The organism is Prosthecobacter sp., from assembly GCF_046154365.1.
Lineage (GTDB): Bacteria > Verrucomicrobiota > Verrucomicrobiia > Verrucomicrobiales > Verrucomicrobiaceae > Prosthecobacter.
Window position 1 is genome coordinate 1 of sequence record NZ_JBJXFV010000156.1, and the last position, 56,384, is coordinate 56,384.

Annotated in this window: 51 protein-coding genes, 1 tRNA gene and 1 riboswitch (1 of these 53 running past the window's edge); of the genes, 32 read left to right on the top strand and 20 right to left on the bottom strand. The window is 60.2% G+C overall.

The genetic code is table 11. The annotated features are described in order from the left end of the window. Positions 1-95 precede the first annotated feature (95 nt). Positions 96-482: a c-type cytochrome domain-containing protein gene (locus ACKVY0_RS19430; protein WP_409216499.1), complete on the bottom strand. Its 387-nt coding sequence runs from the start codon at positions 480-482 to the stop codon at positions 96-98. A 97-nt stretch (positions 483-579) separates the two neighbouring features. On the opposite strand from ACKVY0_RS19430, the gene ACKVY0_RS19435 reads away from it, so the two are divergent. The 3 genes from ACKVY0_RS19435 to ACKVY0_RS19445 all read left to right on the top strand — a co-directional run bounded on the left by ACKVY0_RS19435 (position 580) and on the right by ACKVY0_RS19445 (position 3,485). After that, on the top strand, positions 580-1,527 hold the full coding sequence (locus ACKVY0_RS19435) for a class I SAM-dependent methyltransferase (RefSeq protein ID WP_409216500.1): 948 nt from the start codon (positions 580-582) through the stop codon (positions 1,525-1,527). Positions 1,528-1,620: 93 nt separating this feature from the next. After that, positions 1,621-2,997 (top strand): alkaline phosphatase family protein, encoded by a 1,377-nt coding sequence (locus ACKVY0_RS19440; RefSeq protein ID WP_409216501.1) that lies wholly within the window; start codon positions 1,621-1,623, stop codon positions 2,995-2,997. 308 nt (positions 2,998-3,305) lie between these two features. Further along, positions 3,306-3,485 carry a hypothetical protein gene (locus ACKVY0_RS19445; RefSeq protein WP_409216502.1) on the top strand — a complete coding sequence of 60 codons (180 nt, stop codon included), beginning with the start codon at positions 3,306-3,308 and terminating at the stop codon, positions 3,483-3,485. Between the two features lie 30 nt (positions 3,486-3,515). On the opposite strand, the gene ACKVY0_RS19450 is transcribed toward ACKVY0_RS19445, so the two are convergent. After that, positions 3,516-3,695 carry a hypothetical protein gene (locus tag ACKVY0_RS19450; protein WP_409216503.1) on the bottom strand — a complete coding sequence of 60 codons (180 nt, stop codon included), beginning with the start codon at positions 3,693-3,695 and terminating at the stop codon, positions 3,516-3,518. Between the two features lie 29 nt (positions 3,696-3,724). Further along, the gene (locus tag ACKVY0_RS19455; RefSeq protein WP_409216504.1) at positions 3,725-4,348 is read right to left on the bottom strand and encodes a BsuBI/PstI family type II restriction endonuclease; all 624 of its coding nucleotides are present in this window, start codon (positions 4,346-4,348) and stop codon (positions 3,725-3,727) included. 36 nt (positions 4,349-4,384) lie between these two features. Between ACKVY0_RS19455 and ACKVY0_RS19460 the strand changes: the two genes are divergently transcribed. Beyond that, positions 4,385-4,678 carry a helix-turn-helix domain-containing protein gene (locus tag ACKVY0_RS19460; RefSeq protein ID WP_409216505.1) on the top strand — a complete coding sequence of 98 codons (294 nt, stop codon included), beginning with the start codon at positions 4,385-4,387 and terminating at the stop codon, positions 4,676-4,678. 43 nt (positions 4,679-4,721) lie between these two features. Then, entirely contained in the window at positions 4,722-5,186 is a 465-nt protein-coding gene (locus ACKVY0_RS19465; protein ID WP_409216506.1) for a hypothetical protein, read from the top strand. 17 nt (positions 5,187-5,203) lie between these two features. Here ACKVY0_RS19465 and ACKVY0_RS19470 read toward each other — a convergent pair whose 3' ends face one another. Next, positions 5,204-6,373 (bottom strand): Eco57I restriction-modification methylase domain-containing protein, encoded by a 1,170-nt coding sequence (locus ACKVY0_RS19470; RefSeq protein ID WP_409216507.1) that lies wholly within the window; start codon positions 6,371-6,373, stop codon positions 5,204-5,206. Between the two features lie 221 nt (positions 6,374-6,594). Here ACKVY0_RS19470 and ACKVY0_RS19475 point away from each other — a divergent pair, with 221 nt between their 5' ends. Both ACKVY0_RS19475 and ACKVY0_RS19480 read left to right on the top strand, forming a co-directional pair. Then, on the top strand, positions 6,595-7,074 hold the full coding sequence (locus ACKVY0_RS19475; RefSeq protein WP_409216508.1) for a hypothetical protein: 480 nt from the start codon (positions 6,595-6,597) through the stop codon (positions 7,072-7,074). A 596-nt stretch (positions 7,075-7,670) separates the two neighbouring features. Further along, the gene (locus tag ACKVY0_RS19480; RefSeq protein ID WP_409216509.1) at positions 7,671-8,627 is read left to right on the top strand and encodes a hypothetical protein; all 957 of its coding nucleotides are present in this window, start codon (positions 7,671-7,673) and stop codon (positions 8,625-8,627) included. 121 nt (positions 8,628-8,748) lie between these two features. Here ACKVY0_RS19480 and ACKVY0_RS19485 read toward each other — a convergent pair whose 3' ends face one another. Further along, positions 8,749-9,459: a GNAT family N-acetyltransferase gene (locus tag ACKVY0_RS19485; RefSeq protein ID WP_409216510.1), complete on the bottom strand. Its 711-nt coding sequence runs from the start codon at positions 9,457-9,459 to the stop codon at positions 8,749-8,751. A 74-nt stretch (positions 9,460-9,533) separates the two neighbouring features. Between ACKVY0_RS19485 and ACKVY0_RS19490 the strand changes: the two genes are divergently transcribed. Together ACKVY0_RS19490 and ACKVY0_RS19495 are read left to right on the top strand one after the other, a co-directional pair. After that, positions 9,534-11,249, top strand: coding sequence for a DUF4407 domain-containing protein (locus ACKVY0_RS19490; protein WP_409216511.1), 1,716 nt, complete (start codon positions 9,534-9,536; stop codon positions 11,247-11,249). Between the two features lie 68 nt (positions 11,250-11,317). Beyond that, positions 11,318-12,694 carry a DUF1501 domain-containing protein gene (locus tag ACKVY0_RS19495; protein WP_409216592.1) on the top strand — a complete coding sequence of 459 codons (1,377 nt, stop codon included), beginning with the start codon at positions 11,318-11,320 and terminating at the stop codon, positions 12,692-12,694. A gap of 106 nt (positions 12,695-12,800) precedes the next feature. Here ACKVY0_RS19495 and ACKVY0_RS19500 read toward each other — a convergent pair whose 3' ends face one another. After that, entirely contained in the window at positions 12,801-13,763 is a 963-nt protein-coding gene (locus tag ACKVY0_RS19500) for a S1/P1 nuclease (protein WP_409216512.1), read from the bottom strand. A 224-nt stretch (positions 13,764-13,987) separates the two neighbouring features. Continuing rightward, complete coding sequence (locus tag ACKVY0_RS19505) at positions 13,988-16,270, bottom strand: DUF1549 domain-containing protein (RefSeq protein WP_409216513.1); 2,283 nt, start codon at positions 16,268-16,270, stop codon at positions 13,988-13,990. A 156-nt stretch (positions 16,271-16,426) separates the two neighbouring features. Here ACKVY0_RS19505 and ACKVY0_RS19510 point away from each other — a divergent pair, with 156 nt between their 5' ends. The 4 genes from ACKVY0_RS19510 to ACKVY0_RS19525 all read left to right on the top strand — a co-directional run bounded on the left by ACKVY0_RS19510 (position 16,427) and on the right by ACKVY0_RS19525 (position 19,570). Then, positions 16,427-17,074, top strand: coding sequence for a hypothetical protein (locus ACKVY0_RS19510; protein ID WP_409216514.1), 648 nt, complete (start codon positions 16,427-16,429; stop codon positions 17,072-17,074). A 52-nt stretch (positions 17,075-17,126) separates the two neighbouring features. Then, positions 17,127-17,834 carry an HAD-IA family hydrolase gene (locus ACKVY0_RS19515; RefSeq protein ID WP_409216515.1) on the top strand — a complete coding sequence of 236 codons (708 nt, stop codon included), beginning with the start codon at positions 17,127-17,129 and terminating at the stop codon, positions 17,832-17,834. 26 nt (positions 17,835-17,860) lie between these two features. Continuing rightward, positions 17,861-17,935, top strand: a tRNA-Lys gene (locus ACKVY0_RS19520). A 78-nt stretch (positions 17,936-18,013) separates the two neighbouring features. After that, positions 18,014-19,570, top strand: coding sequence for a PQQ-binding-like beta-propeller repeat protein (locus ACKVY0_RS19525; protein ID WP_409216516.1), 1,557 nt, complete (start codon positions 18,014-18,016; stop codon positions 19,568-19,570). Positions 19,571-19,670: 100 nt separating this feature from the next. On the opposite strand, the gene ACKVY0_RS19530 is transcribed toward ACKVY0_RS19525, so the two are convergent. Then, positions 19,671-20,507: a YgfZ/GcvT domain-containing protein gene (locus tag ACKVY0_RS19530; RefSeq protein WP_409216517.1), complete on the bottom strand. Its 837-nt coding sequence runs from the start codon at positions 20,505-20,507 to the stop codon at positions 19,671-19,673. A gap of 93 nt (positions 20,508-20,600) precedes the next feature. Here ACKVY0_RS19530 and ACKVY0_RS19535 point away from each other — a divergent pair, with 93 nt between their 5' ends. Beyond that, positions 20,601-21,698, top strand: coding sequence for a transporter substrate-binding domain-containing protein (locus tag ACKVY0_RS19535; RefSeq protein ID WP_409216518.1), 1,098 nt, complete (start codon positions 20,601-20,603; stop codon positions 21,696-21,698). A gap of 106 nt (positions 21,699-21,804) precedes the next feature. Then, positions 21,805-22,509 (top strand): hypothetical protein, encoded by a 705-nt coding sequence (locus ACKVY0_RS19540; RefSeq protein WP_409216519.1) that lies wholly within the window; start codon positions 21,805-21,807, stop codon positions 22,507-22,509. 411 nt (positions 22,510-22,920) lie between these two features. Here ACKVY0_RS19540 and cobA read toward each other — a convergent pair whose 3' ends face one another. Continuing rightward, the gene (cobA, locus tag ACKVY0_RS19545; protein WP_409216520.1) at positions 22,921-24,444 is read right to left on the bottom strand and encodes a uroporphyrinogen-III C-methyltransferase; all 1,524 of its coding nucleotides are present in this window, start codon (positions 24,442-24,444) and stop codon (positions 22,921-22,923) included. A 255-nt stretch (positions 24,445-24,699) separates the two neighbouring features. On the opposite strand from cobA, the gene tilS reads away from it, so the two are divergent. Then, entirely contained in the window at positions 24,700-25,671 is a 972-nt protein-coding gene (gene tilS, locus ACKVY0_RS19550) for a tRNA lysidine(34) synthetase TilS (protein WP_409216521.1), read from the top strand. 114 nt (positions 25,672-25,785) lie between these two features. Here the strand turns inward: tilS and ACKVY0_RS19555 are convergent, their stop codons facing one another. From ACKVY0_RS19555 to ACKVY0_RS19565, 3 genes are all read right to left on the bottom strand, one after another. After that, complete coding sequence (locus ACKVY0_RS19555; protein ID WP_409216522.1) at positions 25,786-27,021, bottom strand: DUF1015 domain-containing protein; 1,236 nt, start codon at positions 27,019-27,021, stop codon at positions 25,786-25,788. 30 nt (positions 27,022-27,051) lie between these two features. Beyond that, a complete protein-coding gene (locus ACKVY0_RS19560) occupies positions 27,052-28,527 on the bottom strand; it encodes a CbiX/SirB N-terminal domain-containing protein (protein WP_409216523.1) in 1,476 nt (491 codons plus the stop codon). Between the two features lie 115 nt (positions 28,528-28,642). Continuing rightward, positions 28,643-29,020 carry a DUF721 domain-containing protein gene (locus tag ACKVY0_RS19565; RefSeq protein WP_409216524.1) on the bottom strand — a complete coding sequence of 126 codons (378 nt, stop codon included), beginning with the start codon at positions 29,018-29,020 and terminating at the stop codon, positions 28,643-28,645. 102 nt (positions 29,021-29,122) lie between these two features. On the opposite strand from ACKVY0_RS19565, the gene ACKVY0_RS19570 reads away from it, so the two are divergent. Beyond that, positions 29,123-30,250 carry an Lrp/AsnC family transcriptional regulator gene (locus ACKVY0_RS19570; RefSeq protein ID WP_409216525.1) on the top strand — a complete coding sequence of 376 codons (1,128 nt, stop codon included), beginning with the start codon at positions 29,123-29,125 and terminating at the stop codon, positions 30,248-30,250. Positions 30,251-30,301: 51 nt separating this feature from the next. Here ACKVY0_RS19570 and ACKVY0_RS19575 read toward each other — a convergent pair whose 3' ends face one another. Genes ACKVY0_RS19575 through ACKVY0_RS19590 form a run of 4 tightly spaced genes read right to left on the bottom strand, consistent with a single transcriptional unit; the run spans position 30,302 to position 33,033 of the window. Next, positions 30,302-31,084 (bottom strand): hypothetical protein, encoded by a 783-nt coding sequence (locus tag ACKVY0_RS19575; protein ID WP_409216526.1) that lies wholly within the window; start codon positions 31,082-31,084, stop codon positions 30,302-30,304. A 47-nt stretch (positions 31,085-31,131) separates the two neighbouring features. After that, positions 31,132-32,028 carry a 4-hydroxy-3-methylbut-2-enyl diphosphate reductase gene (ispH, locus tag ACKVY0_RS19580; protein ID WP_409216527.1) on the bottom strand — a complete coding sequence of 299 codons (897 nt, stop codon included), beginning with the start codon at positions 32,026-32,028 and terminating at the stop codon, positions 31,132-31,134. A 49-nt stretch (positions 32,029-32,077) separates the two neighbouring features. Beyond that, positions 32,078-32,380 (bottom strand): transcriptional regulator, encoded by a 303-nt coding sequence (locus ACKVY0_RS19585; RefSeq protein WP_409216528.1) that lies wholly within the window; start codon positions 32,378-32,380, stop codon positions 32,078-32,080. Further along, a complete protein-coding gene (locus ACKVY0_RS19590) occupies positions 32,377-33,033 on the bottom strand; it encodes a hypothetical protein (RefSeq protein ID WP_409216529.1) in 657 nt (218 codons plus the stop codon). Before ACKVY0_RS19590 ends, ACKVY0_RS19585 begins: the two co-directional genes overlap by 4 nt. A gap of 157 nt (positions 33,034-33,190) precedes the next feature. Here ACKVY0_RS19590 and ACKVY0_RS19595 point away from each other — a divergent pair, with 157 nt between their 5' ends. From ACKVY0_RS19595 to ACKVY0_RS19650, 12 genes are all read left to right on the top strand, one after another. Next, positions 33,191-34,321: a CAP domain-containing protein gene (locus ACKVY0_RS19595; protein WP_409216530.1), complete on the top strand. Its 1,131-nt coding sequence runs from the start codon at positions 33,191-33,193 to the stop codon at positions 34,319-34,321. Positions 34,322-34,327: 6 nt separating this feature from the next. Continuing rightward, entirely contained in the window at positions 34,328-35,380 is a 1,053-nt protein-coding gene (locus tag ACKVY0_RS19600) for a peroxiredoxin family protein (RefSeq protein ID WP_409216531.1), read from the top strand. A 140-nt stretch (positions 35,381-35,520) separates the two neighbouring features. Continuing rightward, positions 35,521-37,293 carry a GspE/PulE family protein gene (locus ACKVY0_RS19605; RefSeq protein ID WP_409216532.1) on the top strand — a complete coding sequence of 591 codons (1,773 nt, stop codon included), beginning with the start codon at positions 35,521-35,523 and terminating at the stop codon, positions 37,291-37,293. A gap of 104 nt (positions 37,294-37,397) precedes the next feature. After that, entirely contained in the window at positions 37,398-38,636 is a 1,239-nt protein-coding gene (locus ACKVY0_RS19610; RefSeq protein ID WP_409216533.1) for a type II secretion system F family protein, read from the top strand. 9 nt (positions 38,637-38,645) lie between these two features. Then, on the top strand, positions 38,646-39,083 hold the full coding sequence (gene gspG / locus ACKVY0_RS19615) for a type II secretion system major pseudopilin GspG (RefSeq protein ID WP_409216534.1): 438 nt from the start codon (positions 38,646-38,648) through the stop codon (positions 39,081-39,083). A gap of 75 nt (positions 39,084-39,158) precedes the next feature. Further along, the gene (locus tag ACKVY0_RS19620; protein WP_409216535.1) at positions 39,159-39,641 is read left to right on the top strand and encodes a Tfp pilus assembly protein FimT/FimU; all 483 of its coding nucleotides are present in this window, start codon (positions 39,159-39,161) and stop codon (positions 39,639-39,641) included. 23 nt (positions 39,642-39,664) lie between these two features. After that, positions 39,665-40,171 (top strand): type II secretion system protein J, encoded by a 507-nt coding sequence (locus tag ACKVY0_RS19625; RefSeq protein WP_409216536.1) that lies wholly within the window; start codon positions 39,665-39,667, stop codon positions 40,169-40,171. Next, positions 40,143-40,820: a type II secretion system protein gene (locus ACKVY0_RS19630; RefSeq protein WP_409216537.1), complete on the top strand. Its 678-nt coding sequence runs from the start codon at positions 40,143-40,145 to the stop codon at positions 40,818-40,820. Before ACKVY0_RS19625 ends, ACKVY0_RS19630 begins: the two co-directional genes overlap by 29 nt. Before the next feature lie 12 nt (positions 40,821-40,832). Continuing rightward, complete coding sequence (locus ACKVY0_RS19635; protein WP_409216538.1) at positions 40,833-41,771, top strand: general secretion pathway protein GspK; 939 nt, start codon at positions 40,833-40,835, stop codon at positions 41,769-41,771. Continuing rightward, positions 41,755-42,972, top strand: coding sequence for a hypothetical protein (locus ACKVY0_RS19640; protein WP_409216539.1), 1,218 nt, complete (start codon positions 41,755-41,757; stop codon positions 42,970-42,972). Before ACKVY0_RS19635 ends, ACKVY0_RS19640 begins: the two co-directional genes overlap by 17 nt. Next, positions 42,969-43,550 carry a hypothetical protein gene (locus tag ACKVY0_RS19645; protein ID WP_409216540.1) on the top strand — a complete coding sequence of 194 codons (582 nt, stop codon included), beginning with the start codon at positions 42,969-42,971 and terminating at the stop codon, positions 43,548-43,550. Before ACKVY0_RS19640 ends, ACKVY0_RS19645 begins: the two co-directional genes overlap by 4 nt. A 2-nt stretch (positions 43,551-43,552) precedes the next feature. Next, positions 43,553-44,197, top strand: coding sequence for a hypothetical protein (locus tag ACKVY0_RS19650; RefSeq protein WP_409216541.1), 645 nt, complete (start codon positions 43,553-43,555; stop codon positions 44,195-44,197). A 73-nt stretch (positions 44,198-44,270) separates the two neighbouring features. Here ACKVY0_RS19650 and ACKVY0_RS19655 read toward each other — a convergent pair whose 3' ends face one another. Beyond that, a complete protein-coding gene (locus tag ACKVY0_RS19655) occupies positions 44,271-45,635 on the bottom strand; it encodes a vanadium-dependent haloperoxidase (protein WP_409216542.1) in 1,365 nt (454 codons plus the stop codon). Between the two features lie 143 nt (positions 45,636-45,778). Next, a riboswitch (TPP riboswitch) is annotated at positions 45,779-45,887 on the top strand. Positions 45,888-45,960: 73 nt separating this feature from the next. Here ACKVY0_RS19655 and thiC point away from each other — a divergent pair. The 3 genes from thiC to ACKVY0_RS19670 are packed head-to-tail and all read left to right on the top strand — an operon-like array spanning position 45,961 to position 51,445. After that, positions 45,961-47,928, top strand: a complete 1,968-nt coding sequence (gene thiC, locus ACKVY0_RS19660) for a phosphomethylpyrimidine synthase ThiC (RefSeq protein ID WP_409216543.1) — start codon at positions 45,961-45,963, stop codon at positions 47,926-47,928. A 42-nt stretch (positions 47,929-47,970) separates the two neighbouring features. Beyond that, complete coding sequence (locus tag ACKVY0_RS19665; protein WP_409216544.1) at positions 47,971-48,579, top strand: four helix bundle suffix domain-containing protein; 609 nt, start codon at positions 47,971-47,973, stop codon at positions 48,577-48,579. 52 nt (positions 48,580-48,631) lie between these two features. Continuing rightward, positions 48,632-51,445, top strand: coding sequence for a DEAD/DEAH box helicase (locus ACKVY0_RS19670; RefSeq protein ID WP_409216545.1), 2,814 nt, complete (start codon positions 48,632-48,634; stop codon positions 51,443-51,445). A gap of 147 nt (positions 51,446-51,592) precedes the next feature. On the opposite strand, the gene ACKVY0_RS19675 is transcribed toward ACKVY0_RS19670, so the two are convergent. The 3 genes from ACKVY0_RS19675 to ACKVY0_RS19685 form a co-directional block, all read right to left on the bottom strand. Further along, a complete protein-coding gene (locus tag ACKVY0_RS19675; RefSeq protein WP_409216546.1) occupies positions 51,593-53,038 on the bottom strand; it encodes a DUF1501 domain-containing protein in 1,446 nt (481 codons plus the stop codon). A gap of 19 nt (positions 53,039-53,057) precedes the next feature. Continuing rightward, complete coding sequence (locus ACKVY0_RS19680) at positions 53,058-56,102, bottom strand: PSD1 and planctomycete cytochrome C domain-containing protein (protein WP_409216547.1); 3,045 nt, start codon at positions 56,100-56,102, stop codon at positions 53,058-53,060. 278 nt (positions 56,103-56,380) lie between these two features. After that, on the bottom strand, positions 56,381-56,384 hold the 3' end of the coding sequence (locus ACKVY0_RS19685; RefSeq protein WP_409216548.1) for an ATP-dependent RNA helicase. Its footprint extends 2,639 nt past the window's final position; 4 of the gene's 2,643 nt are visible here — the last part of the coding sequence; its start codon lies beyond the right edge, outside the window; the stop codon is at positions 56,381-56,383.

Here is a 56,384-nt window from a genome sequence, read left to right on the forward strand (position 1 = left end):
CAGCCAACTACTGACTGGAGAGCCGGATGCGGGAGAACCGCCAGTCCGGTTCGGTGGGAGGGGCGGCGCAACTCAATGCGCCGTCCCTACCTCAATCAGTGGTCGCGGCGGTCCTCCAGTTTCGCGAGATCGACGCCATCGGGCCAAACGGCGCCTTCGTTGATCCAACGGGTGAGGGTTTCGATTTCCGCAGAGGAGAGTTTGCCTTTGGGTGGCATGTGTTCGTCCTCGTCATCGGTGGTGATGAAGTGGATCAGCGGGCTGTCCGTTGGTTTGCCTGCGACGATGTCCGGCGCGTGCTTGTCACCGCCTTTGATGGCGAGCGACTTGATGTCGAGACGCAGGCCGGATTTCTGCTTTTTCTCCCCGTGGCACTCGTAGCAGTGCTGCTCAAAGATCGGACGCACATCGCGCACGAAGTCCACCGGCGCGGCAGCAGCGCTGACAGTGATGAGGGCTGAAATCCAGGGGGGCAACGGCATGAGAGGCACAGGTAACGGCAGGGCGGCCAAATTTTTCGCTTCCCGATTGGTTAAGAAAGGCTTATTATCAGCGAGTTACGCTTTTCGCACCCTCCGCATGCCGCCCCTTGTCCTCCAGGAACGAATGTACGACCGCCGGGTCGGTGTCGCGCCGTTGACGCAGGTTGATGAGCTGCTGCGTGAATTGATCGCCAATGGCGGGCCGATGCCGAATGAGTATGCGCTCATGAATCGCACGCTGCGGCAGCTTGGGGACGCGGTGCGGGCCAAGGTGATCGCCCGGGACGATGTGCTGGCTTACGCCCATGACATCACCAGCCGTCATCTCGAAGGGACGATGCAATCCAGGGCGCTGGGCAAAAAATTTGGCTACAGCGGCGACTTCGAGATCATCGAGGCCATCTACACCATGCAAACGGCCCAGGAGCCACATCTGCGCCGCTGGGACCTGTATTTTCACTCGCAGGCGGCACCAAACGCGGTGCGCAATCGCAAAGCTTACTTCCATCAATTGCTGAACTCGCATACGGCAGGCCGCTCCAAGGCTCGGCTGAATGTGCTGAACGTCGCCAGCGGTCCGGCGCGGGATGTGCGCGAGTGGGTGCTGGACAATCCCGATCGTGAGGTGTTTTTCGACTGCGTGGACGCGGAGATTCATGCGGTCGAGCGTGCGAAAGTGCTGTGCGCGCCGTTTGCGCAGCGGGTGGAGTTTTATCACCGCAACGTGCTGCGGTTTCTACCGGCGAAGGGCTATGAGCTCGTCTGGTCGGCGGGTTTGTTCGATTACCTCACGGACCGCACCTTCGTGTATCTGCTGAAGGCGCTCATGGCCGTGACAAAGCGGGGCGGGGAAGTGGTGGTGGGGAATTTTTCCGACTTCAATCCCAGCCGCGATTACATGGAACTGCTGGGCGATTGGGTGTTGCAGCATCGCACACGCGATCATCTGCGCGAGCTGGCGCTCGAAGCGGGTGCAGCGGCGGATTCCATCGACGTGCAGTGGGAGCCTGAGGGGGTGAATCTGTTTCTGCACATTCGGCGCTAACAGCGTGCTTCACCTCTGACTTCGCCCAGCCGGAGGTGGGCATCGTTGCACAGCATCGCTTGAAAGGCGGAGCAGGCAGGCTACAGCGCAGGGATGTTCCGTGTTTCCATTCTCCCGCTCGCTCTCCTCATGCTGCTTGGTGCCCCCCGCGTGGATGCGGCAACGCCTGATCGCATCGTCTTGATGGTGAGCGTGGATGGTCTGGCGAACTTCTACCTCGACGATCCCTCGGCGGAGATCCCGACGCTGCGACGCCTGATGGCCGAGGGGGCGCGTGCGCAGGGCATGATTGCCTCGATGCCCACGGTCACCTGGCCCAACCACACCACGCTCGTCACGGGCGTGCATCCCGGAAAGCATGGGGTGCTTGGCAACAGCGTGCTGGATCGCGCGAAGAACGAGATCGTGCCGCTGGTGGTCGATCCCCTCTTCAACAAGGACGAAATCGTCAAGGTGCCGACGATCTACGACCTCGCGAAGCAGGCGGGATTGAAGACGGCCGCGCTGATCTGGCCTGCGACTCGCGGGGCGCGCACCCTGGATTGGACCATCCCGGATGTGGGCACGCTGGCGCTGGTGAAGCAATTCGCCACACCCTCGCTGCTGGAGGAGTTCACGGCGAAAGGCATCCCCTGGGGCATGCAGGAGGAGTGGTGGAATACCGAGCGCATCGCCGAGCGGGACCGCATGTTTGCGCAGATGGGGAAGCATCTGCTGGGTGTTCACCGCCCGCACCTGCTGCTCATGCATTTTGTGGAGCTCGATCACGCGCAGCACCGGTTTGGTCCCCGCTCACCGCAGGCCTATGCCGCATTGAAAAACCAGGACGCATGCGTGGGCGAGCTCTGGCAGGAACTGCAGCGCACTCATGGCGGGCGCGCGACGCTGGTGGTGGTGTCTGATCATGGCTTCATCTCCTACCGTCGGCGAATCCAGCCCAATGTGCTGCTGCGGCAGGAGGGGCTGCTCACCGCGCTCGGGACGCGCATCACGGGCGGCAGTGTCCGTGCCGTGGCGCAGGGAGGCGCCTGCTTTGTCTATGTGCTGCGGGAGGAGGGCCGTGCGGCGCAGGTCGTGAAGCTCGCGGAGCAGTTCCGAAAACTGGAAGGCGTGGGAGCCGTGATCACACCGGGCGACTTCGCCGCCCATGGGCTGCCTGATCCAGCGAAGAATCCGCAGATGGCTGACCTCGTGCTGTCCGCGGCAAGCGGTTTCAATTTCGTGGACTCGCCCGCAGGCGATGTGGTCGTGACGCCGCTGGATGAGGTGACCAAAGGCTCGCACGGATCGGACGCCGCATATCCAGACATGCACGCGGCCTTCGTCGCCTGGGGCGCGGGCATCCAGGCAGGTGCTACATGCGGCACGGTCAGCAACACCTCCGTGGCACCAACGCTTGCCGCCTTGCTCGGCTTGAAGGTGGAAAACATGGACGGGCCCGTCTTGCAGCCGCTCTTGGAGGGTAAGTAGCCTGTATTTCTCACCTTGGTCTCGCTATCCCCCGTTGGACTCCTACTCGAACCTGTCCGCTTGAAGGCAGCGCGCTTGGTGCCTATCAAGGGCCTGCCCAGCCATGGCTGGCACGAATCGACTCCCGACCCTTTCTCGCCGGGCCTGAGCCAAAGCGAATCTGGGAGAAGCGCGACGCCCTCCCGAATGACACGAAGAACTCACGCGGGATCGACATCGCGACCGACAAACGCACGAAGGGCACCGGTTGGGGCCATGTCTCCGCCGCGAGCCCGATTCTGGTCAATCGCCACCTGTTCTTCCCCATCATGAACGGCACCGTTTATGTCATCGATGCCTTTGCCGAAACGCTCGATGAAAAAGCCCTCGTCGCGATCAATGACCTCGGCCCCGCAGGTGAGACCTGGACGCTCGCATCGTTCAGTTACGCCAATGGTCGCCTCTGGATGCACACGATGAAAGAGGTCATCTGCATTGGAACCCACTGACTGCCTTCACCTCGGCCTAGCTGAGCCGCTTCACCCAAAGAAGCCAAAAACCAAAAACGCCTCGCCGCCCGCAATCCGCCCGACGTCATCGAACTCTTCAACCTCGGCACCGCCAAGGCCTGTCAGGATGGCGGCGAAGTTCGACGCCGGCACCGGGCCGCTTCGAGAGGTCCTCGCGTAAGGTAAGCCCACCAAGTGTTGGGAATCCATCGGCAGGATCAAAGGCGATACTCCCGTGCTTATTGATGTTTCGGCATCACGTCAGGATAAGGCCCGAGGAAACGCTCGCCGTTGAAGTGGATCATGTGGTCGGGGTCTTCGGCGATCCAGACTTCGGATTCCCAAGCGATGTGCGAGACGAAGGTCTGCATGGTGCGGCGGCTCTCAAAAGCGGTGACGAAGACAAGGCCCGCTTTGCAGCCTGCAAAGAGGTCTTTGAGTTCTTTGCGTCGCTTGCCATCCACAGGTCCGGCGCTGGTGACGGCTTCAATCAGCAGGAGCCAATTGCGCTTTGTATCGTGAACGATGACGTCAGGAATCTTGGCGGCGGAATCCAAGGTGACGCCGAGTGCGGTTAAGCCTGCGGTTTCCAGGTGGACGAACTTGTTTTCAGTATCGCCGATGTAGAGCACGACACCTCCGGGAGCGAACGCGGGGCAGAAGTGTTCGATGATGGCCTTGATGAGCAGGCACCAGCGGAATCTGGGCGTGTAGTGCAGTGCGCCGTCAGGTAATCGCAGGCTGTGAGCTGCTAGCAGATGTTTCGGCAGCCGCAACGTGCTCGCCAGCTTCTCCACAGAACGGGAAAGATCGTCGCGTCGTGGCGCGACTGCATGACGGTGAGTGACGATGGAATTCCCCATGTTGGGATATTCTACTTTGGGTTGCAGGATGAACAAGTGTCCAAATCCATTTTCTCATCCGAATACCGCACTTTTCGAGAGTTGCTGCGCGACCTGCGGCTTCAGAAGGGTGTTACACAGGCACAACTTTCGACTGCTCTCGGAATGGCCCAGAGCTTCGTGAGTAAGTATGAAATGGGCGAGCGGAGACTCGACTTTATCGAGGTGGACCGCATCTGTAGCGAACTCGGCATCGGGCTTGAGGAGTTCGCCAAATCGTATGCCAAAGCCTTAGCGACATCCGGCGGAGGTAAGCGCGCCAAATCAAAGGGAGGAAGCAAAGATGAGTAGAAAGCCTGATTCTGCGACACCGATCATAGTAGGGAATGATGTCGTGCTCCCGCCTACCGTAATCAATGCTGACTCCGGTAGCGCGACAGCCAAAAAAGCTGCGCAATTTCTTGCCGAAAAGAAGCTAGGCTACGTCGTTCCCACGGCGCGACAGAAACGGAATTTGGTCGTGGCTTGCGCGAAAAGAGACCTAATTGTCTATGGCAAGGCCTTCGACGTGTTGAGGCTGACAGGGGAGGTTGATTTGGACTCTCTCGAAGACGTAGAAGCCAAATTGGCCCAGATCGTGATCTGTGAAATCAAGTCCACTAAACAGAAGTTTCCGGATGATTTTCGCGGTTATTTCTTTGGCCTGACCGCCGCAGAAGTCTTGGTTGCTCAAAGCCTGAAGGATCAATTTAGATTTATCTTTGTGAACACGGTTACTGGGAGCTTTCTCGAGCTGAAGTTGAGCGAAGTTTTCGCTAAAGCTCGCGGCATCTATCCAACGTGGAGCATTTCATTTTGAGCGTGAAATGCTGACTATCAGGCGACAAGGCGGCGACGCTCCTCCTTGGAAGTGAAGCGCTTCGTCAGCAGATACATGCCCGTTGGCACCAACCACTGCCGCGTCTCAGCATTGTCCATGATGGCATTGGGTTTGCGGGCTTCGAGCTTGGGCCAATGCACGGTGCCACCGTTGAAATGACATGGATAGAGGAGTGGCACGGTGCCGGACTCGGGTTCTTTGCGCAGTGCTTCTTTGAGCCGAAAGTCCACCACACGCCCCGTGGAAACGGTCAATCCCAAAGCGGCGAGTGACGTGGTTAGTCCATCCATGGTTTCTTTCGCAGCGCCATGACTGGAGCATGACGGGATGTGAATGAATTTCTCCGAGTCGTTAGGGTGGACGATCTCGGCGAACGGAAAGACGGTTTCCAAGACCTCGCCGCCAGTCTCGCCGCTGCTGCTAGAGATGATCAGTTCGCGAGGCTGAATCCGCCCCTTCACAGCATGGAAGATGATGTTCTCCTGCAATACGCTGTCTTCGCGAAAGGCAGCTTGGCGTGAATCGAAGACGTGGAGTCGGCGCAGTTCCAATTGGCTCAAGAAGTCTTCACGGAATGGGCGGAAGTATGGCCCATTGCAAAAACTCCGGGGCGTGATGCCGACGAGTTGGCCACCAGGAACTAAGAGGCGCTGAATGAGAGCGATAAAGCCGGTGTAAAGGTTGCTGGTCTCGACTCCTATCGAGTGGAGAGCACGCCTCTCGGCTGAATCGGTGCTGATTTTTCGATACGGTGGGTTTGCGATCGCCGCATCGAATGCGGGCGGCAGCGCACCAAACAGATCACCCGCCAATTTCGCTGACATCTCCACGATGAAATCGGTGGAGTGAATGGTGAACGTGAAGGCGATTCCCGATGCTCTGCACTTGCTCTGGCATTCGCGCATCGTCGTCTGGAGTGCATCTAGGATGTTCGGATCGACCTCGAAGAGCGTGGCCTGAATCTCACGGATGCATTCGCCCTTTTCGCAAACCATCCTCACGAAGGCGGCTGTGAGTGAACCGGCACCAGCGCCCGCATCCAACAGGCGAACCACACTCGGCAACGGTCCGAACATCGAAGCCATGAAGTCCGCCATCGGCACCGCCGTGAGGAACTGTCCAAGTTCCTCCTGTCGAGATCGTCCGTTCGTTTTGATGGCTGTCATGGTTCTGAGTCTGTGCGTGCAGGTCATCGTAACGCTATCTCGTCCCCTGTCACAATTTTTACCTCGTAAGCAATCTTCCCCCGAAAAAAACCATTGCCAAAATGGGGGCACTTCCGGTAAAACCCATTTCCATGCCGCAACCGTTGACATGGTCTAACAACCTCGTGTGGAATGCACCTGGTGCCGTGTGGAATGGGTCTGTGGCTTCATCCAACCACATCATGACCAACGATAACAAAATCAGTGCGTCCATCCCGGCGCAAGACATGACCGACATCATGGCAGCCTTTGCCACCATCAAGGCCAAGCTGCCCTTTCTCATCAACCTGAGCATGGAGGAAAAACGCCGCATGCCGAACATCGGCACGGAGCGCGGCGGCATGGTGGAGACCTTCACCATCGAGATGGACCTGCACCCGGACCTGATCCCGACGTATGTCGATATGCCTGAACTCGCGCTCGACGGTGCCCTCTTCTCCCAGCTCGACATCATCAAAGCCTGCGCCAATGAGCTGTGCGAAGGCATCAATGACACGCATCAAGCCGTGGGCTCTGACATGTATCTCGCCTACCTGAGCTTCTACAACAATGTGAAGCAGGCCGCGAAGCGCGCCGTCGTCGGCTCCGACGCGATCTACCAAAACCTGCGCCGCTTCTTCCAGCGCGGCAGCACTCCACCACCCACGCCGCCGACCCCCTAAACCCTGCCCTCTGGGGTGCCGGGCCGCACAGCCCGGCTACCCGGCGGATGGGCGGCTAGTCCAGATTTCGCGGCCCTGGAGCCGGAAAACATGGATTTCACCTCAACGGGCCTATTTTACCCGCCTTTTTCACCTGGAATCCCGTGAAAGTGCGGTATTTTAGTGGAAGTCGGCTCATTTTAGGGCTTGGAATCGGCCAAGATTGCCAAAAATATGCCGATGCGGCCTTCGTGAGCGATGATCTTCACTGAAACCATGAACGCCAACATGCCAAATTTGACCAAAATTCAGTCAAATTTGACTGATTTCGGGTCAAATTTGACGGTTTTTCGGTCAACGATGAGCCCTTTTTCGTCGCCGCCGACCGGTCAGCGGTCGCCACCGACCCGCCGCCAGTCACGGCTGACCGATCCGACCCCAACGCCGACGGATTCCCGCTCAAGCCCGACTGATGAACGGACAACGTCGAGCACCCAACGGTGACCCTTTCGCGGCAGGCGCACGCCAGCCGCTACGCACTGCCTTTCTGCCAACCACCGCAAACCACCGTCAACCCCTGCGCAGCAGGCCTCAACCACCGTCAACTTTCCCACGCCATGCCATTCGACCCCAACCTACCCCAAGAAAACACGCCCGCCGATGCGGTGCAGATGCGCAGCCAGCTCAATGGACTCAAAGACCTGATCGACGCCATCCCCGTCGGGCCGCCCGGGCAGAACGGCAGCGACGGCACCAGCGTCACTGGCGCGGTCATGGATGGCGTGAACACGCTGAATCCCGGTGATGCGGCGCAAGCCAGCGTGAGCTGGGATGGGGCGAATGTGCGGTTCACCTTCGGCATTCCACGCGGGCAGGATGGCGCAAGTGCCACGCCCATCACCAGCTTCATCGTGGATGGCGTGAGCACTTTGAATCCCGGTGATCCTGCGACGGTGCAGACGAGCTTTGATGGCGCGAGTGTGCGGTTCACGTTTGGCATTCCACGCGGGAATGACGGCAGCCAAGGACAGCAGGGCAGCAACGGCAGTGATGGCGGGCAAGGGCCACAGGGGCCACCGTTCACGAACTTCATCGTCGATGGCGTGAACATGCTGAACCCGAGTGATCCCGCGTCTGTGCAGACGGTCTTCGATGGCAGCGCGGTGCGGATGATCTTCAATCTGCCGCGTGGTTTTACCGGCAACGATGGTGGCACGGGTGCGCAAGGCGGACCGGGGCCGCAGGGGCCACCCTTTGCCCAAGCCGTGGTGGACAGCGTGACCACGCTCGATCCCGGCCAGCCAGCCACGGTGCAGACGAGCTTCGACGGCAGCAACGTGCGGTTCACGTTTGGCATCCCACGCGGTCAGAACGGCAACGACGGCGGCTCCGGCCCCCAAGGTCAGCCGGGCGAGGTGACGTCCATGCAGCTCAACAGCGCGATCAATGGCACCAGCAACAATAGCAATGGCGTGAACCCCTTGGTCATGACCGTGAGCGATCCACCGACCGTGGGCGAGGTGCAAGCCATCGCCAGCAAGCTCGATGAACTGATCCTGGCGCTGCGGCGGTGACGTGTTGGGCGACGACTCGTCGCCACTCCATAAGATGGAGGGTGAATGCAACCGTTCCGCGATTTGCCTCGCAAATGAGCCACCGCAGAGTCAGGAACGCCGCAGAGAAAGGCAGTGTGAATCAAACCTCTGCGGCGTTCTGATCTCTGCGGTGTGGGGTTCCTTGCCTGATTGCCTGGGTGGCCGGAAGCCACTCGCCCGTGCTCCAATCGAGCATCTCGGTGCCGCGAAACTGCTTCTTGTAGTCGTAGGCGCTGGGCTCATGCGTGGCGTAGCCGGGGTAAAGCCAGCGCAGGCCGGAATCGCGGCAATGCTGGATCTCCAGCAGCATCGTGAAGATTCCGAGGCTGCGTTTGCGTTCATCTGGATCAAAGATGCCGTAGATGCTGGAGGCGGCCTGCTGGCCGACATCGAAGAAGCTGGCGGCGATGAGTCGATCCACATCGAAGACACGCAGCATGCGGCATTCGCAGGGACCGGTGGCGGGATCGGGGCCAAGGAAGGTCTCCAAGTCTTCGGGCACGTTGTGGGTGAAGCGCTGCTTGTGGCGCTGGAACATGGCGCGCAGGTCGTCGTCGAGGGCGGCGGGGACGATGTCGTAGCGGAGGTCGGCGTTTTTGGTCAGCACGCGGCGCTGGCTTTTTGTGGCGGTGAATTGCACAAGGTCGATGCGCAGCGGCGTTATCGTGTGCGTGCTGCCATCGTTGGCCTGCTGGCTGCTGTAACGAAAGAAATACCGGCCGAAATGCCGCCAGCCCGCCGCCCACACTTTGTCCATGATTTCCGCTGGCACGGAATCACAGATGAATGCGTCATCGAGGGCGGGCGTCATAGGCTCCCAATAATCCAGTCCCGCAGTTTGACAATCCCACCGCCGCCCACACACTCGGAAATCCCCTCACGCGCATGAACTTCCTCGACCGCATCGAACGCGTCTTCTTCTGGCTCTCCGCAGCCTCCTCCGACAACCTCGATGCCTGTCCGGCCTGGGAGCGGCGCAAATACGTGGCCTTCGGCGCGACGGTGCTGGTGCCCTCGATCTTCGCCATCATCGCCTGCTCGTATGCACTGAGCACGCTCACGGACAACTGGCTCATCATCGCGCCGGTGTCACTCGTGTGGTCCTTCATCATCCTCACCGTGGACCGCGCCTTGCTGGCGACGTATCGCGCCTATCAGGGCTTCTTCCGCAAGGCAGCACAGTTCTCACTGCGCATGGTGGTGGCGGCGCTCATGGGCATCACCATCTCGCATCCGCTGACGCTGCTGCTGTTCAAGGACACGATCAGTTCGGTCGTCGAACGGCATCGTCAGGGCGAGATCGAGGCGGCGCGTGAACTGTCCAAGCAGCAGAAAGTCGCTGTCGAGGCGCGCATCGTGCCGCTGGAGGCCGAGATCGCGAAGCAGCGTGAGAATTGGACCGCGACCTTCAGCGCCAAGTTCCTCGATGAAAATGGCAAGCCGGTCGCAAAGCCGCTCACCGACGAGGAAAAACAGCTCAAGACCTTCCGTGACGGCAAAATCGCCGATGCAGTGGCTCCCGGCAAAACGCGGCTCGAAACGCTCGACACCGAGATGGCGAAGCTGAGCGCCGATTACCAAAAAGTTGCCGAAGATCTCAATCACTGGCAGACCGAGTTTGAACGTGAGGTGAACGGGCAGCGCAGCGGCATCATTGGCCTCGGCCCGCGTGCCAAAAGCATCCAGGAAGACCAGCTCACTTGGCGTCGTGCCGAATCCGCCCGCCTCAGTGGTGTGCTCGACACGATGACGAAAAACCGCGTCGCACTCGTGGCCGAAATTAAAGCTGCCGAAGATGGCGTGAATGCCGCACTCGATGCCAAAGCCGCCGAGGAAGCCGCGCTCAACAAAGCCGAGCAGGCGCGTGTTGCCGCTTTGAAGCAAAAAGTGCAGACCGAGCAGGCGGATGCGTTTGTGGGCCAGCAGAACGCCATTCGCGAGACTTTGAAGACGCAGATCGACACGCTGCTGCTCCAAGAGAAAAACTTGCACGAGGAGATCACCGCCATCACGGCGGATGAAACCACCCGCATCGCCAAGATCCACGCCGAGCCACGGCGCGACCTCCTCACGCAGACGCTGGCGTTGCATGAGCTGTTTGAGAGCGGGGCGCAGGGCGGCATGTTCGCACTCGTCGCCTATCTCGTGCTCACGCTGCTGTTCATGCTGGTGGACACGATTCCGCTGATCGTGAAATTCTTCTCCAAGCCCGGTCCGTATGACACGATGCTGGACCGCGAGGAGATGAGCTATGAAGGAGATCGCAAAGCCTTCCTGGACGGTTTCAACCGCCAGGTGAAGGAACTCGGTGAGAGCAGGCTCTTGAACCTCACGCAAAACAAGCCGCTCGAACGAGCCTTGCGCAATGGTGTGGACCACACTCGTGCCGCGAAGGAGTTCTTGGTGTATCTGATGGAGCTGGAACGCGAGTTCGAGGAGAAACACCGTGCTGCACGCGAGCAGGCCGCCGCGAGTGGCGTGGGCCAAACGGCCGCCGCGCTCGAAGAACGGTCCCGTTATTTCTACGCCGATCTGCGCGAGCGCATGGAACGGTTCTTCAGTGATGACAGCCGCCGTACGCCGGCCACGGGCAGGGTGTGATGCCGCAAGAGCAGTTCCATCTCAGCGTATGACTGGGAGTGAAAACTCCGCCGTTCAATCGCCGTGACATGCTGCGCAATTCCTGCGCGGGCTTCGGCTATCTGGCGTTGCAGGGAGTACTGGGCCTCGAATCGGCCCAAGGGGCGGTGATTGACCCGCTGGCGGCGAAACAGCCGCATTTTCCGGCGAAGGCGAAGCGCGTGATCTTTTTGCTGATGAAGGGCGGCCCTTCGCAGGTCGATACGTTTGATCCGAAGCCGCTGCTGGACCGTGATCACGGCAAGCCGCCGCCGTTTGCGCTGCCACGGATCAAGTTCGCGCAGACGGGCAATCTGCTGAAGTCGCCGTGGAAATTTCGGCGCTACGGCCAGAGCGGCCTGCCGGTGAGTGATCTGTTCCCGCAGGTAGCGAAGCATGTGGATGACCTGTGCATCATCCGCTCGCTGCATGGCACGAATCCGGCCCATGGCGGCGCTTTGCTGAAACTGCACACGGGCAGCGACACGTTTGTGCGGCCGAGCCTCGGATCGTGGGTCAGCTACGGTCTGGGCACGGAAAACTCCGATCTGCCGGCCTTTGTCACGATCTGTCCGACGCTGGCACATGGTGGCGTGAACAACTGGGGCTCCGCTTTCCTGCCTGCGCACTGTCAGGGCACGCCGCTGGGTAATGCGAGCATTCCTGCGGACCAGGCGGTGGTGAAGCACATCCGCAGCAAAACGCTCACGTCTGACTTGCAACGTGCGCAGCTCGATCTCGTCGCGCAGATGAATCACACGCACTTGGCGACCGGTGCGAACGCCGCGCTCGAAGCGCGCATCAATTCGTTCGAGCTGGCCTATCGCATGCAATCAACGCTGCCGGAACTGCAGGACATCTCGGGCGAAACCGAGGCCACACGCAAGATGTACGGCCTCGATGACCCGGTGACGGCGAATTTTGGCCGCCAGTGCCTCATGGCGCGGCGTTTTGCCGAAAGCGGCGTGCGCTTTGTGCAGGTGACGCATAGTGATGGCTTCGTGCAGTGGGACCAGCATGGTGATCTGCTCAAAGGGCACACCAAAAATGCCGCCGAGGTGGATAAACCCATCGCGGGGCTGCTGGCGGATCTCATATCACGCGGCCTGCTGGAAGACACGCTCGTCGTGTGGGGCGGTGAGTTTGGTCGCACGCCGGTGGCGCAGGGCACGGACGGCCGCGATCACAATCCGCACGGCTTCACGATGTGGCTGGCCGGTGGCGGCAGCAAACCGGGCACAGCGTATGGCGCGACGGACGACTACGGCTACTACGCCGCCATCGACAAAGTCCACATTCACGATCTGCACGCCACGATCCTGCACTTGCTCGGTCTGGATCATTTGAAGCTCACCTACCGCTATGCCGGCCGTGATTTCCGGCTCACGGACGTGGCGGGCGAGGTGGTGAAGGGCGTGATCGCGTGAGTGTCTTTACGTTGGGAGTCCCGCCTTTAGGCGGAAAGATCATCGTCAGGTCTTTGCTTGTCGCATCTTCTATCGACCCCTTTCCGGCTGAAGCCGGGACTCCCAACTACGGCCAGATGGCATTCAGCACTGCGGCCATGCGGGCCGTCGCTTTGACCAACTGCGCACCAGCGACGGATTTTTGTTGGTCCGCATAACCGGCAGGCAGTTTGATCTCAATGCGTTCGATCTTCGGGCCTTTGCCGGTGGTGTTGAGCTTGCAGGGGCCGAACTCGATGCCGGCATACGCGGCTTTCGCGAGCGCGACGGACTCACCGGCCCACTGCTCCGCCCAGGTGTGAATAGCGCCGGGAGTGGTGGTGTTGATCTTCGGCAGGGCGTCTTTGAGAATTTTCGGCAGGCTGCCGACGACAACGAGTTTCTTCACCAGCTCAAAGTCCCACAGGGCGTGCATCTGGTCGTATTTTTCCGGGCCGAAGAACAACTGGTTGCCGCCACGGTCTTCGAGTTTGAGTTTTTTCAGCGGCAGGCACTTGTCGAGTGCGGTTTGCAGCACCGGATGCTGCGGATCGGTGACATCGAAGAAACCGCTCGCGCAATGCATGGGCTGGTGGATGTCGCCGACGAGGTGGACGAGCACGCGCAGGGCGGTGCGGGCATCGAACTTGGCGGATTTGCCTTCGAGCACGGTGATGCAGAGGTTGATCTGCTGCACCACGTCATCGCGGGTGGTGAAGCCGGTCGCTGCTTGATAGGATTTCACATCGAGCGGCATGTCCACATAGTGCCAGGTGAAGTGGAAGGGGAAGGCCTTGATGAAATCAGCGGCTTCCGCGTCGCCGACGAGCGGCCCTTCATTTTTTCCCACGTCACGCACGCGATCGAGCCAGACCGCAGTCATGTCGAGCTTGTCACCGGCCAGGGCGGCATCCACACGCTGTTTGGCTTGCGGGGTGAGCAAGGATTGCGCGACTTCCCACATGGCTGTGTGGCCCTGGTCGGCCCACGAGTAACTGTGGGAAGGAAAGGCGCAGAGCAGTGTCAGGAGCAGGTGGCGGAAGGATTTCATGCGGCATCGTGCGCCGGGACTGCGGCGAAAACAACCGGGACGTAGATGTGTTGGGCGGGGGGGCGGCGCATCTTCCACTGCGCGCTTCGCCCAACTATCCGGCTCATGGCGCGAATGGAGCCCATGGGTTCGCGGAGGCTACCCAAACCAGCCGGATAGTTCGGCGAAGTTGTCGCTTGTGTTAGCCAAGCTCCACGCGCCGAACACATCGGGCCTACGACGGGTTACTGAATGAAGAAGAACTGGCGGGTGTTCAGCACGGTCCAGAGCACGTCACCACGGTCGGTGGCGTCGGCGTTGTCGGCGATGGGCTGGAGCAGGGCTTGTTCTTCGGCGCTGGCCTTGCGGCTCATGAGGCTGAGATAGACGGCGTCGATCACGCCTGCGCTGCCGCCATCTTTGCGCGCACGGTCCAGCGTGCGGGCGATGCTGGTGTAGCGGTTCATCAGATTGCTGAACACTTTGCCGTTGAGCAGCATGAGCGCCTGGGAGACGCTGGCTTCGTCGTTGGCGTTCTCCACGAGTTCGCGGTCGCTCTGGCCGAATTCACGGAGGAAATGGCCGTTCGGCGCCGGGCTGCGCAGATCGGCGGCACGGAGCATGCTGGTGTCGCGGAAGTTTTCCCAGGCCGCGAGCGAGGCTTTTTCGTTCTTGTCATCGACTTCGAAACGTTCGGCGTCGGCTTTGAAACGAGCTTTGGCGACTTCATCCAGCTTCGCACGGCGCTGTTTGGCGAGAATGGCGAGCGCTTCATCCATGCTGAGGTCCGCGCCGTCTTTCTTGGCCTTGATGGCGGCGGTGACTTCCTTGGCAAAGGCTTCATCCTTGGTGAAGTCGTCGAGTTTGCCTTCGCGGGCGAGTTCGGCGAAGCGCTTGAAGCCTACATCATAGACGACGGCGTCCACGGCTTCATCGATGCGCTTGCGCTGGCTTTGAATGGCCTTCCGCGCCTCGCGAATGGCGTCTTCATCCTTGGCCTTCGACGCGGCCTCCATCTTTTCCTGGGCGGCGCGGACTTCGGCGGCGAGTTCCTTCTGCTTCTGCGCGACCTTGACGGTACACTGCTGCAACTGCTGTGGCGACAGGCTGTTGAGTGCGCGGTCGAGCCATTCGACGCGACGCAGGGCGATCTCGGCGTCGATCTTGGCCTGGATGCTCGGATGGTCGGCACTGGGTTTGTAGAGCGCCACCATACTGTCCCAGACCTGCTCGGCACTCATGCGGCGCAGCAGCGGGCCGGGGAAGTGATAGACCTCGCCAAGCTCGACATCCTTCGCATAGGCGGTACGCTGATAGGCCTGTGAATTGAGGATGGCACGCAGGAACGACTGCATGTCGTAGTTCGCGGCCTTCATCGTCTCTTCGAGGAAGATCATGAGCTGCGGATTGCTCGGCACGGTGCTGTCGGTGATTTCATCGACGGGTTCGATGAGGCCCTGGCCCATGAGTTTTTTCCACAGGCGGTTGGCGATGACGGTGGTGAAGCGCGGGTTCTCCTTGCTGGTCATCCAGGCGGCATAGGCGGCGATGGGCGGCTGACTTTCTTTGACGATCTTGCCGTCCTTGCTGAATGACGCGGGAATGAGCGGTTCGATGGCCTGTTTTGGCTGCGCATCCTTGTATTGATAATCCTGCGGCAGCTTGAGCACGCGCTTCTTGGTCTCATCCAGCACGGTGTTGTAGCGCAGCGGGCGGAGGATTTCCGTCATCGCACGGCCGACATCCTTGCGCTCCATGCCGTTGGGCAGGTCGAACTTTGTGACGGCACCGCCGTAACGGTTGTTTTTGTTTTTGACCGCACCGCCGCCGTAGATCGCCTGCGCGAGCAGCGGATTGGTGAGGCCGTTGCTGCTGGTCATGCCGTAGGTGTGCGCGGCCATCTGGTAGTAGTCCATCTGCGTCCACTTATCGAACGGATGGTTGTGGCACTGCGCGCAGACCATGCTGGTGCCGAGAAAGATCTGCGTGGTCACCGCCATGTTGTCGAGCGGCATGTTGTAGTCGCGGATGTAGAAGCCGATCGCGCCATTCTCGTAGCTCTTGCCGTCGGCGCTGACGACTTCGCGCACCATCTCGTCATAGGGCTTGTTGTCGCGCAGACTGGATTTGAGCCAGTTGGCGTAGCCGTAGTAGGCCGGCAGACTCTGGCCGCCGCCGACCATGTTGCTCTTCATGCGCAGGATGTCGGCCCAGTAGTTGAAGAAGTTCTGCACGTAGCCGTCGCCTGCGAGGAGTGTGTCGATCAGCTTCGCGCGTTTTTCGGTGTCGCTGCTCTTGAGGAACTCGGTGGTCTCCTGAATCGTCGGAATGCGGCCCACGACATCGAGATAGACACGGCGGACGAAGACTTCATCGCTCGCAGGGGCGTTGGGCTGAATTTTCTCCTTCGCGAGCTTCGCGTTGACGAGTTCGTCGATCTTGGCGGCGGTGGCCTTGAGATCAGGGGCGGCAGTGGCCATGGTGAGGCTGCTGGAGGAGAGAAGGAGGTAAAAAGTGATCGTTTTCATGGTGAAAGCGAGGGGGCGGGTTTGGGGGTGGCGCAAAAACGGGCGGAGCAGGGGGGTCTTTCACCTTCTTTGGCATTCTTATCACCTCGCATGGCAGATTCCCAGATTTTAGCTTTGACAACTCATCCCCCTTTCCGACAGAATGCGCCTTAACTTATGAAATTGCTCCTGTCATTCGCCCTGATCTCAACTCTCGCCTCCTGCACCAGTCTTCAGAACAACCCGCGTCCGTCGGCTGAGTTGCCCTGCCGGGTCGCGCCGTTGACCAACCAAGGCCTCGGTTATGTGAGCCAGGGAGTGGGGCAGGTGGCCACAAGCTCGTTGGATGTGACGGATGACACGGCGAATTATGGCGGCATCGTGGTTGACCGGCAGGCCCGGGACTACACCAACATCGGCATGAATGCGATCCGCCGCACGGATGACATCGTTTATCGGGAAACCACACGGTATGTGGACTATGGCATGGACACCGTGGACGACGGGGCCGCATACACCGCCAGCGCGATCACTCGCTGGCCGGCTGTTCCGACCGGCATCGTGCAGCGCGCCTTTGGTTCCACCCGAAAAATTTATCAGAGTTCCGTGGCTGCCTACGGTGAGGGCGTGAACCGCACCTACTGGTCGTTCTGGAACATTTTCACTCCGCCGGAACCCAAGCCTTACATGGTTGGCAGCCTCAATGACCTGCATCCTGGTTATGCCTTGCCGGGATCAGCTTGGCGCTGCAGACTGCCACAAATCCCAGTGGAGCCAGTGGTGGAGGAGACTGCCGCCAAGAATCCGCGGACGATGTACAAATAAAGCTTTTCACATGGGAGCGGTCGTTGAGACCGCTCCCATTTTTTTTGCCCACATGCCGCTTCAGGCGTTGTTTTTCGATGCCGCAGGGACGCTGATCCGGCCGGTGGAGCCAGTCGGGATGACGTATGCGCGGCTGGCCGCCGGGCATGGCATTCGAGCGCAACCGGACGCGTTGATGCAGGCTTTCCGTGCCGCCTGGAAGATAACTCCAGCTCCACTGCACCCACCGGGGCAACCATCAGCAGATGATGATCGCTGCTGGTGGCAAAACCTCGTGGCCGATGTGTTTGCCCGTGTGCTGGGCACACCGCTGCCAGGAGACACGCTGGACGACCTGTTCACCGAACTTTACCAGCATTACGCGCAATCGCAGGCATGGACCGTGTTTGACGACGTACTGCCAGCATTGAACGACCTCGCGCGCGATCACCGGTTGCTCGTGCTGTCGAATTTCGACCGCCGTGTGCGCCACATCCTCGCCGGACACGATTTGCTGCGTTTTTTTGAGCACATCATCATCTCCAGCGAAGTCGGCGCGGCGAAACCGCATGCGCGCATGTTCCAAGCCGCACTCGCCGCCGCCGGGTGTGCGCCGGAGCATTGCCTGCACATCGGCGACGACGAGATATGCGATGTTGAAGGAGCGCAACGCTGCGGCGTGCAGGTGTTTCACGTTGAGCGGACTGAAAATGGCCTCGACACACTGGTTCAGAAAGTCCGCTCCAGGGCATATTCCGGCTTGCGCATCCCCCGCTTGTGAATACATACCGGCCCCCTTTCCGAAATGCGCGGGTAGCTCAGCGGTAGAGCAGTTGGCTTTTAACCAATTGGTCGAGGGTTCGATCCCCTCCCCGCGTACCATTTTTGCCGCAATGATTCGAGTGGCATGGCGGATGAAACTTCACGGACAGCGGCGCCGTTAAACGTCGCTCCTTGCTCATGAAACACTCCTTGCTCGCCGCCGCCTGTCTGTTCACCTCCACGCTCGTCGCGGGCGATTGGAATCAATGGCGCGGGCCGGATCGCAATGGCGTCTCGCAGGACACCAGCCCCATCGCGAATGCGTTTCCGGCGGAAGGCTTGAAAAAAGTGTGGGAGAGCGAGTTCATCCCCAGCAACGAATACGGCGGCCACGGCAGCCCGGTGGTCAGCGGTGAGCGCGTTTTTCTCAGCGTCGTCTGGCATGAGCGCGTGCCTTCGGAAACACGCGAGATCGACACCGAGGTCATGCAGACACTCAATTATCGCGGCACCACGCCGGAACTGGCGAAGAAGCTCGAAGAAACACGCCTGAACCTGCCGAAACTGCGCGGCGAGAAGTTCGACGAATGGGTGTTGCAGTGGCGGAAGGACAACCTCACGGAAAAAGAGGAGATCAACATCGGCTCCTGGGTCGCTTCACGCTTCAAGGCCGGTAAAGCCGCCATCGGCCTCGAATGGCTCGATAAAATGTCGAACCGGCAAAACAAGCCGTTCGCGAATGCCGCAGCCTATAGCAAGTGGCTCGACGACGAAGGCTTCCCGTCGGACGTGAAGGAAAAGATGATTGCGGTGATGCCGAACACCGTGAAGACCGCGCAAGACGTGATTTTGTGCCTCGATCTGGCCACCGGGAAGCAAGTTTGGAAATACACCAAGCCCGGCAAACCGAGCGGACGCCAGTCTTCCAGCACCTGCGCCGTCGTGGATGGCAAGGTGTATGCCGCCTGCAGCACTGAATTGATCTGTGTGAACGAAACGGACGGCAAACTGGTGTGGTCCACGCCATTGTCCGCGAAAGGCCCCGCCGCATCGCCGCTGGTGATGGGCGACCGTGTCTATATGGCGGCCGGAGTGGCCTGCGCCTTTTCAAAAGCGGATGGAAAACTCGTTTGGGAGCAAAAAGAGGCCAAAGGCAACACCGCCAGCCCCACTTGGTGGGCACCGACGAGCGGCAACCCTGTGCTTGTCATCAACGGCAACAACGCGCTCTACGGCCTTGATCCCGATACCGGCAGCATGAAGTGGACGGCCGAAGGCGGCAGCCAGAGCACGCCGGTGAGCAGTGGCGACTGGCTGGTGCTCTACAGCGGCACGGAAGGCGTGGGTCTGCGCGCTTACAAGATGCAGGCCGAAGGCAAACCGAAGGCCGCGTGGTCGCACTTCTGGGTCACGCGCCGCTACACCGGCAGCCCCATCATTCATGAAGGCAGCGTCTATCACTGCTGCGGCGAGAAACACCAGTGCATCGACCTCGAAACCGGCGCGGTGAAATGGGCGGCGAACGAAATCAACAGCACCATCACCTCCCCGCTGCTCGCGGATGGCAAACTGCTCGTCTATGAAAACAACGGCACGCACGTCCGCATGGTCAAGGCCACCAACGCCGCCTACGAGCAGTTGGGACGCGCCAAAACGGACGCCATGGGCTGTTCTTCGCCTGCGATTGCCAATGGCAAGCTCATCGTGCGGCAGAAGGACAAGCTGGTGTGCTTTGATCTCAGGCCGGAACAGTGAGCTGGAGGATAGCCTTCCAGGCTGTCAACGGATCGAGGCTTCCAGCCTTTTCCCGTCAGATCAAAGGCTGGAAGCCTCGATCCATCGACAGGCCAGAGGCCTATCCTCCATGCATCAACGGTCCGTCGCTCCCGCCAACACGAAAACCCTCCTGCGTGGTGCCCTGCCGCACCATTGCCAAGCCGGTCGTCAAGCCAGTCACCGGGTGTTTGGCGATGCTGGTGATCTTCCCGACAGCTTTTTCAGTCCAAAGCTCCTCACCGACATTCACCACGACCGCCGTTTCGAAGGCGATCAGCTCCCTTGGCATCTTCCCCGTCGTCTTGATGCGTGAGAGCACCTCCTGGCCGATGTAGCAGCCTTTGGCGAAATCCATCGCGCGTGCTTCGATCCCGGTCTCCGGCGGAAACGTCTCCGCATTCAGTTCGTTCGGCCAGCGTGGCACCTTTTGCACGATGCGCCATGTTTCGAGGTCGTCATCGCTTAGAACACGACAGCCCGGCTCAAACGGCTCACCGGACGGCAGCCACACGTCCACGCCATCGACGCCAAATCGCCACGATTTCAGCCCGTTTGCTGCCGCAGGGCCAAAGACATGCCAGAGCTGCCAGTCATCGGTCACATCGGTCAGTTCCACATCATCCGCCACGATGTAGCGTTCTAGTCGCGTGCCGAGGGACTCGCGCAAACCGGCCTCGGCATCCAGCAGCAGTGCATCCTCTCGCGCGTGAATGAACACGTCGCCCGCGATGCGGCCTTTCACATCCGTCACACACGCATACAGCGTCTCGTCCGACTTGGCGCGACGCGTATCGTTCGTCACCTGACCATTCAGGTAGCGCACGCGATCGCCGCCGGTGAGGCGGAACTTGGCGTGTGACGATAGGTTCACTGCGGCTCCATGTGTGGTGATGTCTTGAAACAGTGCGGCGGTCATGCGGCATGAATGGTCAGGCGGCGCGGTGTGGCAAGCCGTCAAAGCTCACGGATTGCGTTGACTCATTACTCTGGGCGCGTATTTGCGTCACTCATGCGCACTCTTTCCCTCTGCCTCGTCGCCGCTGTCTTCACCACGTTGGCCCCGCAGGCAGGCGCCCAGGCACCCGCTGCCGCTCCGACCGCCAAAATCCGCGTCGTCACCCGTAACCTGGAGCCGTTCTCGTTTGAAAAAGATGGCCGCCGTGTCGGTTATGCGGCGGAATTGTGGGACCAGCTCGCCCGTGAGACCGGCGTGGAATACGACGTGCAAGTCGTCAAGACCGCGCAGGAAATCATCGACGCGTTGAAGGCCAAAACCGCCGATGTCGGAGTCGGTGCCATCAGCGTCACCGCCAAGCGTGAGGAAATCATCGACTTCACGCAGCCGTTCTATGAATCCGGCCTCCAGGTGCTCGTCTCCGGCTCCAGCGGCAGTTTTGCGGACAACATTTTCTCGCTCCTCGGCAATCTGTTCAATCTGGAGCTGATCGGCGCCTTCCTGCTGCTCCTGGTCACGATGTTCATCATCTCCCACCTCGTCTGGCGCTACGAACACAAGGTCAACGACGAGCAATGGCCGCCAGACTACAAGACCGGCATGTGGGAGTCGTTCTGGTGGACGATCAGCACGCTGCTTGTCGGTGGTGCGGACAACAAAGGCCCCGTCGGCATCGGCGGGCGCATCATCGCCATCGTGTGGATGCTGTTGAGCATCGTGCTCGTGTCCTTGCTCACGGCGTCGTTCACCACCACGCTGACCATCAACACCCTCCAGGGCGACATCAATGGCCCGGGCGATCTTCCTGGCCGCAAAGTCGCCACCGTCAAAGGCAGCACCACGGAAGGCACGCTCACCACCAAGGGGGCCAAGGTCGTGTCCTTCCTCACTCCGGCGGAGTGTGTCGTGGCGCTCAAGAGCGGTGATGTTCAGGCGGTTGTTTATGACGCCCCAGTGCTCCAATACGAAGCCGGCAAAATGAATGACGAAAAACTGCAAATGGTCGGCCCTGTGTTCGAGCGCCAGAACTACGCCTTCGCCCTCCAGCAGGACAGCACCCTGCGCGAGCGTCTCAACCAGGCTCTGCTGAAACTCTCGGAGCAGGGTGTCGGCAACGAGTTGCGGAAAAAGTACTTCGGCGAAGATCAGTAGGGCAAGGCGGTTGATGGTGAATAGTTGATGGTTGATCGACGGACCAGATGCGGTTGGCTCAGTGTCCGGCCCATCAACTATCAACTTATCAACCATCAACTGCGTCATGTCCGCCACCCCATCCACTCCAGGCATCCTCAGCACCATCGCAGCGGTGTTCCGGCAGAACCGCGTGCCCTGCCTGGTGCTGAATTTGTTCGCAGTCGCCCTGGTGGCCAGCTACTACCAGGTTCCGGCGCTGGCGGGCTTCTGGGAGTCGGTGGGAGACTTCAAGACGCACTGGTCGTTCGTCTTCTCCTGCGTCTCGACCATGTTTGCCGCAGCGATTATGCCCACCTTCATCCAGATGGCGATGGGCACGCTGCCGGCGGAGGGAAGATGGAAACGCCTCGCGCTGCTCATGCTGTTCTGGGGCTATCGCGGCATGGAGATTGATTTGTTTTACCGCTTTCAGAGCTGGCTCTTTGGCAATGGCCACGATGCGCGCACGCTCATCACCAAGGTCGTCGTCGATCAGTTTGTAATCAGCCCCATCTGGTTCGTTCCCACCTACGTCATCGCCCTGCGCTGGGTGGAGATGGGCGCTTCGTGGTCACGCACGCGGCCCACGCTCAACCGCGAGTTCTGGACGCGCACCTGCCCGATGGTGCTCATCACCAACTGGCTCATCTGGATTCCCGCCCTCGCCCTCGTTTACAGCCTTCCCGCCGCCTTGCAGTTCCCGCTGTTTTCCGTCGTCATGTGCTTCTTCATCCTCGTCGTGACGGTGATGACGCGGGGGAAGAATGGTGTTGATAAAGAAGGCTCGTGAATGCCTTCATTCCTGGCCCAGTAGTTTGCTGACATGACGAGTTCGTGGCTGGTTTCGATCTCGGCCCAACGGGCCGGTGGACTCAGCCCAGGGCGCCAGCCCTGGGTTGGTCGGTAAAATCATCGTTTCACCCAAGGTCGCGCTCCAACGGAGCGCGGGAGAGCCGCCGCAATCCCAAACGTATCGCTCGTCGAACTCCACTGCGTGTCTGATGAGGATTTTCCGGCACTCGTCCTGAAACCGTAAATTTTGGCGAGCGATTGAGGCATGGCGGCTGCAAGGCTGTTTTCCCGCGCTCCTTCAGAGCGCGACCGAATGAGGCCGGAGTGGGGGAATGCGCAATTCCCAGGGCTGGTGCCCTGGGCTGAGTCCTTCGGCCCGTTGGGCCGCCAGAGCTGGGTTCAGTGCCGCTTACCGCCAAAACTTCTCCACCGCCGCCACGAGGCCGGGGATGCTGTGGTCCTTGGCTTCGACATCGACGTTGAGGCCGCGCTCCTTGATGGCGGTGCTGGTGACGGGGCCGATACTGGCGATTTTGATGCCTTCAGGCAGGGCGACTTTGAGATTGAGGAAGTGCTCGACGGTGGAAGCGCTGGTGAAGGTGATCATGTCGGCTCCTTCGGCCTTCAGGCGGGCGAGGGCTTCGAGATTGTCCTCGGTTTCGGCGACGGTGCGGTAGGCAAGGCCTTCATCGACGATGGCACCCATGCCGGTGAGTTCGTTGGCGATGACTTCGCGCGTCTCCTCCGCCCGCACCCAGAGGACGTTCACGTTTTCCATGTTCTGATGGTCTTTGAAGGCTTTGACGAGGCCTTCGGCGACGAAGTTCTTCTCGGGCATCAGATCGACGGCCAGATGGCGGGCTTTGACTCGCTCCGCCGTGCTGGGGCCGACGCAGGCGATGCGCACACCGCCGATGCTGCGGGCGTCGTCGTAGAGCTTGTCGAACATGGTGAAGAAGGCATCCACACCGTTCGGGCTGGTGAAAATGATCCACTCATAGGTGTGGCAGTCCTGCACGAGTTCGCCAAAGAGCATGGGGTTCTGCGGTTCCACGATTTTGATGGTGGGCAGCTCGATGACATCGGCACCGAGCAGCGCGAGCTGCTTGCTGAGCACGCTGGCCTGCTGCCGCGTGCGGGTGACGACGATCTTCTTGCCAAACAGCGGGCGGTTTTCAAACCAGTTCAATTTCTCGCGCTCAGTGACGACATCGCCGATGACGGCGACTGCGGGTGCTTTGAAGCCGGCGGCCTTCACTTTGGCGGCGATGTCGGCCAGCGTGCCAACGAGTGTCTGCTGGTGCGTGTGAGTGGCCCAGCGCACCAGGGCGACGGGCGTTTCTGGCTTCGCGCCATGCTTCAAGAACTGCGTGGTGATCTCGTCGATGCGCTCCACGCCCATGAGGAAGACCTTGGTGCCGTCCGCCTGCGCGATCTTGGCGTAATTGAGCGCCGTGTCGGGTTTCGTCGGATCTTCGTGGCCGGTGAAGATGGTGAGCTGGGACGCATGTGACCGATGTGTGACTGGAATGCCCGCATACGCCGGTCCGGCGATGGCGGAGGTGATGCCGGGGACGATTTCAAATTTCACGCCGGCGTCATGCAATTCCGCGGCTTCTTCCGCACCACGGCCGAACAGAACCGGATCGCCGCCCTTCAAGCGTGTGACGGTTTTGCCTTCCTTGGCGAGCTGGACGATGAGCGCATTGATCTCCTCCTGCGGCAGGGTGTGATCCCCCGCTTTCTTGCCAACGTAGATGCGGTGCGTGCCGGGTTTGGCAAAGCGCAGGTGCTCGGGGTTGCAGAGGTAGTCATACACCAGCACGTCGGCGGCCTCGATGCATTCCTTGCCCTTGAGCGTGAGCAGTCCGGGATCGCCGGGACCGGCGCCGACGAGGTAACAAATGCCAGGGGAGGTTTTCTTGGAGGCCATGATGGGAAGGGGGCCGCCAAAGTGTCGAGACTGCGGAGCATGGCAAGGGCAGGCATGCAAACTCCAGAATGAAATGGAAGAACTGAAAATGAAGGAATGGCGGAACTGAAAATGCAATGCCGCAAAGCGTCATCGCAGCCAAAAGCGTTTTCATGCCCATTTGCAGTTTTCAGTTCCGCCATTCTCAGTTCTTCCATTTTTGGCTTTAGGATGAATCCCTTTTGCCGACGATTCGCCGTCGCTCCATAGTCGGCCATGCCTACTGCTGCTCCCATCACGCTCCATGTCCCATCTGCCTGCGCTCCATCTGCACCCGTGCTGCTGGCGATTTCGGGCGGACGCGACTCGGTGGCGCTGCTGCACCTGCTGCGGGAGGCGGGATTCACGAATCTGATCCTCTGCCATCTCAACCACGGCCTGCGGGGCGACGAATCCGATGGCGATGCGATGTTTGTGCAGCGCCTGGCAAAGAAATACGAGCTGAAGTGCGAGATCGAGGCAGCGCATGTCGCTGCACTGGCGAAGGAGCGGAAGATTTCGGTCGAAACAGCGGCCCGTGAGGCGCGGCATGCGTTTCTGCTGCGCATGGCGGAGAAGCATGACACTTGGATCGTCTTCCTGGCACATCACGCCGAGGATCAGGCAGAGACAATCCTCGCCAATCTCTGCCGTGGCAGCGGTCTGGCCGGTCTGGCAGGCATGCATGCCGCGCAACGTCTTGATTCCGGCCTGCATCTCGTGCGCCCGCTGCTGCACGTTCGGCGCAGCGAGATTGACGCGTATCTCAAATCGAAGCGCTGCAAGTTCCGCGAGGATTCGAGCAACACCTCGCCCAAACATCGCCGCAACCGGCTGCGACATGAGGCGCTGCCGTTATTGAACGACATCTTCGCCCGTGACGTGGTGCCGCAGGTCTTGCGGCTGGGATCGCTGGCGGAGCAGGATGACGATGGCTTGCAGCGGCAAGCTTTCGCGTTTTTAACCGCACCACAGCACGTGAATGAGGATCGTTCATTGCTGGTCACGCCGGAACTGCTCGCGTTGCACCCGGCGGTGCTGTCACGCGTGTTCGCGCTTTGGCTGCGCGAGGTCGTGGAACTGCCAGGCATCGAGCATGATGACATTGAAGCCGCGATGGCGATGCTCGCACCCAAGGGGCCTGCGAAGATCAATCTGCCGCATGATCGTCACCTGCGCCGGAAGGCAAAGCGGCTGTGGGTGGAGTGAAAGTAGTCCAGAGCTTTCATCCTTCGCAGTCCTGCTACGGAGAATGGATTAGCTCGTTCTGGGAGAGGCGTGAGCGCCTTCCAGAGCGAACTAAAGTTCTTAACTACTTTCTCCTCACCCTTCCAGGGTATGGATGAACAGGCCGCTGCGCAGCTTCGGTTCAAACCACGTACTCTTGGGCGGCATGATCTGGCCGATGTCGGAGATGGCCATGAGTTGATCGACGGTGGTCGGGAACATCGAGAAGGCGACGCTGAAGTCGCGGTTGTTCACGAGTTTTTCGAGTTCGGCCGTGCCACGGATGCCGCCGATGAAGTCGATGCGCTTGCTGGTGCGTGGATCGTCGATGCCGAGCACGGGTTTGAGCACGCGGTCTTGGAGGATGCTGACGTCGAGCTGGTCGATGGGACTGGCGTCCTTGGCGGCTTCCCAGGTCAGCTCATACCACTGGTCTTTGAGATACATGCAGCACTGACCCGGCTTCGTGGGAGATTTGAGCGTGGTGGTCTTCACCGTGAAAATCTCGCCGATCTTCTTGAGGAATTCCTCGCGGTCGTTGCAGTTGAGGTCCTTCACCGCACGGTTGTAGGGCAGGATTTTCAATTCGTTGCCGGGGAACAGCACGCTGAGGAACCAGTTGTAGTTTTCCTCGCCGGTGTGATTCGGATTGGCCTCGCGGCGCAGCTTGCTGACGCGGAAGGCGCTGGCGGCGCGGTGATGGCCGTCCGCGACGTAGGCGCAGGGCACCTGGCTCTCGAACAGGCCGGTCAACGAAACGCACAGGCCCAGATTGATCCGCCACAACTGATGCCGCACGCCATCAATGGCAGTGAAGTCGTTGATCGGTTTTTCGGCCTTCGTGAAGCTGTCAATCAAGGCACTGATGCCCGGACGCTGGCGGTAGGTGAGGAAAATCGGGCCGGTGTTCGCATTCAGGGCGTCCACGAGGTTGGTGCGGTCGTCTTCCTTGTCCTGCCGGGTCTTCTCATGCTTTTTGATGATGTCCTGCTCGTAATCCTCCGTGTGGCAGACGGTGACGAGGCCGGTCTGGCTGTGCCCGGCGATGATCTGGCGATAGAGATACATGCAGGGCTTGCTCTCGCGCACCAAGATACCCTGCGCCTGCAGCCGGTCGAAATTCTCGCGTGCTTTCGCATACACCGGCGCGGAATAGGGATCGACCTCGGTGTCGAGGTCGATCTCGGCACGGTCCACATGCAGCAGGCTGAACGGCTTGCCTTTGGCGAGAGCGGCGGCTTCCTCCCGATTGACCACGTCATATGGAACGGCGGCTACCTCGGGGGCGTTTTTCTGAGTGGGGACGAGACCTTTGAATGAGCGGATGCGCATAGGGCGGGATAGTTCGCGTGCGTGGCGTTGTCAATCCGCACTCTTTGGCTGATTCGCCTCATGGCTTTCGCGGGCGATCTTGCGGGCGGCGGAGACGATGTGGGTGCAGGCCTCGATGCAGAGCAGGGGGATGGCGTTCGGTGCGTGGTTGGGCTGTGTTTTAGACGCGGCCTCGTTCGCCATCTGCTGGGTGGCAGTGAGCGGCCAGAGGATGCGGCGCAGGCAGTTTTCGTTCGCGCAGCACTTGCCGATCAGCGCGTGTGCCTGGTCGTCGGTGATGGTGTTGGCGAAGCGATACATGCCGGTCTGGCGACCGAGAACATCACGCAGCGGCACGGCGGCGAGTTTGTTCTGTTCCAAGGCATGCGCCATGCCGAGGGCGGCGGGATAGAGGAAATCGAGGGCGAGCCGCAGATCATCGAGTGTTGCGAGATCGAGCCGCCAGCCGCGATTCAACGTGGGCGCGGAGTGCAGCGGGCGAAACACGCCGCTGGCGTCGTTGCGGGCGATAAACAGCGCATCATGGGCCTCGTGGTGGACTTGGAGATCGTCTTTGCCTCGATCGGCGATATGGCAGAGCGAAAAGGTGCCATCAGGATTCACGATGATGGCGATTTCGCCGATTTGATCACGACCGCCTTGAAGCCATGCGGCGAGCGCCTGAATGATTTCTGCTTTCTGCTTTCCTGTTTGTGCTTTTCCCCCGTGCTTGGCATCAAAATCATGCACCTGATCGAGAATCACGTCGGCCATGTGCGCTGCGGTGCCGATGGCACCGCTGTAGTAGAGCAGGCGGCCCTGGAGCTGGTGCGGGTTGTGATGGAAGACGCCGCTTTCACTCAAGGCTGCGCCGATTTCCTCGCGCATGCCGAGCAGGACGGGGATGTCCTGAAAACTGTGCAGGCCGTCGGCGATGAAGAAGGGGACGACGACAACATCTGGTGCGGTGGTCAGTTTGGCCCAGTCGGCGATGAAGGGTGCTTCCTCCATGTAGGTATCGACGACTTCGGCAAAGCCGTGGCCACCATCGCGAATGAGGGCGACCTGCGTTTCGATGACCTTGCGGGAGTTCTCGTTCAGGTTGGTGCCGTGACCGACGATGACGAGGCTGGTGCGGTCACGCGGCACGCCGGGCGCGACTTCATCGGCGCGTTGCAGCAGCAGGCGCGTCATGTTCGGGTGGATGCCGACCGGATCGCAATAGTAGATCGTTTTGCCATCGCGCTGCGTGATGGGGCCGTCGAGACGCAGTTCGCGCGGCAGCACCTGCTGGCAGAAGTAGCCTTCGCTGATGAAGTTCGGCACGATGTAGATGATATCGCTGTCCACCATCTCATAGACCTCACGCATGTTCGGCTCCTCCTTCCAGAAACAGCAGACGACTTCCCGGAAGATGCCGCGGCGGCGGATGGCGTCGGCATGGAGATGCGTGGGAGCGCTGGAGTCGGGATTCACGGTGGAACCGTGACCGACGATGATGAGGGCGGTGTGTTGGAGGGAGGACAAGGTGTGATAGGAGGGGGAAGTGCTCAGTGCTCAGTGCTTCTCCCGCTCTGACTGAGCACTGAGCACTGAGAACTGAGCACTTTTAGCCTGGGTTGTTTCATGGGAATGGCGTACGTCAGCCATGGCGGAAGCGGATGTCTTTGATCTTCGCGTCGGGCAGTTTCCCCTGGAGGCGCTTGAGGATTTTGACCTTTTCCTGCATGAGTGCGTGATGTGCGGAGGGTTGGATGAGGCGGACGGTCAGGACACCGCGTTCAAAGGCATCCGGGCGGGTCATTTTGAAGAGGAAGGTGCCGACGATCTCCTCCCACGCGGCAAGGATGTCCTCCAACTTCACGCGGTTGGCCATGCCGTACTTCGCCATGATCTGCGTGGCGAGATCGCCGACCTTGAGCGTGGGCAGGTCGATGAGCGGGCCGTTGTCCACGCCACGCCACGCGGAGAGCAGGTTATGGCGCAGGCGCATGGTGGCGGTGGGCTTGCGGTCGTTCATGGGCGCATGCTAGACGGCAATTGCCGCGTGCTAAATCGCAAATTTCAAATCTCGCAATCCCTGAGGGCACCGCTATGGATTCCGCCCGCCATTTTCCCCGCCATGTCCGACGCTACCCTTCCCATCGAGCACACCGACCCCATCAACGCCCAAATTCTCGCCGTGAGCGAGGACCGGGTGAAGGGCTTTCATCAGCAGCCATTCCAGTTCATCGCGGAGCAGAGCGGGCTGCCGTTTGACACCGTGGTGGAGCGCATCCGCGCCATGCTGAAGGCTGGGGTGATCCGCCGTGTGCGGCAGACCTTGCTGGCCAACAAACTCGCCGAAGGTGCGCTCGTGGCCTGGAAGGTGCCGCCGGAGAAGCTGGATGCCGCGTTCGACTTTCTGTTCAAACAAGACCCGTTCAGCGGCCACGTCGTCATGCGCAGCACGGACCGTGAGGTTAGTGGCAGCGACTATCGCCTGTGGACCACGTTGAAAGTGCCGCAGGATCACGCCATCAACGAGCACTGCGATGTGCTGGCGCGTCTGATCGGCGCGGAAAGCTACTACACGATGCAGGCGCACGGTATTTTCGCCCTCGGCGTCGGCCATGTGCGCCGCAAGACGATGGAGCCCGGTGAAAAGGCCGACGAACCGGCCAAGATGATGACCACGACTATCGCCGAACTTGATGCTGAGGAGTGGAATGTGCTCCTGCATCTCAAAGGCGATCTTGCCGCCGAAGAAATCGGCCCCGAGCCGTGGGCGGGCCGTGCGCAGGACGCTGGCGTCTCGCTGGAGCAATTCTGCGAGGTCGCCAAGCGCCTCGATGCCAAGGGCGTCATTGGCCGCCTCTCGACTTTTCTTGAGCACGTCAAACCGAGCGCCTCAGGCCAGCGTGTCACGCGCTTCAATGCGCTGTTCCACTGGAAGGTGCCGAAGGGCATGGAAGAACGCGCCGGTGGCGAAGTCGGACGTCATACCATCATGACACACGCCTACTGGCGTGAAGGCGGCGACCGCTTCGCCAATGTGAATATCATGGGCGTCATCCACGGCACCGACAAAGACACCGTGCTCACTCACAAGGCCGCCATCGACAAGCACCTCGCCGAGGTCGGCATCCCGCTCGAATACACCAACGTCTTCTGGGGTGGCCGCAGCGAGATCAAGCCCAGCGAGATCTCTCCCATCGTGTTTAAGGAATGGCACGCGAAGTGGAAGGATGTGCCGGGGCCAGTGGTGTGAGGTGTTTTTTGTTGGGCTGTTGTTCGTTCACAGACCATTCCATCGGACCGTTTAGCTTTTGATGCTGCCAAGCTTGGATGGCATTGATGCAAATGTCGTAGATGGAAGTTCATCTGCATTCAGCCGACGTTCGAGACGTGACTGGAAGCTCTGCCAACTGCGTGCGGCGCGTGCGCGGAAGTCGGCAGGTGTCACCTTGAGGCTGCGCAGGCAGTCGCGGTGGTCCCAGGCGACGACGGCGGCGGTGGCGCGGTGGATGGCTTGGAATTGCCAGCGCCAGAGGCGTTGCATGGCGGGGGTGAGTGTCTTCAAGCGCTCGAACAGGAAGTCGCGCTGGAAGGCGAGGTGGCCCATTTCATCCCGCAGGAGTTTTTTGGCGACGGTTTGGACGACGGGATCGCTGCAACGCAAGGCGAGGAGGCCGAAATAGACCTCGGCAATGAGTTCGGCGGTGAGGAGCACCTGGATGTTGAACTCGAGGTTCACCAGATCGCGCATCCAGCGGAAGATGGAGTTCGTCCATTGCTTCTGCAGCAAGTTGCCGCGCAGATGCGTGACGGTGCGTGCGAGCAGGGCGGCGTGGCTTTGCTCCTCGGTGACGAAGAGATCGACGGCACGCTGGTAGCCGCGAAGATTCTCCAGCGAGGCGATGCTGCGGGTGTAGCGGCGCAAACGTGTGCCACCGCCGCTTTCGCCGAGCTGAAACGTGGCGATGGAGCGGGCGAGGGCGGTGCGAACGTGTTCGGGAAGCTCGCAGGGGGCTGCGGGGAGCTTGAGATCGTGATTGAGGCGGGTGTTGGCCTCGAAGTGGTTGATCCAGTGTTGCGTGTTCATAGAGGTTCAATGTTCAGAGTTCAGTGTTCGATGTTGAATGTTCGTGATCAGGCGGCTTGGAGCATGGTGCGGAGAAATTCGTGCGCAGGCGTGCTGCGCAGCTCGGCGGCGATCTGGCGGAGGCGCTGCATGACGGCATCGACGGTTTCATCGAGCGTAGAGGTGCCGGCGGTGACGCCGACATTCCGGGCGTCGCGGAACCACGCGGGATCGAGTTCGTCGGGGCGTTCGATTTGCAGCGTGCGCAGGCCGTGCGCGGCGGCTTTTTGGGCAAGCTGGCGCGTGTTGTTGCTGTTGCGGCCGCCGATGACGACAATGTGGTCGCAATCGCGAATCAGATCATCCATCGCGGTTTGCCGCTGTTTCGTCGGATGGCAGATCGTGTCGATGAAACGCACCTCGGAGCTGCGGTGGAGGCGCTTGATGGCCTCGACGAGTCGCAGCGTGTTTTCGACGGGCTGCGTGGTCTGGGAGACGATGCCGAGCCGTGGATGCGCGGGAATTTGCGCGAGGTCGGCTTCTTCAAGCACGACGACGGCTTGCGGAAAGTCGCCGATGAGGCCGCGCACTTCGACGTGCTGGCTCTGACCGATGACGATTGGCTGGTAGCCATCGCTGACGAGTGTGGCGAGGGCGTGGTGGGCTTTTTTGACGAGCGGGCAGGTGGTGTCGATGACGCTGTGACCGGCGTTTTGCCAGGCGTGGCGGTGTTTGTCGGATGCGCCGTGGGCGGTGATGGCGACTTGCTGAGTCGTTGAACTGCTGAGGTCATCGAGATCACCGCGTTGAGCCCCGACGGCGGCGAGATGGCGATCGACAAGCGGATTGTGGACAAGCTGGCCGAGGATGGTCAGCGGGGCGCGTTGTGCAGCGGTGTGGGTGGTGCGCAGGGCGTCGCGGACGCCGAAGCACATGCCGTGATGTTGAGCGAGGATGATGTTCATGGTGTTGTTGGCTTTGTGGGACAAAGTGAATGGATAAAAAGAAGGAGAATCAGGCTTGTTGGGCGGCTTTGACGATCTCGCCGAGCACTTCGACGTAATCTTTGAAGGCTTTGCGACCGGCGGCGGTGAGTTCGTAGCTGGTGCGTGGGCGGGTGCCGGACTCGTCGCGGGTTTCCTTGATGTAACCGGCGGTGCCGAGGGTGCGGAGATGGGAGATGAGATTGCCGTCGCTCATGCCGAGTTCGGTTTTGAGATCCTGGAAGGCCCATTCGCCCCGCGTGGAGAGCAGCGTCATGATGGAGAGGCGGCCCTTTTCGTGGATGAGCTTGTCGATTTGATCGAAGTCGATCATTTCGGCTGCACCTCCGCAGGTTTCTGGGTGAGGAAGACAGCGAGGGCGTAAATGACATGCAGCAGGCCGAAAGTGAGACCCATGACGAGCGATGCGGGAGCCATGTCGCTGGAAAGAAGATCCACATCCCGGTTTGCCGCCCAGGCGAAGAACAGCAGCAGACCGGTAATGACAAAGGCCCAGCCAAGGCGGGGCAGGGAACGCGGCGAGAAGCTGGCGGTGCTGAGCAGGGCGAGGCCATAGCAAAGAATCCAGATCAGGGCGGCGAGCGTGAGATTGTGCAGGAAGACGATCAGGCCGATGCCAACGCAGCCGCCGACGAGCATCGGCGGCGCGAACGCACGCAGCGCCATGCGCATGCCTTCGGAAACGAAGGGCTGGCTGCGGCGTGCGGCCTCTTTGGCGAGCAAGACGACGTTTAATGCGGAAGCGATGCCGAGAATGATGAGCCAAGTGGCGAGGAAACACTTTTCACACATCACGGCGTCACCGTTGTTTGCCAAGGCGTGTTGTACCGGCCAGGCGGAAGCTGCGAGGGCCATCACACCACCGACCAGTGCCGCTGGCGCCGAAACGGCGCGGTAGATGTGCGCTTTTTCCATGAGGGAACGGATGATGCGGAGGTTCTCCAAGGCGGCGGCGGTCGTGCTCATGGGGACTCACTTTGCGCGCCAAAGTGAAGTGTGCAAGCGAAACTTTGTGATGCAAAGTGATCGCATCGAAGCATCCGAGCGCTGTAATCAGAGTTGGCAGGGGCTTATAATTACTATAAATTAAAGTTTGATGCCTCACGCTGCTGTTTCATCGCCTTTGCGCCGCCGGTCTCGTTTCGGGACGGGCCTGGGCAGGCATTACTTGTGGCTGCTCTTGGTTTTGGCAGGGCAGGGAACGAGTGTCGCAGCCGATCCGACGGCGGAGCAGCAGTATTGGCTGGAACTGACGAATCGCTTCCGCAGTTCTCCGCAGGCGGAGTTGCAGAAGCTGGTGAATTTTTCAGCGCCGGGCGTGTGGGGTACGCCGAAGTCGGATGATCCGAGCATCGTCAACGCGCTGAACTTTTTCGGCACCAGCGCCACCGATCTCAACTCGCAATTTGCCAGTCTCGTGGCGGCGCCGCCATTGGCGTGGAACAGCGCGCTGAATGCCTCGGCCACGACGTATTCCAATCTCATGGTCAGCAACGACCTGCAGTCACACACGCTGGATGGATTTAGCTTGAATCAACGTGTCGTGAACGGCGGCTACAGCACGAACTGGCTCGAAGTGGGCGAGAATCTGTTTGCCTCGACGCAGACGATCACGCACGGCCATGGCGGCTTTGTGATCGACTGGGGCGATGGCAATGGCGCGTCGCCCGGTTTTGGCAACGGTATTCAAAGTCCGGCCAGCCATCGTGACGTGCTGGTGGATTCGGCCTTCAAGGAAATAGGCATCGGTTTTCAAAGCGGCGCGATTCCTGGCGCCAATGTGGCGGCCATCGGCCCCTATGTCGTGACGCAGCATTTCGCCACGCAGTTCCGGTTTGATGGCGCGAGTTATTTCTCCGACGCGATCCTCACCGGCTCCGTGTATGAGGACACCATCGCTGCGGACGCCTTTTACACCCCGGGCGAAGGGATCGCTGGCGTGGCGGTCAATGTTTACAACGATACGAGCGGCATTCTGGTCGCGAGTGGATTCAGCAACAGCGCCGGCGGCTTCAATGTGTCGCTCGCTGGGCTCACGGACGGCGTTGTTTATCGAGTGGAAGCGCCTGACACCGCTTTGCCTGCGCAGACGTTCACCCTCAATGCGCACACCGAAGACTATGGCGCTCCCGTGATCTTCTATGACAATGTCTATTCGTCCTTCATGATGGTCCCAGAGCCTGGCAGCCTGTTGCTTTGCCTCGCCGCAGGCATGCTGATGCTTCGCACTCGTTCACGCCGTCCTCTTTGCTGATTCGCCATGAAATCACTCATCTTGTTGCTCCTGTCCGTTGTTTCTCTCTTTGCCCAGGTCCCGGCATCACGGCTCGCCACGGAGATTCGTGCGATCATCGACGAGTACGAAAACTCTGTGCGTGCCAACACGCAGAAGCTCATCGCCGCGGCCACGGAGGAGGAGAAAAACAAGTTTCGCGCCAGCATCCCCAGCGCCGGGCCTTACGCGACGAAGATGATGAAGCTGGTGCAGACCAACCTGGATCAGCCGGATGTCGTAAAAGGTGTGAACTGGCTGGTGACGGGCGCTGCGAGTTTTCCCGAAGGCCAGGAGGCGCTGAAGATACTCGGCACCACCTTCGCTGGCAGCAAGGGCATCGCTGAAGCGATCAAGCAGCTCGAATACCACGGTCTGCCCGCCGAGCCGGTGCTCAAGGCCGTGATCGAGAAGAACACGAATCCCGAGGAGAAAGCGGCGGCGCTCTACGCCCTCGGCGCGATACACTTCAAAAACTTCGACGCCTCCGCTGATCGCGTTTCCGCAGCCGCATCGAAGGAAAAGGCACTGGAATACTTCCAGCAGCTCAATGCCAAATACGCGGATGTCACCATCCAGGGCTTCAAGCTCTCCGATTTCGCCTTCAAGATGCTGTTTGAGATGATGAGTCTCCAGGTCGGTTGCGAAGCGCCGGAGATCGAGGGCAAGGATGCGGACGGTGTCAGCTTCAAGCTCAGCGATTACCGTGGCAAACACGTCATCGTCATCTTCTGGGGCGGCTGGTGCCATGCCTGTCACGGCATCCTGCCGCTCATGAATCAAACGGCAGCGCAGCTCAAAGACAAAAACGCCCTCGTCCTCGGCGTGAACACCGACATCGAGACCGAGGCCAAAAAAGCGCTCGCCGACTACCAGGTCAGCTTCCGCAACATCCTCGACAACACCAGCAGCGGCCCCAACACCACGCTCTACAACCTGCGCAATTTTCCAACGCTTTACCTGATCGATCCCAAGGGCGTGATCGCCATCAAGAACGGGTCGTTGGATGCGATGGTGAACCAGATCAACGCGGCCAAATAGCCTAGGGTCCATCGGGTTTGAGAAGCGGGTCGGCGGGTCTTTTCAGCTTCACGGATGGTTTAGATGTATTAAAAACTTGCCATTTCTATGAAAAACCATAATTATATGGCATTGTGAGGCTGGTTTGGGCCTCTTTTCACATGCTGCCTCTTATAGACCAAATTCTTGCAGATTCCGGCTGCGCCGATCTTCCTGCCGTGCGGCAGGCAGTGGAGGAGGCTTGCTACAATCAAACGTCGTTCGTCGATGCCGTGCTGGATTGCGAAGGCGTGCGTGAACGTGATTTTCTGACGGCACTCGCGAAGACACTCGGCCTGCCATGGTGGGAACCAAAGGATGAAGATCAGCCGACCGAGCAGGGCATGCGTCGCATGCTTCCCGCTGAGATCGCATTGCGTCATCGTTTGTTGCCGATTTTCACCGAGGAAACTCAAAGTGACGACGGCACCGAGCCTGCCCGCACGCTTCATATCGCCACCTTTGATCCGCTGAGCCTTGTCGCGCATCAACGCGTGGCCGCAAGTCTCGCGATGCCGGTCATCTGGCATGTGGGGCAGCGCACCCGCATCGTCGAGGGTCTGCAAAAGCTCTACGGCCTCGGTGCGGACACGTTCGAGAAGATTTTGCGCGGTCGCGCTGACTGGGGCGCGGAGGATTTGCGCGATGAAGTAACCGTGCTTGATGAACCCGAGGACGAGGAAGCCTCCGTCGTGCGCTTCGTGAATCAAATCATCCGCCGCGGACTCGAGCAACGCGCCACGGACATCCACGTCGAGCCGCAGCAGGATCGTTTGCGTATTCGCTACCGCATTGACGGCCGTCTCGAAGAACTCGCCGTCCCCGAAAACATCAAATCGCTCCAGGCCTCCGTGATTGCGCGCCTGAAGATCATGGCACGTCTCGACATCGCCGAAAAGCGTCTGCCACAGGATGGTCGCATCAATCTCGAACTCGACGGCCTCGCCATCGACGTGCGTGTCGCCACCATTCCCTCCGTCGAAGGCGAAAGCATCAGCCTGCGTCTCCTTGCGCAGCAGCAGGTCACCGTGAACCGCCTTGGTCTCACCGACAACATCCGCCCCGTCGTCGATGAACTGCTCAAGCTGCCCAACGGCATCATCCTCATCACCGGCCCCACCGGCAGCGGCAAATCGACGACGCTGTACGCCTTCCTCACTGATCTCAATCAAACGCATCGCCGCATTGTCACCATCGAAGATCCGGTCGAATACAAGATGCCCGGCATCGTGCAGATCGCCGTGAAACCCGAGATCGGCCTCACCTTCGGTGCTGGTCTGCGCAGCATCCTGCGTGGCGATCCGAATGTCGTCATGATCGGGGAAATGCGCGACCTTGAAACCACCGAGATCGCCGTGCGCGCCGCGCTCACCGGCCACTTGGTTTTCAGCACCCTTCACACCAACGACGCCATCGGTGGCATCACGCGCCTCATCGACATGGGAGTCGAGCCGTTTCTGGTCTCCAGCGCTGTGCGTGCATTCTTCGCGCAGCGTCTTGTGAGAAAGCTCTGCCCATTGTGCAAAGTCCCCACGCAGGTGGAGGAGAGCTATTTGAAGTCCATCGGCTTCCCCTCACATCTGCCCGGAAAAATCATGCGTGCTGTCGGATGCGAAGCCTGCCGCAGCAGTGGTTTCCAAGGCCGTCTCTCGATTTACGAAGTCTGCCTCGTCACGCACGCCTTGCAGCACCTCATCAACAGCCGTGCGCATCCCGCCGAGTTTCACAAACAGGCCATCAAGGACGGTTACATCCCGATGCGCGGCTACGGTTTCCAGAAAGTGCTCAGCGGCGAAACCACCATCGAAGAGGTGCTCTCCGTCACCGCGGCTTCGGATCGTCAGCACAATCCACAAACCACCACCATCGCCGCACCCACCCGTCTCGCCGCATGAAAACCTCCTCAACAAAGTGCTCAGTGCCGAGTGCTCAGTTCTCAGTCAGCGCCCTCTCGCCAAAACTGAGCACTGAGCACTGAGCACTTCTCCCCATTCTCCTCATGCCCACCTTCGTTTACAGCGCTCATGGCCCCGCCGGTCTCATCACTGGCGAACTCGCTGCGTCGGATCGCAGCGAGGCCTTTGCGCTGTTGGGCAAAAAGAAAATCCAGCCCATCAAGCTCGAAGCCGCTGGCGAAACCAAGTCGGTCGCTAAAACAAAACAGGTCGTCACGACCACCGAAACCATCACCGGTCTCATCAAGCTCAAACTCCCGCAGGTCGTGCTGTTCATCGAAGAACTCGCCGATCTCGTTGGTGCTGGCATTCAGCTTGAACCTGCGCTCGCCACGATGGAGCGCCGTCGTGAACTCTCTGGCATCAAAACACTCGCCACCGTGCTGCGTGGCAAAGTGCGTGATGGCATGGCATTTTCCAAAGCCGTCGCCGCCACCAGCCCCAGCTTTGGCAAACTCTTCTGCGCTCTTGTCTCCGCTGGTGAGGCCAGCGGATCGCTCAGCACCATCTTGAAGCGTCAGGCGCAGTACATGCGCGCCTTGCAGGCGCTGAAGTCAAAAGTGCTCTCCGCGCTGCTCTATCCGGCCTTCCTCATTGTCGCGGCGATCTCCGTCACACTGCTATTCGTCGTTTATCTCATTCCGAAGCTCACCGAGATGCTTGATTCGACCGGTGGATCACTCCCGCTTGCCGCACAGATCATTTTGAAGGTCAGCGACACCTTTAAAGCCACCTGGTGGATGATCATTCTCGGTGGCGTCGCCAGTTACATCATCGGCAAGGCCTGGATCGCACGCCCTGAGTCCGCCATTCCGTGGGCACGCTTCAAACTGCGCATTCCGCTCTTCGGCAACATCTTCCGCGCCCGCTTCTACGTCCAATTCCTCGAAACGATGGCCAATCTCCTCGGCAATGGCCTCACGATGGTGCAGTCCATGCAGCTCACGCATCAGGCCATCGACAATCCCCATCTGCGCCAGGAATTCGAAAGCGTCATGCGTCATGTCGGCGAAGGCGTCGCGCTTTCTCGTGCGCTTGACCGCAGCGCGCAGTTCCCACCGCTGCTCATCGACATGGTCAACGTGGGCGAGCAGACCGGCGACATGTCCGCCGCGCTCACTCGCGCCGCTGAGCGCTTCGACCGCGAGTTGAGCAAGAAGATCGATACGCTCGCCGCGCTCATCCAGCCCCTCATCGTCTGCCTCATGGCCGCTATGGTCGGTCTCATGGCCTACCTCATGATGACCACGATCTTCCAAACCATTTCCAGCATCAACAAATAGCAAACCACCATGAAACACACGCAAATCCAACATCGCCATTCGACCTCGGGCTTCACGCTCGTCGAAATGATCCTTGTGCTCGCCATCGTCGCGCTGCTCGTCGGCGCTGCGGTCGTCAATTTTGGTGGCGTTCTTGAAGGCGGCAAAAAAACCACCTCAAAAGGTCACATCAGCGGCATCATTTCGGCTCTTCGTGCTTACGAGGTGGACAACATGTTCCTGCCCACCAGCGAACAGGGCCTCTCGGCCCTCGTGGAGAAGCCCACGGGACGCCCTGCGCCGCAGAGCTGGAGCCCCAAGCTCAAAAAGCTTCCCATCGATCCCTGGGGCAACCCATACAACTACCGTCGTCCCGGCTCCAAAGACAAAACTGGCTTCGATGTCTATTCCGCCGGTCCAGACGGCGTTGCGGGTAATGCGGACGACATCGGTAGTTGGGACATCTGAACGGCTGCGCCGTTAATGACGAATGACGAAATCAGAATGACGAATTTTAGAGCCATCACGAATCACACGCCTGCCATGCTGTTTGCTCAGCATGGCGTTCGTCATTCGTCATTCGCCATTCGTCATTCCCGCGCAGCGGGCTTCACGTTGCTCGAAATCATCGTCGCCATGTCACTCTGCATTCTCATCATCGGCATCGCCACGATGAGCATTTCCGGTGTGCGGGATGAGGACAAGCTGCGTCGCGCTGCCGCTGTTATCGAAACCACGGCGCGTCAGAATCTGCTTCAGGCGCTCAACAGCCAGCAAACCGTGCGCATGGAGCTTTCTGCGGGCGCTTTTGGTGCCAGCGAGGAATTCAGTGGCATGCTGCAAGTGCGCCGTGTGGGTGAAAACGCCTTCCGTGCACCCAAACGCGGTGAGGCATGGGAATTTAGTCCCACCGGCATCTGTGAGCCCATCGAAGTCCGTCTCAGCGGCACGGCGGGCCAGATCGAGATCGGCTTCGATCCGCTCACCGCGTGCGCGAAACGCAAATCCATTCAGGTCAAAGGATGAAACACTTGCTTCCAGCACTAAGCATGACGCCTCGCGACAGCGTTCTGGAGTGCGCCAGTCCTCTGGCGCTTTCGAGCGTCCTGCGGCCTGCGCAAAGCTCCAGAGGGCTGGAGCACTCCAAGACGCTGGCGCGTGTTCGTCATTCCAGCGGTTTTGCGTTGCTCGAAGTCATCCTCGCGCTTGCGCTGTTTGCGCTCGTTTCCGTGGGCATGACGCAGGCCATCGAGGGCATCGCCAAGACCTCCAATGACTCGCGCCGTGAAGCGCAGGTGCTGCGCGTGCTGGAGTCCGTGCTCGCTGAAGTTGCGCACCAGCCTGAATTCAAAGCCACCAGCGTCACCTTCAACCCCACCGCCGACGGCATTGATGCCAGCGCCACGATTGAGAAGGTCAAACTCATCACCAAGGACAAGGTCGAGCTCGACCACATGTTTCGCATCCGCGCCGAAGCATGGATCACTGACGGGCGTACGCGGCGCATGAAACGCAGCATGGAAACCTATGTGTATTCGCCCAATAGCCCGATCTAAGGCCGCGTTCACGCTGCTCGAAGTCATCATGGCCATGGCCCTCATCGGCATGATTCTCGGTGGCGTCTATGGCATCGCCAATGGAGCCATTCAGATCTCCAAATCGATGAGCACGGCCCGCGTGGCGGAGACGCGCATCAGCAACTTCGTCACGCAATGGCGTGATTACCTCGAAACCATGCCGCCCGGCATCCAGCTCAGCGTGGGCGTCGAAAAAGCTGCGCGTGGTTCATCCGGCAACCTGTTCATTCTCGGCGGCAAGATGCCCTTCGTCTGGAATCGTGCGCTGAAGCTCGCCGACGCGGTTGAGTTCGGCATCGTGCGCAATCCTGGCACCAAAGACCTCAGTCTTGTCGTCCGTCACCTCAAGCATCCCGAGAAAGCCCGCACGCCTGATGAGTTCACCACCATCGCCGAACTCCCGATCCTGGAAGGTCTCAAGCAGATGCAGTGGCAGTTCTATGAACCCGTCGAAAAGAAGTGGTTCACGAGCTGGGATCCCAAGAAGCGCCCGCAGCCGCCGCTCTTCATGAAGCTCAAGTTCGCCTTCACCGCCGATCCTCGCGAACACGAATACACGTTCTGGATCGCGAATGACCTCACCCAAGTTTCCGCACCGCAAACTCCACCGCCGACACCCAACCCCTAACGCATCACATTCGTGATCCACCTTCGTTCCAGCACTCTCAACAACCACGGCTCCGCGCTCATCGCGGTGTTCTGGATGATTGCGATTCTGGGCATGGTCATGTTTGCGGGTGCCAAGGCCTTGCAGGCCGACACGGAGTTCACCCGCATGATGCGCGGACGCATCTTCGCGAAGCGTTATGCCGAGATGGGTCTCGAAGTGGCCCGGCATCCGGCGATTCAGCAGGATGATCCGCTGCTGCACTTCACCTCGAACGATGGCGGCGGCTACAACGTCACACTCGTGGCCGAAGAAGCCCGTTTGAACGTCAATCACCTCGTGCAAACCGGCGACAAAGTGCTGCTGCGCCGTTTGTTCACCCGCTGGGGCTTCAAGCCGGATTTTGTCGCCGCGTTGTGCGATGGACTGAAGGACTGGGTTGATGCGGATGAAAATGTCAGCCTCAACGGTGCTGAAAAGCGCGAGTATGCGAAGATGGGATTCGAGGGCATGCCGTTCAACCGTCCGTTCAAAGAGGTGGAAGAGATGCTGCATGTACGCGGCATGGAAATCGTGAACTCCGAGCGACCCGACTGGCGCGAGTGGTTCACCGTCTTCGGCGATGGGCGTGTGGACGTCAACGATGCACGGCCTGAATTGATCTCGCTGCTCGCCGATGTGCCGATGGAGCGTGTGCAGCCGCTGCTGACCTTCCGCGCCGGACGCGATGGCGCTTTGCGCACGCAGGATGATCAGCGCCTCGGCAGCGTGCCGCAGGTGGCGCAGATGCTGGGTGTGTTTCATCCGCAGATCGTCGCGCAACTGACGCAATGGATTCAATTCGCCGGGCCGATCCGACGCATCGAGAGCATCGGCTCGCTCGGTCCGCTGCAACGCAAGCTCATCCTCATCACGCAAGGCGGCCAGGCCGTCTGGCGCGGCGAAATTCCTGCTCATGGCAAAGACACGTAAACCCTCCTGCGAGCTACTGCTCCCTTCGACGCACGTCTGGCAAAGCTGGATGGGTGCGGAGGGCGCGTCATGTCAGCTCAATGGCGAACAGACCGCCGAGGGCGGCGTTTTTGGCAAAGAAGCGCAGCGTCGCGTGCTGGCGCTGCCAGCCACGCATTTCTGGGCGCTGCCCGCCTGGCTCAAAGGCCAGCCGGAGCATCTTCGCAGCATGGCGCTGCTGCATCTGGAGCGTCTGGGCGTCAAATCCGAGGACGATGAGGCCAGTGTGCAGGTGCGGAACCTCCAGGGCAAGGAAGGCGCGTATCTCACCCGCATCCTTGCGCTCAAAGATCAACCCGTGCCGCTGCGTGATTCGACGCGACTGCCAGATGAGGTCACGCTGCATGCGCTGTGTTATCCGCTCGTGCAGAACAGCGTCACGATCTTCCGTGAGCTGGATCGTCTCGTCGTCGCCATCACCAGCGGTGCGCAGTTGATCTACTGCACGCCGTTGTCGGCAAATCGTCTGGATGGCAATGCGCTCGCTGAACTGAACAACATCTCCCTGCAACTTGGTTTTCAGGGCGTGCTCGGTCGTCTTGAAAGCATCGTGCTGTGGATTGATGAGGGCGACATTGCTCAGATCCAGCGCATCACCGGTTTGACCGCCTACCGCTGCGACATGCCCGCGCCAACGATGCCGACGCGCGGCTCCAGCCTGCTCATGCCGCAGGATGTCATTGCCGCGCGTCAAAGCCAGTCGAGCCGGGCAAAGACACGCTTGATGGCGCTCACCGTCGGTGCGTTGATCGCCGCCGCGATCGCCCTTGTTGCCACGCTGACTTCGCTCGCCTTGCAGGAGCGCAACATACTGCGGGAAAAAGTCGCCGAACTCACACCACGGTCCTCACGCGTCATGGATCACAGGAAGGCCTGGCAGGAGGCCGCGCCTGCGGTTGATCCTTCCACCTGGCCGCAGCAGATGCTGCTGCACTGCATGGAGCCAGAGTCATCGAAGGAAGTCAGCATCACGCATTGGGAATGGACGCCGGACCGCATCAGCATCCGCGGACGCATGCCGAATGCCTCGCTCGCGCTGCAATACACCAAGGAGGCCTCCGAGATCGAGGCGCTCAGTGCTTTCGGCTGGGAAATCCCCGCGCCGGTCATCGCCAGCGACAACAGCGCCACCTTTGAAATGAAAGGAGCCCGCGGCGAATGAAGAAGAGCGAAAAAGTGCTGCTTGGCGTCTTCGCCTTCCTGTTCCTCGCCATCATCGGCGGCGGCGGGCTGATGTTCGCGTTCAAGAACTACATGGCCATCCGCGAGGAGAATGAATCGCTGCGTGATCGTCTCGCGGAAATGAACCTCGCCATCTCGCAGGGCGCGGATTGGGCGGACAAGTATGGCTGGCTGGAGGAGAAAGTGCCCGGCTTCACCAGCCGTCAGGAGGCTTCCGCCAAACTGCTCGAAGCCATCACCGCCGAGGCGGATAAAGTGGGTTTGAGCATCGGTGGCAAAGAATTTATCGAGGAGGCAAAGGTGCTCGGTCCGGACGGCCTGCCGGTGGATGACACGCTCGGCTACTTCGATCACGCCGCCGTGAAGATCACGCTCGCGGGCGTGTCGGAGAAGGCCTTCTTTACTTGGCTGCACGCCTTGCAGCAGCCGCAGAGTTTCCTTGGCATCAGCCGACTGCTCATCAACCCCAGTGGCACCAACAAGACTGTGAACTGTGAGGTCGAGTTCACGCAGTTTTACCACGAGACAACCGTGCCCAAGGTCACCAAAGCGAATTAACTATGAAAGTGCTCAGTGCTCAGTTCTTAGTGCTCAGTCTGGCGATGAAAGTCGCCACTCTCGCGCATGCGCAGGAGGTGAAGAAAGACAAGCCGCCGGCATCATTTCCGAAGCTGGAGCACTTCGTCGCGTTGTGGGAGCGCTCCATCTTCACCACGAAGGATCTGCCATCGCCAGATGCGCCCGCCGGTCCGAACTTTGCCGATTCGCTCAGCCTCTCCGGCATCTATGAGATCGACGGGGGCGTGGTCGCCGTGCTGGTGGATCGTACCACCTCACAGGTGATGGAGGCACGCATCGGCTCCGAGAATGAGATGGGTGTCAAGATTCGCCAGGTCACACCCGGAGCCAGCGTGGACAAGACGCGCATCCAATTGCAGAAGGGCGATCAAGCTGGCTGGGTGAGCTTTGCCGATCTCGCCACCAGTGCACCCCCAGAAGAGATCCAGCGTGCCGGACTTCCCACGCAGGCCCCCGGCATGGCCGCCCCAGCTTTCAATCAGGGCATGCAGCGGCCACTCCGCTCGCTGCATGCAGCTCCCGCGCCCGCACCTGCCGTGCTGCCGAACAATCCCATCCTGCCACCACCTGCCGCACCGGCTCCACCTGCTGCGCAAGTGAACGACGTGCCGCTACCGCCGCCGTGAGGCAGCACGACTTGTTTCACGCTTGTCGTGGAGGCTTTGCATGAAAGCTGCTTGAGCCTGCGCTGAATGCGATCTAGCGACGTCTGCGTGCGCCGAACAGAAACATGCCGGTGCCCAATAGCACCAGCAGCGCGCCGGAAGGTTCGGGCACGAGTGCGAAGTTGTTGCCCACGACGAAACTTGCCACGTTCGCGCCGATCGCCTGCCCGTCCGTGGTCGAAGTGCCGAACTGATAACCGCCATAGATGCCGCTGAGCGCCGCTTCGTCCGCCGCCTGGCTGAAACTGGTGAAGTTGCGGATGAGATCGGTGCTGCCGTCGCCATTGATGTCGCTGCCGAGGCTGAAGGCGACGTTGTCACCGAGATAGGAGGCGAGCACTGCGGCGGCGGCCTCGCTGAGCGTGCCGCCGAGCGCCACGTATTCGGGAAACGAGGGGGAATTGATCAACGGTGCCCAGGCCGCATCCACATCGGTGCTGGCATTGCCATCGGCATCGCCGTTCGCGATGGCCGTTTCGGGGCGCCAGAACTGCGTGTCATAGCTGGTGGCCATCGCGGTGATGCCTGCGTCCGCCATCGCCACATTCACCGCAGCAAACAAACGTGCCGTGTCAGTGACGACGAGTCCGGCGCTGGTGGCGGCGGTTTGCGCCACCTCATTCCACATGCCAGTCGTTTTCACCGTGCCATCGCCTGCCGCCCAGAAGTAGGCCTGGTTGGTCTGGTCGGAGGTGCGCGTGAGGCTGAAGGAAGAACCGATATCCTTTACCTGATTGTAGTCGGTGGCGTACTGGCCCGTCAGCAAATACGACGCGATGGAACCACCCGGCAACGAACTCATGTAGGCACCCGTTCCTGGAATCGCAAAGGTTCCCACCGTGCCCCAGCCTGGCAGCAAGGCCCCGGCAGCGGAAGTTTGGGCCCAATAACCGACGGTTCCCACTGGCGAGTAGGGCGTGCTGGCCGCCGATGACGCTCCATCCGTCGAGCGCCAGGTCAGCATGTCATTCGCGATGCTGATCCCCCAGGCGATACCGTCGTCTTTCGCCTGTCCGCCGGCAATCGCGCCAAGCTGCGTGTTGTAAAGCGTGGTGAAGGCCGCGCTTGATCCAGAATAAAGGCTCTGCAGCACCGTGTTGGCCGCTGCAGCCATCGCCGCCTCGTAGGAGGCACCCAACGTGCCGCCGCTTGGCGCACTGTAACTGCCGAATCCGTAGGTCTGATAGCCGCCGCGAATGCTTTCCGCCGCATTGTAGATCGATGTGTGCAGAAGCGCCAGATCACGCGCCATCACCGGAGCCTCGGTGCTCGTGCTCATCGTGGAAAGCGCCAGCGCATTCCAGTCCGTGACAAGGTCGGCACGCACCGGCGTGACCGAAGTCAGCACCAGAACGGAGCTTGCCAGCAGGCGTAAAAAATGGCGGCGAAAGGGGGACATCGCGAAGAGAGAGTCGAACTGTATTATAAATTCCATAACTCAGCAATTTATTTCCCCTTCCTTTATCTTTAGCTTTTCCCCCGCAGCTCCCCTGGCCCAGGAAATTGCCTTTGACCTTCGCCATTGCAGCCGGACACTCCGCCTCGTTACGACAGGGGCGTCCCGCGCAGGGACTGAGACTTTCCGCAGGGAAAGAACCCTCCGAACCTGATGCGGGTCATGCCGCCGAAGGGAGTTCGCTCGGAGGATCATCTCAGTCTTGGGCCACGACGCTCAATTTTTTCTGGATCTATCAACCATCAACTTTCAACCATCAACCTCTCCAATGATCGCCGACCCCAAGACCTCCTTCGAACCCCATTCCTCCGAGCAACTGCCCGCCTCCTCCCGCGTGTACCTCCCTGGCATCATCCATCCTGAAATCCGCGTGCCGATGCGTGAGATCAAGCTTTCGCCCACCAAGTCCTTCAATGGCCGCATTGAGGTCAATGAACCTGTCCGCGTCTATGACTGTGCCGGCCCCTGGGGCGATCCCACATTCAAAGGCGACTCCTCCGAGGGCCTGCCAGCCCTGCGCGAACCTTGGATCGCCGCCCGCAACGACGTCGCCGCCTATGATGGCCGCGAAGTGAAACCGCAGGACAACGGCTACCTCAGCGGCAAGCACGCCGAATTTGCCAGCACCGCCGAGCGCAACCGCCTCGTCGAATTCCCCGGCCTCAATGGCGAACGCCGCCGCCCGCTCAAGGCCACTGGCCATCCCGTGACCCAGCTTTGGTATGCCAAAGCCGGCATCATCACCCCTGAGATGGAGTTCATCGCCATCCGCGAGAACATGAAGCGTGCTCAAATCGCCGACTTCACCAACGACATCGTCCGCAACGACCTCGACAAGCAGCACGTCGGCTCCTCCCAGGTCCAGACCGACTACACCCCAGGCATCTTCAAGCGCTTCCCCCAGCGCATCCCGAACGAAATCACCCCCGAGTTCGTTCGCAGCGAAGTCGCCGCCGGCCGCGCCATCATCCCCGCGAACATCAACCACCCCGAGTGCGAGCCGATGATCATCGGCCGCAACTTCCTCGTCAAAATCAACGCCAACATCGGCAACAGCGCCGTCGCCTCCAGTATCGAGGAAGAGGTCGAAAAAATGCGCTGGGCCACCAAGTGGGGCGCGGACACCGTCATGGACCTCTCCACCGGCAAGAACATCCACGCCACCCGTGAATGGATCCTGCGCAACTCGCCCGTGCCCATCGGCACCGTGCCTATTTATCAGGCGCTCGAAAAAGTGAACGGCAAGGCCGAGGACCTCACCTGGGAACTCTTCCGCGACACCCTCATCGAGCAGGCCGAGCAAGGCGTCGATTACTTCACCATCCACGCCGGCGTCCTCCTCCGCTTCGTCCCCATGACCGCCTCCCGCATGACCGGCATCGTCAGCCGCGGCGGCAGCATCATGGCCAAATGGTGCCTCTCCCACCACAAGGAAAACTTCCTCTACACCCACTGGGACGACATCTGCGACATCATGGCCGCCTACGACGTCAGCTTCTCCATCGGCGACGGCCTCCGCCCCGGCTCCATCGCCGACGCCAATGACAAAGCCCAGTTCGGCGAACTCGAAGTGCAGGGCGAACTCACCAAACGCGCCTGGGCCAAAGGCGTCCAGGTCATGAACGAAGGCCCCGGCCACGTCCCCATGCACATGATCGAGGAAAACATGGCCAAGCAGCTCGAATGGTGCCACGAGGCCCCCTTCTACACCCTCGGCCCCCTCACCACCGACATCGCCCCGGGCTACGACCACATCACCAGCGGCATCGGCGCCGCCATGATCGGCTGGTATGGCTGCGCCATGCTCTGCTACGTCACGCCCAAAGAACACCTCGGCCTCCCCAACAAGGACGACGTTAAAGTCGGCGTCATCACCTACAAACTCGCCGCCCACGCCGCCGACCTCGCCAAAGGCCACCCGGGCGCCCAATACCGCGACAACGCCCTCTCCAAAGCCCGCTTCGAGTTCCGCTGGGAAGACCAGTTCAATCTCTCCCTCGACCCCGTCACCGCCCGCGAATACCACGACGAAACCCTCCCCCAGGACGGAGCCAAATCCGCCCACTTCTGCTCCATGTGCGGCCCCCACTTCTGCTCCATGAAGATCACCGAAGACGTGCGGAAGTATGCCGCCGAACAGGCCATCTCGGAGGAAGAAGCGCTCCAGCGTGGGATGGAAGAGAAGTCGAAGGAGTTCGTTGAATCTGGCGCAGAGGTCTATACCTCAGCAAAATAGGTCATATAGGCCCTATAAGTCCTATTCAAAGAAGCTCCCGCCATGCCTCCTGACGCCCCAGAACCAGAAGGCTTTCTCCCCCAGGGCGGCAACTACCAAGAACTCCTCAGTTACAGGAAGTCAGAGATCATCTACGACTTCACCTTCCGCTTCTGCGAGCGCTTCCTCAAGAAAGGCGACCGCACCATCGACCAAATGGTGCAGTCCGCCCGCTCCGGGAAACAAAACATCGGTGAAGGCTGCAAAGCCTCCATCACCTCCGCCGAGATGGAGCTCAAGCTCGTCAATGTCGCCCGCGCCAGCCTGGAGGAACTCCTCCTCGACTACCAGGACTACCTCCGCGTCCGCGACCACGCCCTCTGGGACAAGAACAGCAAAGAAGCCCTCTACGTCCGCAAACTCGGTCGCACCCCAGATGAGTCATACGAGACCTATCGCCAGTTCATGGACACCCGCCCGCCCGAAGTCCTCGCCAACATCGCCATCTGCCTCATCCACCAAGCCAACTACCTCCTCGATCAGCAACGCCGCAGGTTGGAGAAGGACTTCGTCAAAAAAGGCGGCATCCGCGAGCAAATGACCAAGGCCCGCCTCGACTACCGGAAAAAGCAACAGTCACAGCCCCCGAAGCCCCCACCTAGCAAGCGATAGGTCCTATAAGACCTATTCTACCCCGGCCCACCACCCCTCGTCATCTCAAGCCATGCCCAGCAAACTCGACAAGCTCATCCATAAGAAGCCTTCTCCTGTGCCCAACAAAAAGAAGGCCAGGAGGCCCGGCGCTGCCGATGACATCAAGCTCCCCGCCGATGGCGACTGGCGCACCACGGACGAAGACGAAATCAACCGTCGTCGCCTGCGTGCTCGCGAAGAGGCGATGCAGGTGACGAACCTCGCACCTGAGTATCCTTTGTTCTCAGACTTCCGCGTCTCATCGGCCAGCGGACAGCCTTACACCGTGCAGATTCATGATGTGGCGCAGCGTCACTTCGCTTGTTCGTGCATGGACTTCCGCATCAATGCGCTGGGCACCTGCAAGCATGTCGAGGCCGTGCTTTGGCAGTTACAGAAGCGCTTGGGCAAAGGCTGGCAGGCCGCCGTGGAGCAGGGATCACCGCGTGCCGAGATCATGCGACATCGCAGCTCGCCCACACTCATGGTGGGCGGTGAGCGCAAGCGTCTGCCAGCAAAAGCAAAACTCCTTTTCACCAAAGACGGCGTGTTGTCCGCAGACGTGACCGTCGAGGACGCATACGACATCCTCGCTCCGCTCAGCGGCGCTGCGTTGCGTGTCTCGCATCTCATTCCGCATTGGCTTGAGCGGCGTCGCCACGCCGATGAGCGCATCACCCTGCGGCGCGATTACGAGCAATCCGTCGTCAGTGGCGATGCTCCTGCACAGGTCACGCTGATGCCTTTGTATCCCTATCAGCGTGACGGCATGTTGCACCTCGCCTTCACCGGTCGCGCCATGTTGGCTGATGAAATGGGCCTTGGTAAAACCATCCAGGCCATCGCCGCCTGTGCGCTGCTGCACCGGCTCGGCAAGGCCAAGCGCGTGCTCGTCATCTCACCCGCATCGTTGAAAAGCGAATGGGAGGAACAGATCCGCAAGTTCACCACGCTCGATTACCAGATCGTCTATGGCGGCCGCCGCGAACGCGCGAAGCACTACACGAAGGACGCACCCATGTTCACCCTCATGAACTACGAGCAGGTGCGCAGCGATGTGCTCGACATCAATGAACGCCTCGCGCCCGACATCGTGGTGCTCGACGAAGCGCAGCGCATCAAGAACTGGGCATCGAACACCGCGCGCTCCATCAAAATGCTGCGCAGCCCCTTCGCCTTCGTGCTCACCGGCACTCCGCTGGAAAACCGCATCGACGAGCTGTATTCGCTCGTCGATTTCCTCGACCCCGAAGTCTTCGGCTCGCTCTTCCGCTTCAATCGCGAGTTCTACGACCTCGATGACAAAGGCCGCCCCGAGGCTTATCAAAATCTGCGCGAACTGCACGAGCGCGTGCGCCCGCTGATGCTGCGTCGCCGCAAAAGCGATGTCGAAGACGAACTCCCCGAGCGCACCGACGAGAACCGCTTCGTGCCCATGAGCGAAGAGCAGGCCGCCGCCTATGAAGACCCGCAGTATCAGGCCGCGCAGCTCGCGCATATCGCCAAGAAGCGCCCGCTCCGTAAAGAGGAGCACGAGCGCCTCATGATGAACTTGGCGAAGATGCGGATGATTTGCGACACCGTCTTCATCCTCGACAACGAAGCACGCGAGTGCCCGAAGCTCGATGAACTGCGCAGCATTTTGGAGGACTGCCTCACCGAGCCGGAGGTGAAAGTCATCATCTTCTCCGAGTGGGTGCGCATGTTGGAACTCGTGCAGGGACTGCTCAAAGAAATGAAGATCGGCTACGCCCTGCACACCGGCCAAGTCAGCCAGAAGCGCCGCCGAGTCGAGATCATGGCCTTCAAGCAAGACCCGGCCTGCCGCATCCTGCTCTGCACCGAAAGCGGTGGCTCAGGACTCAATCTGCAAAACGCCAGCGTCGTCATCAATTGCGACCTGCCATGGAATCCCGCCAAGCTCGAGCAGCGCATCGCCCGCGCCTGGCGCAAGCATCAGAAGCGTGCCGTCACCGTCATCAATCTCGTCACCGAGAACTCCATCGAGCACGGCATGTTGGACACGCTGGCGATGAAGCAGGGACTCTCCGACGGCGTGCTCGACCTGCGTGGCAACCTCGACCGCATCAATCTCAAAGGCGGCGGCCAGTCCTTCATGAACCGGCTGCAAGTCATCCTCACGCCCGCACCGGAGAAGCTCGCCGCAGTCAAACCACCAGCACCCGCCGACCGCCCGCAAGCCCTTGCCAAGCAATGCCAGCAGCTCCTCGGCCAGCACCTCGTCTCCTGCGAGGAGCGCTTCGCCACAGACGCCCTCGGCAGCACCATCGCCATCATCGTGGATCGCGATGCCGAAGCCTGGAGCCCCCGCCTCAATGAACTCCATCACCAACTCTTCAAAGACGAGCCCAGTGATGAACCCACCCGCCTCCTCGTGCTCGACCGCGCCACCCTCGCAGCGCTCGAAGCCATGCAAGCCGCCGGTCTCATCCAGCGCAGCGAACGCGCCAGCCGTCCGCTGGATGGCAGCGCACCCGCCGCGCCGACAGCCATCGCGTTAACCGAAGAAGAAAAGCAACGCCTCGCCGACATCGCGCCCAAGCTGGCTCACCGTCTCAAAGTTGCCAAAGCCCTCATCGCCGCCGACCTCCGCGATGACGCCTGCACGCCCTTGTCCGAAGCCCTCACCCACGCCTGTGAAATCCTCAGCGTAAAGCAACGAACCGCCCTGCCAACCACAAGCCAAGACCTCGTCCTCCGCCCCTGGATCGAACTCTGGTCCGCCCCCGTTCGCGAAGCCCTACGCTGCGCTGCCAGCGATACCGATCCCACGCGGCAAACCCTGCTCATCGCCGAATGCGAGCGTGTGCTTATTGAGAGGTGAATAGGCGTCACGCTTGCTGAAAAATAAGACTTCTGACATCTGTCATCTTTTACCATCAACCAGTCCTCGAAAACCAAGGAGGTCACCGCCACATCACGCTCGGGAACTTCTTCGCCACCGTCTGCCGATGCTTCGGCCATTCTAGGCTCACGCGAGAATGCCTTTTACCACCTGCCCATGCACATCTGTAAGGCGGAACTGGCGGCCCTGATAACGGAAGGTGAGCGCTTCGTGATTGATACCGCAGAGGTGCATGATGGTGGCCTGCATGTCGTGGATGTGGACAGGATCGCTCACGATGTTCCAGGCAAAGTCGTCGGTCGCCCCAAGCACGGTGCCCCCCTTGACGCCGCCGCCGGCGAGAAACATGGAGTAGGCACGGCCAAAGTGGTCGCGGCCAGCAGGCTTCGCGGAGTCACCCTGGCCGAAGGGCGTGCGCCCAAATTCACCACCCCAGACGACCAGCGTGTCGTCAAGCAAACCGCGTTCCTTGAGATCCAGCATGAGTGCGGCGCTCGGTGCGTCGGTATCCCGGCACTGTTCGGCCAGTTGGGTGAAAAGATTGCCATGCTGATCCCAGCCGGCATGCATGCACTGCACAAAGCGGACACCGCGCTCGAGGAGGCGGCGCGCGATGAGACAGTTGTTGGCAAAGGTTCCCTTCACCAGCGCATCGGGGCCGTAGCGCTCGATGACATGCTTCGGCTCCTTTGAGAAGTCGAGCAGGTCGGGCACGCTGGCCTGCATCTTGTAGGACATTTCGTATTGGGCAATGCGCGTGTCGATCTCCGGGTCGCCATAGTCACTGAGGTGGGCTTCGTTCATCGCCCTGATGTCATCCAGCAGTGTGCGGCGCTGATCGCGGCTCATGCCCGCCGGGTTCTGCAGGTAGGGCACGGGATCACCGACATTGCGGAAGCGCACGCCTTGATAGCGACTGGGAAGAAAGCCGCTGCCCCAGTAGTAGTCGTAGAACAACTGGCCGCAGGTCTTGCTCTTGTCTGACGAAGTCATGGCAACAAAGGCAGGTAGTTCCTCGGTATCACTGCCGAGACCGTAACTGAGCCAGGCACCCATGCTGGGACGTCCAGGGACTTGCGACCCGGTCATGAAGAACGTGACACCTGGAGCATGGTTGACCGCTTCGGTGTGCATCGACCGCACCAGGCAAATGTCATCGGCCAGGGCACCGATGTTTGGCAGCATCTCGCTGAACTCGGTGCCGCATTGGCCGTAGTGCTTGAAGGGTTTGATCGCCGGTGTGATGGGCCACTTTTTGTAGCCCGATGACATGGTGGAGAGCTTTGTGGTGCCGCGCACGCTGTCAGGAATGTCCTGGCCAGCCATCTTGACGAGCGTTGGCTTGGGGTCGAACAAATCGACATGCGACGGCCCTCCACCCTGCCAGAGGCAGACGACGCGTTTGGCCTTCGGAGCAAAATGAGGAAGATTTGGCAAGCCCAGCTGCCCGGCATTGGCTGAATAGCGGCCGAGCAGCGATGCCAGCGCGATGCCGCCGATGCCTTGTGCAGTCGTGCCAAAGAGCTGACGGCGGGTGACCCGCTGCTGGTTGGAGAGAAGTTCCTGGAACATGAGGTGATGGAGTTTTCGGTTATTCGCGAGTGAGTGCTTCATCGAGATTGAAAATGGCAAGGCACACAGCGGTCAAAGCGGCGTGCTCGGCGGTATCAAGCTTTTCGTTCTTCGGTGCCGTGCCGATGGCGACGACCTCCGCGGCGGCTTTTGGATCATCTTTGTAGATGGCGAGCTGCCGGTCGAAAGCCTTGCTCAGTGCGGACAAATCGCGCGCGGTGGGCTTTCGTCCGAGCACGGAGCGCAGGGCGAAGGTGAGTCTGGCTTCCGTCTCGGTTGCGCTTTCCATGCTGCGGGCAGCGAGCACGCGCGCGGCTTCGGCCCACGTCGGATCATTCAGCGTGGTGAGAGCATGCAGCGGTGTGTTGGTGATGTTCTGCCGCACTTTGCAAACCTGGCGGTTGGATGCGTCGAACATGTTTGCAGGTCCGACGGTGCGCCGCCAGAAGGTGTAGAGACTGCGGCGGTAGAGATCCCTGCCGGAGGAAGCGGGATAAGTGAAGTCGCGCTCCTTGGTGATGGCGAGGGATTCCCAGATGGCATCCGGTTGATAAGGATATACGGGCGGTCCTCCGACCCGCGTTTCAAGCATGCCGCTCGCCGCAAGCGCGACATCACGCAGAATCATCGCAGGTGCGCGGAATCGTGCGCCACGAGACATGAGACGGTTCTCTGGATCGCGCTGCAGAGCCTCGCGTGAGACGCGGCTGCTCTGCCGATACGTCGCACTGTTCACGATGAGCCGCACCATGTGCTTCTGGCTCCAACCCTGTTCACGAAACTCAACGGCGAGCCAGTCGAGCAGTTCCTGATGAACGGGCACCTCGCTCTGCACGCCGAGATCCTCGACAGTCTTCACGATGCCGGTTCCGAAGAAATGCTGCCAGAGACGATTCACCTGCACCCGTGCTGTCAGCGGGTGTGCCGGCTGGAAGAGCCACTTTGCAAAACCGAGGCGGTTGTTGGGCGAACCTTCAGGCAGACGTGGCAGAAAGGCTGGAGAATTCGCAGTGACGTCCACCGTGGGATTCAAATAATCCCCACGGCTCAGAAGTTTAGTCTGCCGCGGCTGACTGTCCGACATGATCATCACCCTCGGCAAAGTCGTGCGGAAATCATTCAGCGCTTTTTCCGCAGCCTTCGCGGCATCACGCGTTCTGGTCACGGCAAGAGGCGCGGAGTTTTTTGTCACGTAGTCCCGCAGCTTTGCGGCATCCTCCTTCGTGCGCTCACCCTTTTTCAGGATCGCGGAGATATCATCCGGCAGAGCAGTGCGCGTGGCAGGCAATGTGGCTGATGTGCCCGAGATGCGAAATCTTCCCAGCAAATGCTGCTTGTTCGCTGACTGAAACTCAAACGTCAGCACCATCTCCTCGCCCGCACTGGCAGTCACAGGCTCTGCCGTCTGCACCGTCAGCACGTAAGGCTTGTTCGTCTCGGGGTAGAATGCCCACCCTGTATTGCTGTCATCGTCGATCACGCCCGCAGGCGAAAACCCCGCCTGCGAATAGGTCGCCGCTGCTGCTGTAAAGCGGACCACACGATTACCCACCTTCAGTTTCAACCCTGTGAGCACGGCGTTCCCGCTATCACCATGTCCCGCACCTTTCTGCGGCAGTCGTCTGTCCGGTATGGTCTCGATGCGAAATCCCGTTAAGCCGGCGATGCTCGCCGGAAGCGTGATGGTGTAGTCGCCTTTGTCAGGTGCTTTGCCCTCGGCAAAAATCGAGAGGTCGTCGAGGACGTTCAGCTTCAATTCGCCGGTGGAAACCGCGGCGGATGGCCGAAGCGCGGTCCATTCCACGACGGACTGGGAAGTTAAATTTTTCTCCGTCGCCTCATACGCGGCCTTCGTTTCCTTGGAATTCGACACTTCATTTTCTGCTGCTTTTGCACTGGCATTTGCCGCCTCCAATTCTTTAAGCCTCGCCAGTTTCTCCTCAGAGCCAACCGGTATCGAAGGTTCAGCCACGCGGTATTGTCCGCTGCCGCCGGGCACTCCCCGTTCCGGCACATTATTGAACATGGCCAGCAGCCCATAGTAGTCGCGCTGGGTCAGCGGGTCGTATTTGTGATCGTGGCATTGTGCGCACGCTATCGTCAGCCCTAGCCAGGTGGTCGCGGTTGTGTCCACGCGGTCGAAGAGAATGTTGAAACGTTGCTCCTCGGCAATCGCACCGCCTTCTCCGTTGAGCAGATGATTACGGTTAAATGCGGTCGCAACCAGCTGATCGGTCGTTGGCTTTGGCAGCAGATCACCCGCGAGCTGTTCGATGGAAAACTGGTCAAACGGCATGTCCGCATTCAGTGCCCGCACCACCCAGTCGCGCCACACCCATTGGAAGGTGTCGCCATCCTGCTGAAAGCCGTTGCTGTCCGCATACCGCGCCGCATCCAGCCAGGGCAGCACCATTCTCTCGCCATAGTGCTGGGACTGCAGCAGACGCTCGACGACCTTCTCATAGGCATCCGGCGCGGTATCGGCGACAAATGCATCCACCTCCGCAGGTGTGGGCGGCAGACCGATGAGATCGAGCGACAGACGACGAAGCAGCACCTCGCGCTCGGCCTCGGGCGCAGGCTGCAAGCCGTTGGCCTCCAGCTTCGCCAGCACGAAACGATCGAGGTCACGACGCGTCCAGCCGGTCTTTTTCACCACCGGCAGAGTCGCCTTAACTGGTGCTGTGAAGGCCCAGTGCGCCTCGTATTTCGCACCTTCGGAGATCCATCGCTTCAGGTTGTCCTTTTGCTGCTGCGTCAGCATCCGGTTTGACTTTGATGGTGGCATCTGTTCATCGGGGTCACTGGCGAAAATGCGACTGACCAGCGCGCTCCTGGCTGCATCACCGGGAACAATGGCGGCTTCTCCCGACTCCATGGGCTTCACTGTCTCCTCACGCACATCAAGTCGCAGGCCGCCTTTACGTTTATTCGGGTCCTGCCCGTGACAGTAAAAGCAGTTCTCAGCGAGGATGGGCCTGATGTCGCGATTAAAGGAAAAATCAGCCGCAACCATCGGTGATGCGATCAGTAGGGTGATACCAAGGATTGTGACGAGTTTCATGAGCAAGCGTGCATCGTGGAGATGCACATTGAAAAGAAGCAACGCAGTTCCAGGAAAGAATTATTCATCTGCCAGGCTTCGAACAAGTCATCTCACCAGAATGCTTGCCTCTGAACAGCGAGACGAGCAGCGGGGCAGTGATGGGTTGCTGGATGGTTCACTCATCCCAGTCGAAGGCGATCCTGAAATGGCTGGTAAAAGATGGTGGGTAAAAGATAAAGCCATCGAACTCCGGCATCTTTTACCCCTCATTTTTTACCATCAATCAGGAATCATGATCAG

What these genes read in the sequence shown, in the direction of transcription:
- ACKVY0_RS19605 (WP_409216532.1), top strand. Translation starts at nt 35,521, where the DNA reads ATGCTGCCTCTTATAGACCAAATTCTTGCAGATTCCGGCTGCGCCGAT.
- ACKVY0_RS19530 (WP_409216517.1), bottom strand. Translation starts at nt 20,507, where the DNA reads ATGACCGCCGCACTGTTTCAAGACATCACCACACATGGAGCCGCAGTG.
- ACKVY0_RS19630 (WP_409216537.1), top strand. Translation starts at nt 40,143, where the DNA reads ATGTGTATTCGCCCAATAGCCCGATCTAAGGCCGCGTTCACGCTGCTC.
- ACKVY0_RS19565 (WP_409216524.1), bottom strand. Translation starts at nt 29,020, where the DNA reads ATGAACGACCGCAAGCCCACCGCCACCATGCGCCTGCGCCATAACCTG.
- ACKVY0_RS19435 (WP_409216500.1), top strand. Translation starts at nt 580, where the DNA reads ATGCCGCCCCTTGTCCTCCAGGAACGAATGTACGACCGCCGGGTCGGT.
- ACKVY0_RS19555 (WP_409216522.1), bottom strand. Translation starts at nt 27,021, where the DNA reads ATGCGCATCCGCTCATTCAAAGGTCTCGTCCCCACTCAGAAAAACGCC.
- ACKVY0_RS19505 (WP_409216513.1), bottom strand. Translation starts at nt 16,270, where the DNA reads ATGAAAACGATCACTTTTTACCTCCTTCTCTCCTCCAGCAGCCTCACC.
- ACKVY0_RS19535 (WP_409216518.1), top strand. Translation starts at nt 20,601, where the DNA reads ATGCGCACTCTTTCCCTCTGCCTCGTCGCCGCTGTCTTCACCACGTTG.
- ACKVY0_RS19475 (WP_409216508.1), top strand. Translation starts at nt 6,595, where the DNA reads ATGACCAACGATAACAAAATCAGTGCGTCCATCCCGGCGCAAGACATG.
- ACKVY0_RS19495 (WP_409216592.1), top strand. Translation starts at nt 11,318, where the DNA reads ATGCTGCGCAATTCCTGCGCGGGCTTCGGCTATCTGGCGTTGCAGGGA.
- ACKVY0_RS19625 (WP_409216536.1), top strand. Translation starts at nt 39,665, where the DNA reads ATGACGCCTCGCGACAGCGTTCTGGAGTGCGCCAGTCCTCTGGCGCTT.
- cobA (WP_409216520.1), bottom strand. Translation starts at nt 24,444, where the DNA reads ATGGCCTCCAAGAAAACCTCCCCTGGCATTTGTTACCTCGTCGGCGCC.
- ACKVY0_RS19510 (WP_409216514.1), top strand. Translation starts at nt 16,427, where the DNA reads ATGAAATTGCTCCTGTCATTCGCCCTGATCTCAACTCTCGCCTCCTGC.
- ACKVY0_RS19440 (WP_409216501.1), top strand. Translation starts at nt 1,621, where the DNA reads ATGTTCCGTGTTTCCATTCTCCCGCTCGCTCTCCTCATGCTGCTTGGT.
- ACKVY0_RS19585 (WP_409216528.1), bottom strand. Translation starts at nt 32,380, where the DNA reads ATGATCGACTTCGATCAAATCGACAAGCTCATCCACGAAAAGGGCCGC.
- ACKVY0_RS19450 (WP_409216503.1), bottom strand. Translation starts at nt 3,695, where the DNA reads ATGGATTCCCAACACTTGGTGGGCTTACCTTACGCGAGGACCTCTCGA.
- ACKVY0_RS19485 (WP_409216510.1), bottom strand. Translation starts at nt 9,459, where the DNA reads ATGACGCCCGCCCTCGATGACGCATTCATCTGTGATTCCGTGCCAGCG.
- ACKVY0_RS19445 (WP_409216502.1), top strand. Translation starts at nt 3,306, where the DNA reads ATGAACGGCACCGTTTATGTCATCGATGCCTTTGCCGAAACGCTCGAT.
- ACKVY0_RS19650 (WP_409216541.1), top strand. Translation starts at nt 43,553, where the DNA reads ATGAAAGTGCTCAGTGCTCAGTTCTTAGTGCTCAGTCTGGCGATGAAA.
- ACKVY0_RS19665 (WP_409216544.1), top strand. Translation starts at nt 47,971, where the DNA reads ATGCCTCCTGACGCCCCAGAACCAGAAGGCTTTCTCCCCCAGGGCGGC.
- ACKVY0_RS19600 (WP_409216531.1), top strand. Translation starts at nt 34,328, where the DNA reads ATGAAATCACTCATCTTGTTGCTCCTGTCCGTTGTTTCTCTCTTTGCC.
- ACKVY0_RS19540 (WP_409216519.1), top strand. Translation starts at nt 21,805, where the DNA reads ATGTCCGCCACCCCATCCACTCCAGGCATCCTCAGCACCATCGCAGCG.
- thiC (WP_409216543.1), top strand. Translation starts at nt 45,961, where the DNA reads ATGATCGCCGACCCCAAGACCTCCTTCGAACCCCATTCCTCCGAGCAA.
- ACKVY0_RS19500 (WP_409216512.1), bottom strand. Translation starts at nt 13,763, where the DNA reads ATGAAATCCTTCCGCCACCTGCTCCTGACACTGCTCTGCGCCTTTCCT.
- ACKVY0_RS19490 (WP_409216511.1), top strand. Translation starts at nt 9,534, where the DNA reads ATGAACTTCCTCGACCGCATCGAACGCGTCTTCTTCTGGCTCTCCGCA.
- ACKVY0_RS19645 (WP_409216540.1), top strand. Translation starts at nt 42,969, where the DNA reads ATGAAGAAGAGCGAAAAAGTGCTGCTTGGCGTCTTCGCCTTCCTGTTC.
- ACKVY0_RS19480 (WP_409216509.1), top strand. Translation starts at nt 7,671, where the DNA reads ATGCCATTCGACCCCAACCTACCCCAAGAAAACACGCCCGCCGATGCG.
- ACKVY0_RS19590 (WP_409216529.1), bottom strand. Translation starts at nt 33,033, where the DNA reads ATGAGCACGACCGCCGCCGCCTTGGAGAACCTCCGCATCATCCGTTCC.
- ACKVY0_RS19570 (WP_409216525.1), top strand. Translation starts at nt 29,123, where the DNA reads ATGTCCGACGCTACCCTTCCCATCGAGCACACCGACCCCATCAACGCC.
- ACKVY0_RS19455 (WP_409216504.1), bottom strand. Translation starts at nt 4,348, where the DNA reads ATGGGGAATTCCATCGTCACTCACCGTCATGCAGTCGCGCCACGACGC.
- ACKVY0_RS19655 (WP_409216542.1), bottom strand. Translation starts at nt 45,635, where the DNA reads ATGTCCCCCTTTCGCCGCCATTTTTTACGCCTGCTGGCAAGCTCCGTT.
- ACKVY0_RS19470 (WP_409216507.1), bottom strand. Translation starts at nt 6,373, where the DNA reads ATGACAGCCATCAAAACGAACGGACGATCTCGACAGGAGGAACTTGGA.
- tilS (WP_409216521.1), top strand. Translation starts at nt 24,700, where the DNA reads ATGCCTACTGCTGCTCCCATCACGCTCCATGTCCCATCTGCCTGCGCT.
- ispH (WP_409216527.1), bottom strand. Translation starts at nt 32,028, where the DNA reads ATGAACATCATCCTCGCTCAACATCACGGCATGTGCTTCGGCGTCCGC.
- ACKVY0_RS19610 (WP_409216533.1), top strand. Translation starts at nt 37,398, where the DNA reads ATGCCCACCTTCGTTTACAGCGCTCATGGCCCCGCCGGTCTCATCACT.
- ACKVY0_RS19675 (WP_409216546.1), bottom strand. Translation starts at nt 53,038, where the DNA reads ATGTTCCAGGAACTTCTCTCCAACCAGCAGCGGGTCACCCGCCGTCAG.
- ACKVY0_RS19515 (WP_409216515.1), top strand. Translation starts at nt 17,127, where the DNA reads ATGCCGCTTCAGGCGTTGTTTTTCGATGCCGCAGGGACGCTGATCCGG.
- ACKVY0_RS19640 (WP_409216539.1), top strand. Translation starts at nt 41,755, where the DNA reads ATGGCAAAGACACGTAAACCCTCCTGCGAGCTACTGCTCCCTTCGACG.
- gspG (WP_409216534.1), top strand. Translation starts at nt 38,646, where the DNA reads ATGAAACACACGCAAATCCAACATCGCCATTCGACCTCGGGCTTCACG.
- ACKVY0_RS19575 (WP_409216526.1), bottom strand. Translation starts at nt 31,084, where the DNA reads ATGAACACGCAACACTGGATCAACCACTTCGAGGCCAACACCCGCCTC.
- ACKVY0_RS19680 (WP_409216547.1), bottom strand. Translation starts at nt 56,102, where the DNA reads ATGAAACTCGTCACAATCCTTGGTATCACCCTACTGATCGCATCACCG.
- ACKVY0_RS19430 (WP_409216499.1), bottom strand. Translation starts at nt 482, where the DNA reads ATGCCGTTGCCCCCCTGGATTTCAGCCCTCATCACTGTCAGCGCTGCT.
- ACKVY0_RS19620 (WP_409216535.1), top strand. Translation starts at nt 39,159, where the DNA reads ATGCTGTTTGCTCAGCATGGCGTTCGTCATTCGTCATTCGCCATTCGT.
- ACKVY0_RS19525 (WP_409216516.1), top strand. Translation starts at nt 18,014, where the DNA reads ATGAAACACTCCTTGCTCGCCGCCGCCTGTCTGTTCACCTCCACGCTC.
- ACKVY0_RS19670 (WP_409216545.1), top strand. Translation starts at nt 48,632, where the DNA reads ATGCCCAGCAAACTCGACAAGCTCATCCATAAGAAGCCTTCTCCTGTG.